The organism is Bifidobacterium myosotis (assembly GCF_002259745.1).
Classification (GTDB): domain Bacteria; phylum Actinomycetota; class Actinomycetes; order Actinomycetales; family Bifidobacteriaceae; genus Bifidobacterium; species Bifidobacterium myosotis.
Genome location: NZ_MWWW01000003.1, coordinates 1 through 57,671 on the forward strand (window position 1 = coordinate 1; position 57,671 = coordinate 57,671).

Sequence of the window (57,671 nt, forward strand, 5' to 3'; positions counted from 1 at the left end):
TCGACAAGGTCCGCACCGCCGCATGGCGCGAGGCCAGAAAGGCCGGCACGGCCCGGAAGGGCGCCAAGGACCCGATCAAGGGCGCGCGTTGGGCGCTGCTGAAGAACGAGAACGACCTGACCGCCGGCCAGAAGGCCCAATTGGAGTGCGTGGCGAACACCAACGAGACCCTCTGGGAGGCGTACAAGCTCAAGGAACGCCTCAGGATGATCCTCAAGCAGACGGCGGACGAGGCCGCGCCCCTGCTGCGCCAATGGGCCGCGGACGCGTTCCTGTCCGGCATCCCGGGCTTCGTCCCGCTCGGAGAGAAGATCGCCAGGCGCCACTTCGACATCCTCGCAACCATCCGTTCCGGACTGTCCAACGCCAGGCTCGAGGCCATCAACAACAAGATCAAGACCACCATCAAGATCGGCTACGGCTACAGGAACCTCGACAACCTCATCAGCCTCGTCATGCTCAAATGCGGAGGACTCAACCTCACACTCCCCGGACGCCAATAGCCAGCAGGCCAGACCAGCAATCTACACCCACACAAACACCCGAAGAGCCCAAAAAATAATCAACGAATTAATGACGCGGCATACCAGGACTTCGCTTCCTCACGAGACCGGGCCTCGATTCCGCCATGCGAGGCCGTACCGAGGCCACACCTCACTCCGCATCGGCCCCATCGCCGCCGCCGAGTTGTTCTTCAAGCTTGGCGACAATCTCTTCGTGCATTTTCTCGTCGATTTTGACTGTGAGCAGATATACGACGAGGCTCAACACAATGCCACCCAATGGCAGGTAGTATGCGCAGGTCTTGAAGGTGCGGATGTTGGCGGCGGTCATGTCGGCGGCGGTGGCGTCGCCTACCATGCCGGCGGCGACGGCCACGAACCCGACGATCCCGTTGGACAGGGCGCCGGCGATCTTGTCGAGCATGGGCCGCACGGACAGGGTCACGGCCTCGTTGCGCCGGCCGGTCTTCAATTGTCCGTATTCGATGGAGTCGGTCATGCCCAGGATCGCGGTCATCTGGATGGTCTGCGCGGGAAGGTAGAACAGCACGAGCGCGACGATGACCGTGGGCAGGTTCATAGGATTGATGATGAACAGCGTGTAGCCGGCGATCATGAACGCCATGCCGGCCACGTACAGCCAGCGGCGCGGGATGCGTCGGTTGAGCACCGGGTAGAGGGGCGTGGTGACCAGTCCGGTGACGATCGGGATGACGCCGGCGATGGAGAAGCTGTCGGGGGCGCCGAGCACGTATTTGAACTGGTAGAACAGCACGCCGGTGGTGGCCACGTTCGCCACCGAGTACAGGAGATAGCTCAATGCCACCCACAGGAGCTGGTCGTTCTGGGCGATGGCCTTGAACGCCTGGATGGGGTTGCCGCCCTCGCGGGCCTTGGCGCGCAACTGGTCCTGGTTCTCGCGGGTGCCGAACGCGACGCTCCACGCGGTGATCAGGCCGAGCACGGCGATGATGATCGCGAACGCGGCCCAGCCGGACCGGCCCTGCGCCCACTGGCCGGTGAACTTCCAAGTGAACCAGCTGACGATGGGCACGACGATCACGGTGACGCCGTTGTAGCCGATCGATCCGGTGAACGTGCCCAGCGCGGTGTACACGCCGCGCTCGCGCGAGTCGGTGGAAATCGCGGGGATCATGCCCCAGTAGGAGATGTCGCGCAGCGAGTAGATCACGTCCAGGAGGATGAACACGACGACGAACAGGACCATGAACACGCCCGTGTTCACGTCCACCAGGCCGAACAGGCCGGTGAACACCATGACCAGGAGGATGCCCGGCACGATGCCGCCGATGAACTGCCACGGGCGGAACCGGCCCCAACGCGTGTCCGTGTTGTCCACGAGGTTGCCCAGCAGCGGGTCGAGGAAGATCTCCGCGATGCGGATCACCACCACCAGGCCCGTGATGATCGCGATCATGCGCGCCGCCAACGCCTTGTCCACGTTCACGAACAACGCCGTCGTCACGAACGTGATGAAGAACGTGCTCATCGTGTTATAGAACGCCGCCTGACCCAGATTACCCACCGCATACGCAATACGACGTCCGATATTGCGTCTTGCTTCTTCCGGTTCCTGTCGTTGCTGCGCTTGCGCATGTTGTGTTGTGGATTCGTCCATATCGGCCTCCTTGCGACCTACGACATTGTCAGCGGGAACCTCACCGAACCCGCACCACGCGAGTATAGAACTGTCTAAAATAAGTAAAAAATATTATCGCGTGTCGCAATATTCGCAGGCAAAGTAGTGCGAAGATCACGTAGGAAATCAGCGCAAACCACACCACCCCCACGACGACACAACCAGCGAAACAACCGTCAACACCCCAGCATTGGACGACTACGCGCGCCACCCCGCCAACAATCAGCTGCCCACCACACCTCAGCCCGCGACAAGCACACAACATCAAGAAGAAACGCGACGCTTCAGCGACACCTAATGTCCTACGTCAGAAATTCGCTGATTAATTCACCACCCCTCAGACCCGCTTCGCGGGCCAGCTCTTCCTGCAATTAAGGACGCGATACGTGTTCTGCCGGCTCGCCTGCCGGCTCGCCTGCCGGCTCGCACGTTGCATACAAACAGCTCCGCTGTTTGTATGCAACGTCCCATCAGAGAGGGCCGATACCACTCAAACAATTGCGAGACGGACACTAGACCACGCCCAACGCCCGCCCACGCACACAAAACAAGCCCGCTACCCCATTAACCAACGCACCCAACCCCAACCCGCCAACCCCAACCCGCCAGACCTCAGCACAAGCCCTCACCCCAGACCCCAACACCACGCCCACAGAAACACAAGAAGTTGCATTTTTAAGTAAAAATATTTATCATCATCACGCAAGAATCCAGTGAACTGATTCCTGCATTGCGGCGACAACGACGCGACGCAATTCCCCAGCACAAGCGAGGACACCATGAACACCATCAACGAGGCACAAGGAGCCCGCCCCCTCCCCCACCGCGCCGACGACCTACCGACGACGGATTGGCTCACCGATCCGAGAACGTTCGCAGTCAACCGGCTGGACGCCCATTCCGACCATGCCTGCTGGTCGCATAACCCGCGGCATGGCGAAACCAGCGACCTCAGCCAAAGTCTGGACGGCACATGGCGCGTATGCCTCCGGACAGCACCGGCCGTTGGCTTCCCGACCCCGACCCCGACCCCACATCGGGCATCTAACGTCGACAGCACCGCACAAGTCGAAACAGGAACGGTCACCAGCACGAAATCCGATACATTCCACGACTCCGTATCGGTAACGACTCCTCCGACCGTCACCGATGACAAGGCAGACACCCTGACAACGGCCGTCCTCAAAACAGCAGCGCTCAAACCGACAGCGCTCGAAACTGTCGCCCTGACGATGGCCTTCCCCAACGCATGCCCCTGGTTCGCCAACCCGGAACTGGACGATTCCGACTTCGACAGCATCACCGTGCCGGGCCATGTGGAACTCGCGGGATTGCTCCCACCGCGGTATGTGAATGTGCAGTATCCGTGGGATGGTCATGAGAATCTTGAGGCTCCGGCAGTTCCGGCTGACAATCATGTGGCGTTGTATCGTCGCGTGTTTCGTCCGGAGGGCGAGGTGGCGCGGGCAATCGCGGATGGCCGGCGTGTGACGCTCACCTTCCATGGGGCGGCGACCGCGGTCTATGTGTGGCTGAACGGCGTGTTCGTCGGCTATGGGGAGGATTCGTTCACGCCCAGCGAGTTCGACGTCACGACCGCTCTCCGCCCGGGCCCGAACGTGCTGGCGGTGGCGTGCTACGAGTATTCGAGCGCGAGCTGGCTGGAGGACCAGGACTTCTGGCGTCTGCACGGCCTGTTCCGCTCGGTCGAGCTCACCGCCCGCCCGGTCGCGCACATCGCGGACCTCAACACCATCGCGGACTGGGATCCGGACGCAAAACAGGGCCTGCTCACCGTGGACGCCACGATCGAGGGCGCGGCCCATGCGACGGTCGCGGACGTCACGCTCACGGACATGGACGGCGGCACGGTCGTCTGGCAGACCGCCACACCCCTCGTCGCGGGCACGCCAATAGCTGACAGGTCAATCACCGACACGACAATCGCAAACACGTCAACCGTCACGTCATCCACCGTCACCGGCACGCTTCACGCCGAGGCGACGCTCGAGGGCGTGGACCCGTGGAGCGCGGAGACGCCGAACCTGTACACGCTGACCGTCACCCTGTACGACACGAACGGCAAAGTCCTGGAGGCCGCCCAGACCAGCCTCGGCTTCCGCCGCATCGGCATCGAGAACGGCGTGCTGAAGATCAACGGCAGACGGCTCGTACTGCGCGGCGTGAACCGGCACGAGTTCGACTGCCGTCACGGCCGCGCGGTCACCGAGGAGGACATGCTGTGGGACATCCGCTTCATGAAGCGGCACAACATCAACGCGGTGCGCACCAGCCACTACCCGAACCAGAGCCGCTGGTACGACCTGTGCGACGAATACGGCATCTACCTGATCGACGAGACGAACCTCGAGACCCACGGCAGCTGGAACAGCCCCGGCGACATCCCGGTCGGCACGTCCATCCCCGGCGACGACCCCGACTGGGCGCCAGCCTGCCTCGACCGGCTCGACAGCATGATCAAGCGCGACCGCAACCATCCCAGCGTGATCATCTGGTCACTGGGCAACGAATCCTACGCCGGCGAGGTCCTCAAAACCATGAGCGAACACGCGCACGCCATCGACCCGACCCGGCCGGTCCACTACGAGGGCGTCACCTGGAAACGCGAGTACGAGGCGATCAGCGACTTCGAAAGCCGCATGTACGCCAAACCCGATGAGATCCGCGACTGGCTCGAACACCAGAACCACGCAGCCAACACGAGCGGCAAGCCCCGAAAGCCGTTCATGAGCTGCGAGTACATGCACGCAATGGGCAACTCGTGCGGCGGGCTCGACGAGTTCACCGACCTGGAATCCCATGAATGCTATGCGGGCGGGTTCATCTGGGACTACATCGACCAGGCCCTCGTCCAACGCCTGCCCGACGGCACGGAACGCCTCTCGATCGGCGGCGACTGGGACGACCGGCCCACCGACTACGAGTTCGCCGGCAACGGCATCGTGTTCGCCGACCGCACCCCCAGCCCCAAGGCCCAGGAAATCAAACAACTGTACTCGCCAATCCGCCTAACCCCCGACGGGCACGGCGTGACCATCGAGAACCGCAACCAATTCACCGGCACCGACGACTACCTGTTCACCGCCAGACTCCTCCTGGACGGCCGCGAAATCTGGCATTGCGACTACCAATTCGACGTACCCGCCGGCCAGACCACACGCCACGACATCGACTACCCCGATGCCAACGCCATCACCGACGCCAACGGCTCCACCAACACCGGCACCCGTCCAAGCCCAAGCCCAAGCCCAAGTGACGGCGTGCATGAGGTCGTCTACGAGGTCGATCTGTGTCTCGCCAACGCCACCGACTGGGCCCCGGCCGGCTACCAGCTCGCGTTCGGCCAGCTCGTCGGCGTCCTCAACGCCGGGCGCACGTCCGGCACCCGCTCCGGCAACGAAAACCGCCCCCACACGCCCGAAACCGAAAGGAGTCACATCATCAACGACAGGCTCGTCGCAACCTGCGCCAGCAACGACGCCGCCCCCACAGGCAACGATTCCGCCATGGTCACGCTCGGCCGCTGGAACGCGGGCATCCGACGCGCCGACGAGGAAATCCTCCTGTCGCGCACACAGGGAGGCATGGTCTCGTGGAAACGAGACGGACGCGAGATGGTGATCCGTCGCCCCGACATCGTCACCTTCCGCCCACTGACCGACAACGACCGCGGCAACCACTCCGGCTTCGACCGCGCCGCATGGTTCCCCGCCGGCCGTTACGCCGTCACCACCGGCACGCACATCAACCGGACCGACGACGGCGAACTCGTCGCCGAATACCAGTTCGAGCTCGCCGACCCCGATCGCACACCCGCGTTCATCATCTACCGCATCGACCCGGCCATGCGCCTGCACCTGACCGTCAAATATCCGGGCACCGACCCCGACACGGCCAGTCTGCCCGCCTTCGGCATCGAATGGGAGCTGCCACGCGAATACGACCGGCTGCGCTACTACGGCCCTGGCCCCGAGGAGACCTACCGCGACCGCAAGCGTGGCGGCCGGCTCGGCATCTGGAATACCACGGCCGCGGAAAGCTTCGCACCGTACCTCATGGTCCAGGAGACTGGCAACCGGGAGGACGTGCGCTGGCTCGAGGCCACTGACATCCACGGCCACGGTCTGCGCATCCGCCAACATGGCGACCGCCACTTCGCCGCAAGCCTGCTGCCGTGGGACACGACCACCATCGAGGCCGCACGCAGGCGCAGGGACCTGCCCGAGCCACGGCATACGTACCTGCGACTGCTTGCCGGGCAGATGGGCGTCGGCGGCGACGACTCGTGGGGCGCGCCCGTACACCCCGCCTACCAGCTGCCCGCAGGCAGACCACTCACCCTCGACGTGGACATCCAACGCATCTGACCGCCGTCATCCCACACCGTATCGGTGTTTGCCTCGGCGGCAATGTCACCAAGGCAAACACCGATACCGTTGCCGTCCGATCCGCTCAGCGCCAAGACAGCAACGATTCCAATCGGCATCTCACAGCTGCGGCGTAAAACTGGCCCTCGCCACGAGCTCGGTGGTGAGCAGCACATGACGGCGGACCTTGCGCTCGTGCTTGAGCCCGTCAATCAGCGTGGTCAGAGCCGTACGCGCAAGTTCGCGCTGGTCGATGGCATAGGAGCTCAGCGAGGGCGACGTGTACCGAGCGATGGACTGGTTGTTGACGCTGACCACGGCCAGCTCATCCGGTACGCGCACTTGCAACGCGTTCAGCGCCTGCAGGACACCCACCGCAAGCACGTCCGCCGCCACGATCAGACCGTCCGGCATGTCACCGTGTCCGTCATCGACGGTGGCATCGGCGCCGTTCGCCCCGCCTATCCGGCCGCCCTCCCCGCCACCGCGATGGTCGGCGACCAGACGCGAAGCCTGCTCGTAGCCGCTTTCGACCGTGAACGTGCCGCGCGAGTACACCAGCCCATCCACGTCAAGCCCCAAATGCGCTGCCCATTGGCGGAACGACGCCTCACGGATGTCCTCGGGATAGTCATGCAGTCCCATCAGGCTGCCCACGCCGCCGATGAACGCGATCCGACGACGCCCGGCAGCGATCAGCGCGTCCAGTGCATCCAGCATGGTCTGCGACAGGTCCGGGCACACCGAGTCAAACAGATGCGGCGCGGGATTCGTGTCGATGCACACGCCATGCGGCAGCACCTTGTGCAATGCACGCAAATCGTCCGCGGGAAACACGGTCGCCCCAATCGTCACGAACCCGTCGAACTCGCCGGCCCGTTCGATCAGCTCACGGATGGAATGGACGAACACCGGCCGGTCCAGTCCCAGCGACCGCGCGCATTCCTCCACGATTCCGCGCAGTTCGGCGAAGTATGCGTCCTGCAGCTCCTCGCCCGAGGGCGGCGCGTCCAGCACCGCGATCGCCGGGCGGAACACGTCGCGATAGCCCAGCTCCTCGCACACGCGCAGCACGCGCCGCTTCGTCTCCTCCTTGATCGAGAACGACGGATCGTTCAGCAGGCGCGACACCGTGCTCTGCGATACCCCGGCCCGTTCGGCGACCTCCTTCAACGTGGCCATCAGCATCCTCCCCATGCATCAACGCCGTCCGCACTATCCGCACCGTCCGCGCATTGACACCGTCGATTTTAGTAAAAAACTTTACCAGCATACCCCATCGGACGGCGAGCGCGGCACCAAACGGACTGTAAGTATGCGGCCTGTCGAAGGTCCCGCATACTTACAGTCCGTTTCGGCCTTATTCGGGACTGTATGTACGCGGCGGTTTCGTTATCCCGCATACTTGCAGTCTGTTTCGCCTGCCCCGGCGATCGTATGCGAGCGACCGACGCCCTACCGCATCCAGCAGGCGCCCCGGCCATCGTGTGGATGATTCCGGCGACGGCTCCCCCGTGCGCGCTATCCTTGTCCCGTTTGTCTTGCGGACAAAGGCATCGAAACAACTGCGGAAGAAAGGCGGGATATGGGCAACGGTAATGGCACCGGCACCGATACCGGAACCGTAGCCGAAACCGTAGCCAAAACCGAAACTAACGCCAGCAACCGCCGGTCCGCACCGCGCCGTGATGTCCTCGCGGCTCTGAAGGCCGCATTCCCGCTTACCGTGCCGATTTGTCTGGGATTCCTGTTCCTCGGCACGTCATACGGCATCCTGATGGGCACCAAAGGGTTCTCCTTCGCATGGCCGATGTGCATGAGCGCGTTCATCTTCGCAGGGTCGATGGAATTCGTCACCGTGAATCTGCTGCTCTCGGCATTCAACCCGATCGCCGCGTTCCTGCTTGCGCTGATGGTCAATGCCCGACATCTGTTCTACGGGCTGTCAATGCTCAAGTCGTTCAAGGGTCTTGGCTGGAAGCGCCCGTACCTTATCTTCGGCATGTGCGACGAAACCTTCGCCATCAATTCCACCGCCCGCATCCCCGACGGCATCGACCGGGGATGGTTCTACTTCTGGGTCACGGCCTGCAACCAGAGTTACTGGGTCATCGGTGCCACGCTCGGCGGTCTCATCGGGTCGCATCTGCCGTTCGACACCAACGGACTCGATTTCGTGCTCACCGCACTGTTTCTGGTGATTTTCCTTGACCAATGGCTGGGCGGGCATCATCGCGAACGGCTTGCCGCCGTCATCGGCGTGCTGGCCTCCCTCGCCTGTCTGGTAATCTTCGGTGCCAACGATTTCATGATTCCGTCGATGGCCGTGATGCTTGTGGCGTTCCTGTTGCTGCGCCCGTATCTGGATACGCTCAGGATCGGCAACGCTACCGATGATACCCCCGACTCCGCCGACGCCGCCGTCAATGACGACACGATTTCGCACAAATCGCGCGGCTCACACGAACTTCACGACTCCCCCGCACCCGGCCCGAAGGAGGCTCATCAGGCATGATCATGACCGTCTGGCAGGGCGTGGCCACCATCGTGGCAGTGGTAGTCGGCACCATGCTCACGCGATTCCTGCCGTTTCTGATATTCCCGGAGTCCAAACAGCCCCCGCGCATCATCGAGTATCTCGGTGCGGTGCTGCCGTATGCGATGACCGGACTACTAGTGGCGTATTCCCTACGAAACACCCCGGTGTTCACCGGCTCCCACGGTGCGCCCGAGTTCATCGCCTGTGCGGTGATCGTGGCCCTGCATTGCTGGAAACGTAATATGCTGCTGTCAATCGCCGGCGGAACCGTGACCTACATGCTGCTGGTGCAGCTGGTGTTCTGACATCCCCGGGACCTACGCAATCGGCACCGTCATCCTCCACTTGAGAAGACGGCGGTGCCGGAACATTCGACGCGGCCTATGCGGCCGTCGATACGACGAATCGACGGCCGTGGATTGGCGGCCGTGAATCGCCGACCGTCACGACTCGGCATCGAGCTGCTTGGCCACCCAGTCGACGATGTACGGCGCGACCTCTTCGATCTGGTCGATGGCCACCTCGAACTCATGCGGACCGCCGTACCACGGATCGACCAGATCGATCTGGTCCTCGCGCCCGGGCTTCGGCTTGGGCAGGTTCGGGTCGAAGCTGCGGTACATATGCACTTCGGCGCGCTTGCCGGCCGGCAGCATGCGCAACAGCGCGCGCATGTGGGATGCGGTCATCGGCAGGAACAGATCCGTACGCGCGATTTCGTCACGGGAGATGCGATGGGCGAAATGATCGCGCGGGATCTCATCGCCGTACCCGCGTTCGCGCAGCACCCGCACGGCGCGGGGGTCGATCGGATGGCTCCATTCCTCATCGGACACGCCGCTGGATTCCACATCCACCTTGTCGCCAAGGCCGCGATCCTCGAAATAGTGGCGCAGAATGATCTCACCCATCGGCGAGCGGCAGATGTTGCCGGTGCAGACGGTCATGACGGTGTAGGGCTTGGTGGTGCTCATAGCGCTTTCCATTCGATTCGAGGACACGGGGTCCGGCCGATGATATTGCAGGTATCGCACGATGGTCGCCCCTGTCAATGTCAATCAGAGGCCGACCATCCACGGCTACTTGGTTTTGACCAGCGTGATGAATCGGTATGATTCCACGCCGGACGTGTGGTCATCGGGAGTGCGCCACTCCCCCACCTCGGCTTCGCGCCACAGGCCCGCCTCGACGAGCGCGGCCATGTCCGGCGCATAGGCGTCGGCGTCCACATGGGCGGCCAGAACGGTGATGTAGGCCTTGTCCGCGAACGGAAGCGCCTCGGCGAACAGCTGCGCGCCGCCGATGATCCAGATCTCGGAACGGTCCAGACCATCGTCCGGGATGGCCTCCTGACGGGCCAGATCGAGGGCGTCGTCAAGGCTGGTGACCACCGTGGCTCCCGGCGCGCGATACAGCGGGTCGCGCGAGACCACGATGTTGTCCCTGTTGGGAAGCGGACGGTATTTGAGATCCAGCGACTCCCAGGTCTTACGGCCCATGATCACCGGATGCGATACGGTCAGCTCCTTGAAATGCTTCATGTCCTCGGACAGATGCCAAGGCATGCCGCCATTAAGGCCGATGGCTCCCGAACGACCTTCCTTGTCGCGGGCTTCGGCCCAAATCAGATTCACCGAGAACGTCTTGGGGAAATCGTCACCCCAATCCTCCTCAGTGGCAGACAGCCCGGCAGATCCGGGCTCGGGTTCGTGATAGCCGGTACGGCTACTGTCATGCTCCATTTCGCTTACTCCTCCTGGATTGCGGAACTGCCCTTAGTGTAATGGGCATGCCAGACGGACCGGCCGACCGCGGAGTCTCGCCCTGTCCCCGGCCCGCCGACCCGGCGGACGGACGGCCCAACGCATCGTGCGCAGGGCCGTACGCAGGGTCGTCCGCAGGCCGTCCGCAGCCGAATAGTAAGGCCGCATACAGCCGAAGGCGGCAGTCGTCACACCGCCACAGGAGCCTTGATGGTCGGATGATGGCGGTAATCCACGATGGTGAAGTCGTCGTAGTCGTAGTCGAACAGCGAATCGGCCTTGCGGATCTCGATGGTGGGATACGGATACGGCTCACGGGAGAGCTGCTCGAGCACCTGGTCGATATGGTTGTCGTAGACATGGCAGTCGCCGCCGGTCCAGACGAACTCACCGGGTTCCAGGCCGGTCTGCTGGGCCATCATCAGCGTGAGCAGCGAGTAGGACGCGATGTTGAACGGCACGCCGAGGAACATGTCGCACGAACGCTGGTACAGCTGGCAGCTCAAACGCCCGTTGGCCACATAGAATTGGAACAGGGCGTGGCACGGAGGTAGCGCCATCTGCTCGACCTCTGCCGGGTTCCACGCGGACACCACCATGCGGCGGGAATCCGGATGATGCTTCAGCAAATCGAGCACATTGCCAATCTGATCGATGGTGCGGTTGGGGTCTTCGGGCGTGGGGGCCGGCCATGAGCGCCACTGCACACCGTAGATGGGCCCCAGATCACCGTTCTCGTCGGCCCACTCGTCCCAGATGTGCACGTTGTGCTCCTGCAACCAGCGGATGTTGGAGGACCCCTTCAGAAACCAGAGCAGCTCATACGCCAGTCCCTTGAAGAACACGGTTTTGGTGGTGAGCAACGGGAAGTACCGGGACAGGTCGAACCGCATCTGCTGGCCGAACAGGGAGATGGTGCCCGTGCCGGTACGATCGGACTTCAGCGAGCCTTCCATAAGGATCTTGCGCACCAGATCCTCGTACGGCATCGGAATGTCCGTGTCCGGACGAGACGGGATGCGGGTGCGGATGTCAGCGAGCTGTTCTTCAGTCAAAGCCATGCCCACCATGGTAGCGGCAGGGGCCCGACCGCGCCGCCCCACCGCAATGGCCCGACTGCCACGACGACGAACCGCACCGCCCTAGGCCAGACCAGCCCCACACCGACCGCTCTGCTCGCCCAAACCACGAACCGCACCGCGCCACAAACTGCCCGAGTCAGACGGCAACCGGCATTTTCCGCCATCGATGAGTTCCTCCACCCGTCGAACGACCTGCCGGGGCATAATGGAGAGGTCAACAATGCCATGAGATGCCGTAAGGAGGCACACTATGGGTAAGCGACTGTGGGTAGAACGCAACAAGGATGGTTCGTGGGACGCCTTCAGCGACGACGGCGCACACATCAAGTTCGGCAAGGATCGAGGCCAGTTCACGCCGGGTGACCTGATGAAGGTCGCGCTGGCCGGTTGCGCGGCGCTGTCCAGCCAGTTCGCCGTCGAACACGCGCTGGGCGAGGGCAAGGGTGCCAAGATTGTGGTGGACGGCACCTACGACCCCGAAAACGACGCCTACACCGGCTTCGACGAGCAGGTCGTGGTGGACGCCTCCGATGCCGGGCTGTCCGAGGAGGACGCCGAAAAGCTCAAGGAACGCGTGACCCGTCACATCGATAAGGCTTGCACCGTCAAGCACACCTATGTGCAGGAGACCCCGGTACGCATGAACGTGACCATCAAGCACTGATGGAATGATCTGCCGTATATACGCTATATACGGCGCATATGGCAATGGCTCCCATCGCTGAGGGGAGCTGTCGACGAAGCCGATTGAGGGGAGTCCGGAATCCGCCCGTAACTCCCCTCAGTCTCACTACGTTCGACAGCTCCCCTCAGAGAGGGGAGCCACTGTTATACCTGTCGCATTCAGCCGCCAGCTCCCTCTAGCCAAGGAGCCACTGCCAAACCTACCGACTACTCGTGCTTCGGATCGATGGTGGCCTCGATCTGATGTGCGACCTCGGGCTCGGCCTTGGGCACCGGGATTTCCTCGACTCCGGCGATATCGTCCAAGGACTTGGTGGGCACTTCCGCCGGCGAGCTCGGGACGGTATCGAGGCGGGACTCCGCGGCCTCCACGTACTTGCGCGGCACCACGTAGACCGGACCTACGGCGTGCTGCAGCAGTCCCTGGCTGGTGGAGCCCAACAGCAGGCCGGTGAAGCCACCGCGGCCACGAGATCCGACGACGACCACGTCATGATCGAAGCTGGCCTTGGTCAGGGCGCTCACGGCCGGGCCGGAGACGATCTGCTTGTTGATCGTGAGGTCCGGATGCGCCTCCTGCAACGGCTTGATGCGCACGTCGAGGTCCTCCTTGTAGGACTCCATCACGGCGTCCTCGCCGTCCACGCCCTTGAGGTTCGGCACAGCGGAGATCACGTCGAGCTCGGCGCCCCAAGAGGATGCGAAGTCCGCGGCGATGTCAAGCGCCTTGAGACCCCACTTGGATTCGTCGGAGCCCACGGCCACCTTGGTGATGGTGTTGTTGAGGTGCATGAGGTTGCCGTCATCGTCGGTGTAGGGCACCACGACAATCGGGCAATAGGCGTATGCGGGCAATGACGACGAGGTGGTGCCCAGCAGACGCTCGGCCAGTCCGCCCTTGCCGCGGTTGCCGATGACGATGAGATTGTAGTTGCGCGACAACTCCACGAACACGGACGCGGGATCACCGGTGACAATCAGAGTGGCGGCTTCGACGCCCTGCTCATCCGCGATGGCCTTGGCCTTGGACAGAATCTCCTGGGCATCGGAATGCGCGGCGTTGTCATCCCCCATCGCCGTGTAGGTGGCATCGAACGAAACGGCGGCATAGCTGGGCAGGGAATACGCACAGACGATCTGCAGCGTGAGTCCGGCATGTTTCGCATAATTCGCGGCCCACCATGTTGCCTTGTAGCTGGCATGCGACCCGTCAACGCCGACGAGAATGGCCTTGTCGTTAATCATGACGACCTCCTTGAAGTTATCGCGGAACCTGTTCTGCGTATCTCCCACAATACCCCGCGACACTCGGATTGCGTGGTATGCGCCGCCCAAAGAACGAGAAAAGCGCGCCCCGAAGGACGCGCCCGAATGGTCATTTCCGTCACGTTATGCAGATTGCCGTCCCTATTTCGGCAGCCAGCTGATTTGGATGCATTCACCGCCGCTCAAGGCGGGTTCCAGGGGAGACTACAGGATGCGGCGGATGGAGTAGGGGTTGCCGCCGAATACGGAAACGTCGGCGATCTGCGTACCCTGCACCGGATTCATGGCATTGATCACCATGCCGTTGCCGATGTAGATGGCGGCATGGATGCCATTCGCCAGAATGTCGCCGGGCTGGGCTTCGGCGAGGTTGGCCACCGGCGTGCCCATAGCGGCCTGTGCACCGGAGGAATGCGGCAGGGAGATGCCGAACTGGGCATACACATACTGCACGAAGCCGGAGCAATCCCAGCCGGACGGGGTGTTGCCGGCGGCCACATACGGATAGCCCTGGAACTGCATGGCGAACTTGGCGAGATCGGCGCCGCCGCCGTTCATGGAGCCAAGATCGACCTGAGGAATCTCGGCGCGCTGCTCGGAACGGCTGGCCGCGTATGCCTCGGTCTGCGCCTGGGATGCCTCGTCGGCGGCCTTCTGCGCGGCCTCGGCATCCTTCTCGGACTGGGATTGGGTCTGCGGCACGTTCAACGTTTCAATGCCGCCCCAATTAGCATTGTCATCCACTGAAGTGGACGTGGATTCGGCCAGAAGATTCGCCTTGGCGGCGGAGGCCTTGGGGAAGGAGCGAGAGGAGACCACAGTACTGTCATCCGCCGTACCCGCGGCGCTGGCGCTCGGTGCCACACCTGCGAACATGGTAGCGGCGACCACTACCGCAGCCGACGCGGAAAGAATCTGCTTAACGTTCATCATCAACGCACCACCTTACCATAAAGGCCTCCGGACGGAACGTCCGAAGGCCTTGTAACGAACATCACCCCTGTTCGCTTTTCGATATCGGTTACGCCGACACACACGGCATACAGCTATCCGGCATGGCCGGTTCCGTCCATGCCGTCCCACCCGGCGGGAAGCGTCACGGGATGCGCACCACGATGGTCACCTGGTTGAGCATCGCGCCGGCCAGCGCCACGGTGTAGCCGTTCCAACCGCCGTGCACCGCCTGACCGTTGCCCACATACAGTGCCACATGGTCGTAATGGGCGCCGCCGTTCCAGCCACCGGTGCTGGCGTAGATGAGGATGTCGCCCGGCTGCAGGGAGCCGTCGGTGACGATCTGGCCGCCCGGCACATTGGCGTACTCCTCGGGCCAGCCATGGAAGTTGATGCCGCGTGCGGCGAGGGCGTAGCTGACCAGTGCGGTGCAGTCCATGCTCTGGCCGATCAGCGAGTACGCCTTGTCGATGGATGCGGCGGCACCGGCGGAGACGGACCCGTCAAGCTCCGTATAGGACATGGTGCTGCGGGCCTGGCCACGGCTGGCGGCCTCCATCTGGCTCTGCACCTGAGCCGCGGCGGCCTCATCCTGAATCTTTTGCGCCGCTTCGGCGGCAGCCGCATCCTTCTCGGCCTGAGAAGCGGCCTGCGGCACGTTCAACGTCTCGATGCCACCCCAGCTGGAGTCGCCCTCGACTTCGGTGGAGGTGGATTCGGCGGTCAGGTTCTCTCGAGTGGTGCTGACCGTCGGGAACGACTTGGTGGCGGTCACGATGCCCTCATCGGCCATGGCGGTCGTAGGGGCGAATGCGAACAGGCTTGCGGCGGCCGTGCACGCCGCAATCACGGAAGCGATTCGGGGAAAAGTCCTCATAGCCCCTGAACGGTAGCCACCAAATATGAACGAATACTGGGAATCGGCTGGCAATGCCGCATAATAACTGGGATTTCATCGGCGTGTCGCCTATTGACGCCAGCAATACCCAGCAAGCTCTCAGATGATTGCAAGTCCGGTCACAGCGGACCGTGCGCGTGTCCCCGAGCTGGATTCAAACTGAATTTGTAGTCGAAAGGCAGGTCCATGAATGCCCGCCGAGTCTCATTCTTTCAAATCGTCTTCAACCCGCCGACCATGTCCGACTGTCATTCAGCCCGCATTCGGACGAATCTTCGATGTCGATGTCCGAGCCTCGGAGCAAGGAATCAATAATCAGTAATGGATCAGTAATGCACGAACTGGAGCTTGGCCGCATCGGCTGCGCTGAACGTGCGATGGGAAATCACGCCCAGACCCTTGACGTTGGATTCGGAGACCTCGATGGAGCCGTCAGCGTTGATTTTCTCTAGCACGGCCACATGGCCGTAGACCGGATCGGAACCGGCCTGCCCCTGAGCGAACACCACGGCATCGCCCACATGGCGAGGAGTGTTGTCCACCCAGTACCCAAGGGCGGCGGCGGAATCGGCCCACTGGCCGCCATTGCCGAAGTTGCCGCTGGTGGGCAGCCCCAGCTCGGTGCGACGGTTGTAGGCATACCATGTGCACTGGCCCCACGGATAGTTGTTGCCGCTGGTGCCGGCGTCGTGGTTCGGGTTATAGCCGGCCGGCAGTGCGGCGCTGTCCTCATCCATGAGCACCGAGACCACCGGGTTGTTCGCGGTGTTGCGGTTCATGAGCTGGGTGTTGAGCGCGCTTTCGGAGTTGCTCAGGCCCCATCCGCCTTCGTTGGTGGACTGGGTGGCGACCGGTGAGGTGAGCTCGGTGCGGGCCTCGGAACGAGAGGCGCTGGACACATCGCTGACACGCTTGAGCTGAGTGGTCGTGGTGGCCGGATCGGCAAGCACCGGAGCTTCACCGTTCTGCGAAGCGAAGGCCATCGAAGTGGCCGCAGTGCCCACCAAGGCGGCGAGGGAGGCCGAAGCCAGAATATGGCTGCGGCGTTCAGCCGCGCGGGCGGCCTGACGAATGGAACGACGGGTCTGCGGTGCGATCTCGTTGATCTTCTCGGCGACCGCGGGGTCAAGCCCCAGAACCATGGCATCGCCGCCTGCGGCCTGCACCGCACGCACCGCACGCACGGAATGCGAACCTTTGCCGGAGGCGAAGAGCGCCTTCGCTAAGCTGAACTTCTGGTGTGAGACCTTGGTCGCTTTATGCGAGGCGTGCTTCATAACTCATAACTCCTTGGATGGGCTCGAACGCCCCTTCGTGGGGGCGTCACCGTACCGTCACAATTGCCCACTGTACAACGCCCACGGGTCAACCGGCAAACCATTACGGGACCATCCGGGGTCAGCTACGGCGTGTCCTCGGTCATCCATGATTTATACGCCACCCATCGAACGGCAAGTGTTTCACAAGACGTTTCACGAGTTTTCCCCAGTATTCTCCCGGTTTCAGGCCCGCCTGTCGCTCCTCGCGAACCCGCGCACGGACGGCCCGGCACCCGCATGATGCGCCTTGAACGCCGTGCTATACGCATTCCTTATGGAACGCTATCCGCGCGAGTCCTTCACATTTACCGCGTCCATCCGTCGGTGCCGGCTCCCCGCCTCATTCCGTTCACCGTGGACGCGTTCCCGCAGCGCCGCTCCGTCGGCACCGACTCCTGACCATGCCTGCTCAATCTAATAGCCGATAATCGGGAAATCTGCGCATTCGCGCCCGGCACTGGCTACCCTTGAAGCCATGACAGTGACTGTGAACATCCCCGAATCATTGAAGCCCGAAGACGGACGCTTCGGCTCCGGCCCCAGCAAAATCCGTCCCGAACAGATTGCCGCAATCGACGCCGGCGCCACCACGCTGATGGGCACCTCCCACCGCCAAAGCCCGGTCAAGCAGGTGGTCGGCTCCATCCGCGAGGGACTGGCCGAATTCTTCCATCTGCCCGATGGCTACGAGGTGGCTCTGGGCAACGGCGGCGCCAGCGCGTTCTGGGAGATCGCCTGCGCCTCGCTCATCACCCGTCAGGCCGCCTTCGGCTCGTACGGCTCGTTCAGCGCCAAATTCGCCGCCTCCGCCGCGAACGCGCCGTTCCTCGAGCGCCCCATTATCTTTGAAGGCGAGCCCGGCACCTACCGTCTGCCCGAGCTCACCGAAGGCGTGGATACCTACTGCTGGGCCCACAATGAGACCTCCACCGGCGTCGCCGCGCCGATTCGCCGCGTGCCCGGTAGCCGTGAGGCCGGCGCGCTGACCGTCATCGATGGCACCAGCGCGGCAGGCGCCCTGCCCCTCGACATCACCCAGACCGACGTGTATTACTTCTCCCCGCAGAAGGCGTTCGGCTCCGACGGCGGATTGTGGGTCGCGGTGCTCTCTCCCGAGGCCATCGAACGCGCCGCCGGCGTGGAGTCCAGCGCCCATCTTGAGGGGGCGCGCCGCTGGGTACCGCCGTTCCTTTCGCTGACGACCGCACTGAACAACTCGCGTAAGGACCAGACGCTGAACACCCCGGCAGTCGCCACCCTCATCATGATGGCGAACCAGATCGAATGGCTCAACAACAACGGCGGTCTGGACTGGGCGGCCGCACGCTGCGCCAAGTCCGCTTCCATCCTGTACTCGTGGGCGGAACGCTCGCAGTACGCGCAGCCGTTCGTCACGGACCCGGACGCCCGGTCGCATTCGGTGGTCACCATCGATCTGGACGAGCGCGTGCAGGCAAGCCAGGTTCTGGCCGTCCTGCGCGAAAACGGCATCGTGGACGCCGCAGGCTACCGCAAGCTGGGCCGCAACCAGCTGCGCGTCGGCGTGTTCCCGTCGGTGGAGCCGTCCGATGTGATCGCGTTCACCAAGTGCGTGGATTACGTGGTCGAGCATCTGCAGTAATCGGCTGTTGACCGACCTTTTTACTACAGTACTGACTATGAAATTCGCGCCCATCATCGACCCAGCGGTCCGCAAGCCTGCCCCCAAACCGGTACGCGTGGACTTGCGCAAGGTATTCGGCATTGGAACCGGCCTGTGGACCGTGGCGCTCATCGTCTCGCTGGTGTTGCTCGTACTGCATTACGACACGGTGTCATTCGTGATTCTGTGCGCTGCCGGCGTGATCATCGGGGTGCTCATGCTGATCTGGGAGTACTTCGACCGCTGGGACTACCGACGGCTGGGACAGTAAGCCGCAACTATGGATAAGACGCCCGCATCGGGCCGCCCGCGTTGGTCACTGTGCCAACGGCAGCGTCAGGCTGAACGTACTGCCCTGACCGGGCGCGCTCCACACGGTGATGTCGCCGTGATGCGTGAGCGCGACGTGCTTGGCGATGGCAAGTCCGAGTCCCACGCCGTCCGCGGTGCGCGCATTCTGATCGGCGCCGCGGTAGAAGCGCTCGAAGATGCGCGATTGGGCCTTCTTGTCGATGCCGGCACCGTGATCGATCACCCGAATCACCGCACTGTCCCCGCCCTTGGACCTGGTCACGGACACACCCACCGCGCCGCCTTCGGGCGAATAGCCGATGGCGTTCTCGACGAGCTTGGTCACGGCACTGTCAATCTGGCCGCCTTCGTCATTGACCACCAGATCGGCGTCGCCGGATACGGTCAGTCCGACGCCGAAGCGATCGGCCTGCGGCTGCAAACGCTCCACCGTCTCACGGACCTGATCCAGCAACGGCAGCCGGTTGGCCGAGGACGGCGTGATCGGCTCCTGTGCACGGATGAGCAGCAGCAGATCGGAAACCATGTGGTTGAGCTTGTCGCAGCTCGACCGCACCTGCCGAGCGTCCCGCGCGATCTGCTGCCCATCAAGCTCGCCCTTCTCAAGCTCATCGGCGAGCTTCCCCAGCGCCTCGGTGGGGCCGAGCAACTGTTCGGACACATTGATGATGAACGCATCACGCACCTGCGCGAAGCGAATCGCGTCGCTGACGTCATTGACCAGCACGATGACGAAGCGGTCATCGATGCGGCCGACCGTCACCTTCAGCCAGTTCGGTCGGCTGGAAGTCCGGGATTCGACGTGCTCGGCGCGGTTGGCTTCCGCCACATACCGTTGCGGCGTTGTGGTCGTCAGGTCGAAAAGGCGTTTGCCTCCGGAGCGGCGGGCCTCATGCACCGCGTCAAGCACCGTCCGATCCACGATGGCGTCGTCGGCCACCACGCCCAAGCGATAGGCGTCCGGGCTCGAGCGGACCACTTCGTCGTTGGCATCCACCACGATCGACACACCGGGCATCATCGACAGCAGCGTGGCCGCCTCGTCGGGCAGATCATCCCCGTCATCGGCGGAGGAATGGCCGCGGAAGCCGGCAATCCGGACGCGGCCGGTGGCCATCCCCAACACCAACGCCACCACGATGGCCACGAACAGGACGGCGGCGGCAACCAGCGCCACAGCAACGGGAATCGACATCAGGGTCATGGGTCCATTCTCCCACACCGCGCGGCACGCCGAGAACATGAATTGCAAGTGAACAACCCAATGAACAATGAAACAACTTGAGGTTGCTATTGCCTACGTTGAAGTAGGGCGAGAAAGCTGGAATAATACACTGAGAGAGGTTGCAATACCAAAGCATGAAAGGCTAGAGAAATGCGCGTTATTTTCAACGAGGAGCTGAAGCAGGTTGCTGACGACCTCGACCGCATGGCGCAGGATGTGCGTAAGGCGATCAATGGCGCCGGCGAGGCTTTGCTCAAGCAGGACGTCGAGGCCGCACAGACCGTCATCGACGGCGACATCGAGATCGATGCCCTTGAGTCCTCCATCATCGACCAGTGCGTCCGTCTGCTCGCCAAGCAGAACCCGGTGGCCACTGACCTTCGCGTTGTGGTGTCCACGCTGCGTCTGGCTTCCACCTTCGAGCGTATGGGCGATCTCGCTCGTCACGTTGCCGAAGGCGCCCGCCGCACCTACCCGGCCTCCCCGCTGCCTGAAGAAGCGCAGCCGGTGTTCGCCGAGATGCTCGAATTCCTGAGCGACACCGCCGACCAGCTCATCGCTATGCTGTCCGACCGCGACGCCAAGACCGCCGAGCACATCATCCTCAACGATGACAAGCTCGACGAACTGCACCACAAGACCTTCGAGCTGGCTCTGTCCGACGGCATCACCCGTCAGCAGACCGTGGACATCGTGCTTCTGGGCCGCTTCCTCGAGCGTCTCGGCGATCACGCCGTCTCCGCCGCCCGTCGCGTGGTGTACATCGTCTCCGGCTTCGATCCGTCCAAGAAGCCTGCCCGCGATGAGGAAGGCGCCATCGAGTAAGACTCGAGCGAGTTCGGCGCGTCAACGCTGATCTGCGAAACACCGGGGATACGGGTATCGCAGTGATGGTGGCGATTGGCACGTCGGCATGATGCTTATCCCCTCGGGGATGCCTGAAACGGCGATCCGGCTACGGCTGGGCGCCGTTTTCTTATGCCTTGTGCACGGTGGCACGCTGCTACGCAACAATGGTGACACGGCAGCGCGGGAAATACCCCCACGGTGTAGGGAACTTCCCATCGTGTAGGGATGCCCACATGGGCCATGTCGTGTTTTCCGCGGAATACAGCCATTTTCGTTCCCTACACGGTGGGGCAATCCCTACATCATGGGAAGTTCCCTACATGGTGGGAAGTTCTCTACATGGTGGACGTACGAAAAACACTTGTGGCCCCACTTATGCGACAAGGGGAGCCGCACGGATGGGTGCGACTCCCCTTGTGAGTATTGCTGTTATCGCGCTTATGCACGTATGACGTGACGGACTACGCCGCCAACATCACTTCTGGCCCTGAGCGGCGACGGCGGCGGCACCGGCGGCGGCGGCCTCCGGGTCCAGGTACTCGCCACGCGGCTTGATCGGCTTGAAGTCCTCGTCCAGCTCGTACAGCAGCGGGATGGCGGTCGGGATGTTGACCTTGGCAATCTCCTCCTCGGTCAGGTTGTCAAGCATCTTGACAATGGCACGCAGGGAGTTGCCGTGAGCGGCGATCAGCACGGTCTTGCCGGCGCGCAGCTGCGGCTCGATGTCGGACTTGAAGTACGGCTCGACACGCTTGACTACATCGGCCAGGCACTCGGCTTCCGGAACCGGGTCGCCGGTGTAGCGCGGGTCGTGGTTCTGGGCGTACTGATCGTCCGGGTCGATCTCGGGCGGCGGGGTGGCGTAAGAACGACGCCACAGCATGAACTTCTCGTCACCGTACTCCTGACGGATCTCGGTCTTGTTCTTGCCCTGCAGAGCGCCGTAGTGACGCTCGTTGAGACGCCAGCTGCGCTCGACCGGAATCCACAGACGATCGGCGGCGTCCAGCGCGAGGTTGGCGGTGTTGATGGCACGACGCAGCAGCGAGGTGAAGACGATGTCCGGCAGGACGTTCTTCTCCTTGAGCAGCTCGCCGCCGTGCTTGGCCTCAGCCTCACCCTGCTCGGTCAGCGGGACGTCGACCCAGCCGGTGAACTGATTGGTTTTGTTCCATGCGCTCTGTCCATGACGGAGCAGTACTAGTTTGTAAGTCATACGGCCAGTCTACCGCCCGATGCGCCCAAACACGAGCATCCATCTTATGTTTTGCGCATCGTTTGGATAACGGTTACCGGACACCGGTTATCGAACTTCGGTTACCAGACATCGGCACCGAACATGGAATGAGGATTCGCTCACCGAACACCCGGCAGTATATGACGATGCCAGCCGCATCATTATTACATCACCAGTGCGGATACGACCACGACCACGGCGAAAAACGACGTTTGGAAGCCCGCATCGTTGAACGCGGTACAGAACCGGCGCTTCGGCACGCTCAGAATCATGCGAACCGGCACGCCCACGCCGGAGATCAGCAACACCGCGCCCCACGGCATCCATAGGGCCATGCAGACGAAGGCACCGATCATCCAGGCGATGACACAGCAGACCGTCAGCAGGATGCCGGCGTTATGCTCGCCCAACCGCACCGCAAGTGTGCGTTTGCCGTGTTCCCGGTCCTCTTCTACGTCGCGCAGGTTATTGATCATCAGCAGCATCACGGCGTTGAGCCCGCAGCACACGGCAGCCGCCACGCCCATGCCTTCCACCGTACCGGACAAGGCGTATTCGGTGCCCAATACTGCGGCAAGACCGAAGAACAGGAAGACGCCGAGTTCACCGAACCCCGCATATCCATAGGGATGCCTGCCGCCCGTATAGAACCAGCCGGCCACTAGACTCAGCGCCCCCACCGCCAGCAGCCACCACCCCTGGGAGATCAGCACCGCCGCCAAACCGCAGACGCAGGCAAGAGCGGCCGCGCTGCCGGCCGCCATCAGCACTTGTTTCGGCGGCACGCCGGAGGCGACCAGCCGCTGCGGCTTGGCGCCACGGCCCCGGACTTGGCCTGCGTCCCACTGCGCGAGTTCCTCCTTATCCCGCCCGGCATCGACGCCGCGGATGCCGTCGGAGTAGTCATTGGCATAGTTCACGGCGATTTGGAAAAGCAACGCCACCAGCACGCAGAGGGCGAACACTGGCCAAAAGCGGCCCAGCAGCACTGACTGCTGCGCTCGGTTCGCCGTGCATTCAGCCGGTTCCGGGTTGATCTCGATGCAGGTGCCCAACTGTGTGAGGCGCACGTAAGCCATCGCCGCGCCGACCAGCACCGGCGCAATTGACGCCGGCCAGGTCTTCGGCCGTGCACCGGCAAACCACAATCGAATGTTCATGCTGTCCAGCATACTTCGCAGCGAATCCGCCATACGCGCAGAAACGTGTGCGCACGCGCGACGCATGTCACGCATGTCTCCGGCATCGATGCGGGAGACCGGCATGCGCATGATGTACATCCACAGGGAAGCCATCGCATGCCCTAGAAGGCAACGGGCCTTCCATGACCGGCCCACCATGACCGTTCCATACGACGTCGCGCATGCGATGCGTGGCACGGACGGCAAGTACGCGAGCCGACGAGGACACGCGCACTTACCAAGTGTTCCGTTGCTTTCCCTGTGTATGTGCGCGGCATGTTCGCCGGACCGCTCACATACACAGGGAACCGCGATCAGTCAATCAATCAATCAGATAATCAATCCGATAGCCAATCAGGCAGCCGACGAATCAACCCGATCAGCCTGTTCGGCAACACCGATCAAAAACCGATGAATCAGGCGACCAGCGGCTTGACCAGCGGGAAGGTGATAGTTTCGCGAATCGTCGCACCGGTCAGGGCGATGAGCAGTCGGTCGATGCCCATGCCCATGCCACCTGCCGGCGGCATGCCCACGCCGAGAGCCTCGAGGAAGTCCTCGTCGATGTCGCAGGCCTCCTCGTCGCCGGCGAGCGCGTCCTTGGCCTGGGCCACGAAACGCTCGCGCTGCACCACCGGGTCGTTGAGCTCGGAGTAGCCGGTGGCCAGCTCGAAGCCGCGCACATAGAGATCCCACTTCTCCACCACGCCGGGCTTGGTGCGGTGACCCTTGACGAGTGGCGAGGTCTCGACCGGGAAGTCGCGCACGAAGGTGGGCTCGTAGAGCTTGTCCTCGTAGAAGTGCTCCCACAGGTGCTCGACGAGCTTGCCGTGGTTCTCCACGTCGTCACGCTCAACGCCGAGCTTGTCGGCGATCTCGCCGAGATGCTCCACGGAGGTGCCGGGGTGCTCCGGGCCGCCGTTGGGCACGATCTCCTCGCCCAGCGCCTCGGACAGGGAGTCGTACATGCTGATGGTCTTCCATTCGCCGCCGAAGTCGTATTCGGTGCCGTCCAGCAGCGTGACCTTGTGCGAGCCGTAGACGTCCATGGCGGTCTTCTGCACCAGCTCCTTGACCAGCTGGCCGATGGAGTCGTAGGTGCCGTAGGCCTGATAGGCCTCGACCATCGTGAACTCGGGGGCGTGGGTGGCGTCCACGCCCTCGTTGCGGAAGTCGCGGTTGATCTCGAACACGCGGTCGATGCCGCCCACGAGGCAACGCTTAAGGAACAGTTCCGGTGCGATGCGCAGGTAGAGGTCCAGGTCGAAAGCGTTCATGTGCGTGGTGAACGGACGGGCCGCCGCACCGCCGTGGATGGTCTGCAGCATAGGGGTCTCGACCTCGAGGAAGTCGTGGCTCGCGAAGGTGTGGCGCAGGGAGGCCACGGCCTTGGAGCGGTTGCGCACCATGTTACGGACCTTCTCGTCGGCGATCATCGCGACGTACGGCTTGCGGGTGCGGGTGTCGTCGTTGAGCTCCTTGTGCAGCGCCGGCAGCGGCTGCAGGGCCTTGGACGCGATGGCCCATTCGGTGGCGAACACCGACAGCTCGCCGGTCTTGGAGGAGATCACACGGCCCTTGAGATACAGGTGATCGCCGAGATCCACCAGCTGCTTGAACTGCTTGAGGGAATCGGCGCCGATCTCCTTCTTGGAGATCATGCCCTGAATCTTGGTGCCGTCGCCTGCGGAGAGCTGCACGAAGTTGAGGCCGCCGGCGTTACGGATGAACAGCACGCGACCGGCGATGCCGACCATGTCCTCGGTCTCCTCACCGGGCTCGAGCTTGCCGTCGTACTTGGCGCGCACGCCCTCGATGGTGTCGGTGACGTCCAGATGCACCGGGTAGGGGGCGATGCCCGCCTCGAGCATCATGGCACGCTTGGCCACGCGCATCTGCACCTGCTCGGGGTGCGCGAGCGGGCCGAACTCCTTGTTGGAGGGGTCCACGGTCTCCTCCAGCGTTGCGCCGGACTTGATCTTCTCGTAAATGGCGGCATCCTGCTGGAGCAGCATCTCCGCACGCTCGACGGTGCTCATTTGCGGCACAGCCGGGGTCTCGTTCTCGGTATTCTCGGTGTTTTCAGTGTTTTCGACAACTTCAGCCATGGTTCTTCAGTGTACGCAAGGCCGGCGAATTATCCTCCGCGCTCTATGGCTGGGGCGCGGGCGGCGCACGGGCTGGCTTCATACCACCCCATACCGCGTCTCCACACATCCCTGATTCAGTGGCCCGCCGTTCTCTGGGACCGGTGACCCGTTCCCCCGAGCTGACGAATCCATATCTACGCCATCACCATCATTTTCCTGTATCGCACCGTTCCCCCAGGCTGATTCACACCGGGCAGGTTCAGGCCGGCAACCCATATCAACGGCACAATCGGACCGCTCGACAAACACCATCGACAACACCATCGGACCGCGGGTTCAAATCCCGCCAGCCCGACAACCCACCCAATAACCCACTCTCCTCTGGTTTCCCCACAGACCACTAACGCCAAAACGGCGGAATTCCGGGCGACACTCCGTAGTTGCGCAGGAAAGCGGGTTCGTTGTACTATATCGGACGTTGCCAAACGGGCTGTAGCGCAGCTTGGTAGCGCGCTTCGTTCGGGACGAAGAGGCCGCGGGTTCAAATCCCGCCAGCCCGACAACTCAAACCGGATTGCTGGTTCCCAGCAGTCCGGTTTTTCGTTTTACCAGCCAGCACAGTCAAGGATCACAATGCAGGGAATGCACGGCAGAATACATGACTGTCGGTTCTCGACGGTTCGGTGTCGGTTTACGACGGTTCGGTGTCGGATTTCGACAGTTGACTGTCGGATTTCGTACGAAATATGTACGAGAACCGACAGTCTTACGACGAAAACCGACAGTGTTGGAACGAGAACCGACACCGAGGCGTCGAAATCCGACAGTCAAGCGAATCTTGGGACCCTAGAACCCCCGGAACCTTGGAACCCCGGAACCCCCGGAACCTTGGAACCCCCGGAACCTTGGAACCCCGGAACCTTGGAACCATCCCGCAGCCCCAGACCCTGACACCCCGCCCGCCAACTCGTCCCAGCAACCCATCCCGGCAGCACGGCCCGGTACTCCTCCTCCGAAATCGGGGTGAATAACGGGGGTTTGGCGCAGCAGACGCCATTTTGTTGGCGGACAGCCGTATCATGTGCTCGAATCAATCGCCATATCATTCGTTGGCGTCATACACCATGAGTCCATGACACCCCTGAGGAAACTATGAAGAAAAGCTTGCTTGCGTTGGCTGCGGGTGCGTTCATCCTGGGCGCGGCCGAATTCGTGATGATGGGTATCCTGCCCCAGGCCGCCACCGCCACCGGCGTGGATATCCCCACCGCCGGCCATTACATCTCCTCATATGCGATAGGCGTGTGCTTCGGCACGCTGATCCTCGTCTTCGGCCGCAAGGTGCCACCGAAGAACCTCATCATCCTGTTCATGGCGATCGCGATGATCGGCAATGCGATGAGCGCGCTGTCCGTGAACGCCGCGATGCTGCTGGCCGCTCGGTTCATCTCCGGCCTGCCCCATGGCGCGTTCTTCGGAACCGCGACCCTCATCGCCAAGACCCTCGCCGAGAAGGGCAAGGAAGCACAGGCCGTTTCGGTGATGGTGACCGGCCAGACCGTCGCCAACATGCTCGGCGTGCCCGCCGGCACCCTGATGGCCGAATTTCTGTCCTGGCGACTCGCCTTCGGCATTCTCGCCGCATGGGCCGCGATGACCATTGTGCTCACCCTGGTATGGATTCCATTCGTGCCGCCGATCAAGGACGCCGGCATCGCCGGGCAGTTCCGCTTCCTCACCCGTCGCGGCCCGTGGGTGATTCTCGCGGCCGTGTTCACCGGTAACGCCGGCGTGTTCTGCTGGTGGAGCTACGTCTCCCCGTGGCTGCAGAAGTCCGGCGGCTGGTCCGCTTCGCTGGTACCGCTGCTGATGATGCTCGCCGGATTCGGCATGGTCGTCGGCGGCCTGGTCGGCGGGCGCATCACCGATCGCTGGCGTCACGCCGGCACCGCCGCACTCGGTCAGGCCGTCTCATGCATCGGTCTGATCATGGTGTTCCTGGTCCCCGGCAATATGGTCACCACCGCCATCCTCACCTTCTGGATTGCGTTCGGGCTGTTCTTCATCTCCGCACCCCAGCAGCTGCTGATGACCGAAGCCGGTCAGGGCGGCGGTGAACTCATCGCAGGCGCCGCAGTGCAGGTGGCCTTCAATTTCGGCAACGCCGTGGGCTCCATGGTGGGCGGCGCGATGCTCAATGGCTTCGATATGCAGTACCGGTTCACCGGTCTGGGCGGCGTCCCGCTCGCACTCACGGCCGTAGCGTTGCTCGCCTTCTATTCGTGGCGATGCGAAACCGATACCGAGGCCATCCACCGTATGCGCGAGATCAAGGTGGACTAGGGGCCTCGCGTTCCGCCGGACGGCCTGTGTCCGTTCATCCCAATCGCCTGTGAGAGGTAGCTCACAGGCGATTTTTCGTAGACGGCCAACGTCGCGGTCCGGCAATGGACCATGCAGCCCATAGACTGATAGCAGCATGGTTCAAGGAGGTACATATGGCTGACGAAGAGGCGTTGCTCAGGCAATTCGCCGCACAATTCGAGCATGGTTCGGGCGCGGGTGACATCACGGACGTTGACGGGATCGGAGGCGTGACGGGCGATGACCCGGACCTGGCCGAGGACCTGGACGCCGGCGACGACTACGACAGCGCCGACTCAACCGACAACGAACCACCCGCCACTTTCGACGTCAATGAGTTCCTAAAAGGACTGGACGCCATCTTCGAGCGTCATGCGGCCGCCACGAAGGCCGGCCCGTATCTTGAACAGGCACTGGTGGACGCGGAGAACGCGGGCGACGCGGCGGGCCTGCTCACCGTGCTCAACGAGACGATGGGCTTCTACCGCTCACAGGGACGCCATCAGGAGAACCAGTGGATAGTCCAGCGAGCGCTGGAGCTTGCCGCACGCATGGGCCTGACCACCGGCACATCCGAAGCCTGGGCTACCACACTTATCAACTGCGCCACCGCGATGCGTGCGGCCAAGCAGTACGATCAGGCCGAGGACCTGTACCACCAGGCGCAGGATGTGTGCCGCCGCGCCTACTCCCCCACCGACCGCAGGCTTGCGGCCCTGCACAACAACCTGTCCATGCTCTATAGCGAGACCGGGCGGCAGGACAAGGCCGAAACCGAGCTGCGCGAGGCGTTGCGCATCGTCGAGGCGTCAAGCGTCAACCCGGACGCGGATATCGATGTGGCCAGCTCGCACACCAACCTGGCTTTGACGCTGCTCGCCGAACACAAGCTGGAAGACGCCCACTGGCATGCGGCCAAGTCCCTGGAGATCTATGCGACCGGTCATCTGGAGCATTCCGCACACTACGCCTCCGCGCTGGCCGGTTTCGCGCAGGTGTGCTTCGCGGAAGGACGCTACGCGGACGCCGTGAACGGCTATCGGCGCGCCCTCGCCGTGATTGAGGAATGCTACGGACAGGACACGGATTACTGGCGCATCACCGAGTCGAACCTGCGCGAAGCCGAAGCGAAAGCGGCAGCGGAGTCGGCAGCGACAGCGTCGGCATCGGCGTCAGCGGACGGGGCTGCGGTGGATGACCTCGCCGCAGGCGGCACCACAACCCCCTCGACCGCCGCACTCGGCGACGCATCCGTCTGCCCGGTGTCCGGGCTGAAACTGGCCCGCGCGTTCTGGAACCAGGTAGGCAAGCCGATGATCTTGGCGAAATACCCGGCGTACGCGGGCCGTATCGCCGCCGGCTTGGTCGGCCACGGGTCCGAATGCTACGGATTCGACGACGCGTACTCGCAGGACCACGACTTCGGCCCGCGCTTCTGCCTGTGGCTGACGGATGAGGACCACGCGGCCATCGGAGACCGCCTGCAGGCCGACTATGAGGCGCTGCCACGCGAGTTCCGCGTGGACGGACAGGGTGGCATCGTCTTCAGCGCAGCAACGACGGCGGACGACGACATGCCGGCTCCTTCAGACGGTCGCACTGCGCCTGCCGCACCGGGGACCAATGCGGACACGCGCGATGCATCATCATCGCGTGCGGCATCACCGGACGAGGCGTCACTGGACGCAGCATCACCGGATGCCTCGAATGGCGACGATTCAAGCCCGACGTCCGGCGCAACCGCGCCGTTCTCCCCCCTCACCCCGCGTGCGCAGGGCGAGGGCCGCCGCGACGGCGTGTTCCGCATCGGCGACTTCTTCACATCAATCACCGGCTATGCGGCCGCCCCGGCATCGGATGCGCCGCACGAATGGCTCATGCTGGACGAGGCGACATTAGCCGCCGCGACCAACGGCGAGGTGTTCGCCGACCCGCTCGGCCTGTTTTCCAAGACCCGTCAGGGATTCAAGGACATGCCCGACGACGTGCGTCTGGCACTCGTCTCCAAGCGGCTTGGCATGATCGCGCAGGCCGGTCAATACAACCTGCCTCGATCCCTCAAGCGCGGCGATGGCGCGGCGGCGTGGCTGTCCATCCATGAATTCGTGAATGCCACTGCGTCATTGGTGTTCCTCATCAACGTGCCGATGGTGGCGGGATACATGCCGTACTACAAGTGGCAGTTCGCGGCGTTGCGCAAGTTGTCCGGGTCGATGTTTGCGCTGTTGCCCGATATCTGCGGCAAGCTGGAGACCGTGATGCGACTCAGCTCCGCGGCCTGCTACGGAGGCGCCGGCTTCGGCGAAGGTGGCAAAGGCTCCGCGCCGGCGATCGAACGCATCAACGGTTTGGTGGAGGAGATTGCGGCCGCCATCGTCAAGGAGCTGCGCCGCGAGCGCCTGACCACGTCCGACGAGACCTTCCTGGAATGGCAACGCCCGTATATCGAGGAGCACATTACCTCCGACGACCCAGTGCTCAGGAGCCTGTGAAACGGGCTGCCGATATTCCATGCGCCGGGCATTCAACTTGGTAATACCCTGCGTCAGCAGTTTGCTTATGTCAGAGGAGCCGCCCCGGCGTGTCCGGCAGCTCGCCGCTCATGACTCAGCTCCCCTTGTCAGGACGTTGCCTGCAAACAGACCCGCGGTTGACATCACGGCAACATCCCGACAATGGGAAACCCAAAGCAACAACATATTCACGCCTCTCAGGCATGATGAACGCATAATCGATGGAAGCAAAGGAGCAAGGATGACCGTCGAGCAGAAGACCGGTGCAGGTCCGGACGAACACAACGAGCTGCGTGAGACCATCGTGCGCCACGAATGGGACCAGTTCCAGCGCACCAACAACGAGGGCGGCCGCGCGGCCTGCCAAGGCAACTGGCCGGTATTCCACCAGATGAGGTTGGCCCAGTTCCTGACCTGGGAGCGGCCGTTGCTGGAATCCTATGCGTCCGATTTGGACGAATCCGACCGGGTGGGCCGCAATCTCATCACCGAGAAGTACGGCCGTATGATGGCTTCCACCGCGCCTGAGGAGTTTGCGCGGAACATCGAGCCATACATCCCGCGTCTGCGCGCCGACCGGGTGGACCGTCAGGAGCGGGTCATCACGCAGCAGGTGGCATGGGCCGCTGATTTCCGCGCGCGTTATCCCCGTCTCGGCGAGGCGATGCGCGTGCTCACCACCGCGGAGGACACGACCAATGCCACCTCATTCGAGACCTATCTGCGCGGTGAGCTCGGAACCTACTCCGATGCCACTTTCGACCTGTACGAGGCAATGATTCTCGAGCGCGCGGCTGAAGATCCGCAACGCAACATCACCGAGGAAACGCTGCTCAATACGGTACGATTGGGCGGTTTCGAGAGTCTTGCGGAGGCCGAGGCGGCACAGTCGGCCCGGTAGCGGCGACGATATGACGATCGGCATACATGTACATATACGAAGACCCCGGCGAATATGCCGGGGCCTTCGTATACGCGCTATCGGCGAATCACTCAGCCAAGGATGGCGAGCACGTCGCGGGCACCGATGATGAGGTAGTCCTCACCCTCGTAGTGCACTTCAGTGCCGCCGTACTTGGAGTACAGCACCTTGTCGCCGACCTTGACGTCCATCGGGATACGCTCGCCCTTGTCGTCGCGACGGCCCGGGCCAACGGCCAGCACTTCACCCTGCTGCGGCTTCTCCTTGGCGTTGTCCGGAATGTACAGACCGGACGCGGTCTGGGTCTCGGCTTCGGCCTGCTTGACGATGATCTTGTCTTCCAACGGTGTGAGCTTAATCGACACTGTGGGTCACCTCGTATCTGCTTGTAGTTCAGTTCGATAATGCCGCGCCAGAACGTCTCAAGAGGCTGACGATCACTTGCGTTGTCCCTTTGCGCTAGGACACATGGTAGCGCGATTGTTAGCACTCTGCCAACTTGAGTGCTAACGCTGTGAGAGAAAAATCGGGAAACGCGTGCATGCGACGCGCACACACACAACGCACACAATGCACGCACACACATGCAGACGCGCGCACGCAACGCCCGAACGCAGACGCACACGCAACGCACATAGCAACGAGGCTCCCCTCCACTCGAGGGAAGCCTCTCACAGCACCGCCGACCGATGCGGCACAATCATGCGCTCTAATTGCCGCGACGAGCCATGATGGAATCAAGGCCGACGCTCAACGACTCGGACGTGGCGTCCGGCGCCTCCACTTCGGCATGCTGCTCGGATTCGTGGAACGCGGCCTGCTTGGCAGCCTCCTGCGCCTCCTTGGCACGGGTGTCCTCGGCTTCCTGCGCGGCCTGAGCCTCGCTCGCCGCCTTGGCGTCATCGGCGGCCTTGACCACCTTGGCCTCGTTGAGCAGCCGTTCCGCGGTCTCCGGTCCCACCGGCTCGGCCTTGGACACCTGCTTGGCGGATTGAATCTCACGGCTTTCCGGTTCGGGAGTGTTGCTCTCGTTACGCGCCGCCCCCAACGAGAAGGAAATAAGATCCTGAGAGGCGGTGGCCATATCGAACACGTCCAACGCACGGGCCGGGCGCACGGAGGCAAGCTCGGACGTGGCGTCATCCGGAACCTCGCCACGGTGCCCATCGCGCTCGTCACGTTCGTCGCGCATGGTCAGCGACGACTCAGCCGCCGTCGTCTGCTCCGCACCGTCACTCACATGCCCGGCGGAACCGGCGACCCCGGCACCGACCTGCGCGGCATCCGAGACATCGCCCCGGACCTCGGCAGCGGTGGCCGACTCCTGATTCGACCGAACTGTCTCCTGCCCCTCGGCGCGCGTCTCGCGCAACGCCTTAGCCCTGGCCTGTTCGATCTCCGCTTGGCGCAATGCACGGCGGATCTGACGCTGCTCCATCACCTCGGTGGCGGCCTCCCGGCGTGCTGCGGCATCCGTTCCGGCGGCACCATCACGCTCATCACGCTCATCACGACCACCTGCGACGGCCTTGGCCTGAGCCCGCGCCGTGGCAATCGCCCGCTCATGCGCGATCTTGGCGGCCTTGGACTTGCGCGCACGCTCACGCTCGACACGCGAAACCTTGGCCTCCCAGCGGCGTGCCTGGCTGGCGGCACGCGCCCCCATCGCCAGCACCGCCGCGAGCAACGCCAGCGGAATCAGCGTGAACAACGTGCTGAAGTGGAAGACCAGCGCAAGGACGAACACCACTACAGCCACGGCGGCCAGCCCGCCGGCAAGCAACTGACGGCGGCGAATGGCCGCGCGGCGCAACTCACGGACGTGGGCAATATGCTCAGGTGTCAGCCTTGCTGACGGTGATGATGCCGGCACTGGTGCCCCTTTCGCCTGATGCGGCTTGACGTCGCCGAATCGTGTGCCGCTCTCCGCCTCTACGATGTGGAGGGAGGGCGAGTACCGATCCTGCCGATGTTCGGTCGCTCGTTTCATGCCGTTGGCCGTGCGTACCGGTAGCCAGACGACGATGATGATCGCCACTATCACCAGCACGACGACCGTGCTTAGTGACTCGTAACCCATAGAGTCAAGAATAGGAGACCCACCGACGAACTTGGCGCTGCGCGTCCGGGCGTGTCGGGGTGAAAACGGCGTGCCCGAGCCAATCCGCCCGGTTATTTGAGAACGTTTGCGGCGAGTCGGGACGCGAACCCCTCGCCGGCGTCTTCGGCGAGCAGCGCAAAGGTGACATGGTCGCGCCACTGCCCGTTGACATACATGTACCGTTCGCGTAACCCCTCATGATGGGCGCCCACCTTGCGCACCACCGCCAGCGAGCGCGCATTGTCCGGCAGAATGGCGATTTCCAGTCGGTGCAGCGCGGGGCCGAACGGATCGCCCAGCGCCCAGTCGGCGAGCATGGCCAGCGCCATCGGGGCGAAGCCACGCCCCGCATACCTCTGGTCGATCCAATAGCCCACCACTCCGGTGCGCATGGCCCCATAGGTGATGGCGCCAAGCGAGATCTGGCCCACGATGCGCATCTGATATTCGACGACGAACAGCGCACCGGTCCCCTGCTGCTCGTTGCGACGCTGCCGTTGAATCCACTGATTGAAGGTGATGCCGCCGCCGTGCATCGGATCGCCGGACTCCCATGGAGCCAGCCAGTCGTTGTTGCGCCACCGCACTTCCTCCCATGTGTCCTCGTCGTCCATGGTCATCGGACGCAGAGCGATTGGGAACCCGGGATGGGTCAGGCGCGGCGGGCGAATCCGATGGTCCGGTCGCAGCGCCTCTTTGATGGACTGGAAAACTGACACGGCCCTTATTGTAGCCGCGCCTTGCCGTGATAGGTTGTGCGGTATGACGTTGCATGGGGAATCATTCGAGAATGACGGGCCGTCGTCCGCAACGACCGCCGCTCCGGTTCGGGAATCGAAGGAGACGCTGCGTCACAGTGCGCTCTCCCGTCGTAAACGAACCACGGCTGCCGAGCGGATGGCGGCCGGCGAAGCCCTGGCCCTGCACTTCCCCCTTCCCCTGCTCGGCGCAGACCCGGCGACGATGAGCGTGGCGGCATATGTATCCATGGGCACCGAGGTGGAGACGCGGCCGCTGCTGACCCTGCTGCTGGACCGGGGGTGCACGGTGATGGTGCCGCGTTTGGGTTCCGGCCGCGACATCGGCTGGAGCGTGCTCACGGATGTGACGATGCTGCGTGCCGTCGACCAGCCGGGTCATCTGCGTCCCGACGAGCCGATTGGCCGCATTCTGCCTCCCGATGCGCTGAGCCAATGCGGGCTGGTGATCGCCCCGGCACTGGGGGTGGACCCGCGAGGCTATCGGCTGGGCCGTGGCGCCGGCTGGTATGACCGCGCGCTGGCGCTGCGGCGGCCCGACTGCCCGTTGATTGCGGTGTGCTGGCCGTGGGAGGTCATGGGCGAGCCGCTGCCCACGGAGAATCACGACGTGCCTGCCGACGCCGTGCTCACGCCGGAAGGATACCGACGGCTGCGGCGGTGATGGCGGCGGTGACAGTGACTGTAATACCGGCGGTGATACCGGCGGTGATACCGTTATTACTATCGTGTCAGGGCAACGACTAGGATGTGAACGGTTGCCCAAGCGTGGTTTTCACCGCGCGCGAATCATTGATACTTTGTGGAGGAATCCATTGCCAACCTATCATTACCGCTGCAAGAACTGCGGCTACGATTTCACCGAGCAGCAGTCGTTCACCGATGACCCGATCACCGTATGCCCCAAGTGCTCCCAGGAGCAGGTGCACAAGGTGTATTCGGCCGTGCCGATCGAATTCAAGGGCCACGGCTTCTACCGCACGGACAAGTCCTCGAAGTGAGTCCTGCGGGCGTCCTATAGCCCGGCGCAATTGTGGATAACCCGGGAAGCTGTATCCACATGACCCGTTCCGGCTTGTACACCGCGTGAGATTCAGGTCACCATGTTCGCATGGTGACCTTTTCTTTACCCTTTTCACCCAATCGCGGCTCGTTGAAACGCCGTCGCCTCTACGCCGTGATACGCCGTCTGACCGCCGCGCTGTTCGCGGGGCTGGCAGTGCTGTTCGCCGTGCAGGCCGTACTGTCCACCGTCGAGACGACGCCGGTGGTCGTCGCCGCCCGTGCCATCGAGCGGGGATCGCATATCGACGACGCCGATGTTCGGGTCGTCGATATGCCGAAAACCGCGCTCGGACCGTCGATGACCGACGATATGTCGGCGGTCATCGGGCTGATTGCGCAGATCGACATCGCGGCCGGCGATTCGATACTCACCACGATGGCGCGCGACGTGCCGCTGGCACCGACCGGGACGACCGTAATCGCGGTACGTCTGGCCAGCAGCCCGGATGGATTGCTTCCCGGGGATGAGGTGAGTCTGGTATCGACCGTCGGGTGCGACGGAGAGGATTGCACGTTGGCCGAACAGGCTCTGGTGATGGCCGTGGGCGGGCAAGCGGATACGGGCTCAGGCTCGTCGCTCGGCACGCTCTACGGGGACAACGCCCAGACCGTATCCTGTGCGATGCGGCCGAAGGAGGCATCCAAGGTGATTGCGCTTCAGGAAGCCGGGGCCGTGGTCGCCGTGATGCGATAATGCGGTGATGAGGCGTTTCGCGCGGTTTGACCGGCTCCGGTCTTGCGGTCGTCCAGCCTCTCTCCCCACCCGGAAGCATCGGGCTTCCATGCCTGCAAGTCACACCATCCGATTATTGGCCCCCACCCGGCTACGTAGGGGGCTTCCCTCAGCAGCAGAGGGATTACAAAAGAAATCATCACGGTCATGCTACAGGCGGCCGCGAAGACCGCCGCATCGAGCCATGTTCAACAGCGTTCGCTGAACACCGCCCAATTGCGCTGAGCCGTCACACGAAAAGCCCAGTGGACTTTTCGTAGGCGAAGTGAGTGGCCGCACTATAAGCGGCCGCGAAGGCCGCCGCATTGGGCGGTGTCAGCGTTTTTCGCTGAACACCGCCCAATGCGGCGGCAGCTCGCCCAGGATGCGACGGTCGTCGTCGGCCTCACGCTGCTGGTCGGTCTGCATGTCCGAGGGTTCGAGTTTGACGCCGTCGGCGTCGAATCGTTCGGTGCCCTTCATCACCACACGCTTGTGTGCGCGCGGCGTGCGGCGCGACGCGGAATACTCGGCCATGTCACTTGACCTCGTGATAGATATCGCTGATTCGCGCCATGATGCGGTCGACCTCCTTGTCCGGATTGACGAACGCGGCGACACTCCACACGGTCATGACGTTCCATCCCAGCGACATCAGATCCTGCGCGGACAGACGATGGCGCCGGCGCGTGGACTGCACGGACATGAAGTTCGCGTCATCGGTCTGTACGGCCAAGGCGAACGGCTTGCCCTTGACCCCGACGACCATCGGGATCTTGACGCCCTTATCGAATCCGTATTCCAGAGCGACGTCCAATCCACGGGCGCGCAGACGGTCGGCGAGGTCCACAAACAGCATGTTCTCGCTGGCGGCGTCCTTGACGGGCAACACGGGACGACCATCCAACTGGCTGGCCCAGATGAGCATGGTCTTGAGGAAGCGGGGACCGGGCTGGTGCAGACGCTCGTCCTCCATCTCCTCGGGTCCGAACGCCGAGACGATATCCAGATCGCGGTCGGCCAACGCGAGCGCATCCAGCAGCATGCCCCGGCCGCCTTCGGACTCCAGCACGCCGAACTGCTGCAGCAGACGACCGTGCACGGTCTTGGCATAGCACATCGAGATGATCACGTCGGTGGCCTGGCTGCCGGCCACGTCGCGCAGGTTGACAAGCCGCACATGACGCAGGAAGCGGTTCATGGATTGGGTCTTGGACGCCAGCGATTTGAGCTCGGCGCCGAGCCGGGTGCGGAAGGCATCGGTCATGACCACCACGGCCAGACGATAGCTGGCGGGCACCACGGTGAACCGGGAGGCGCGTTCGGTGATGATGCGCACCACCTCATCGATCTCCTGCTGGCTGGACTCCACCAGACCGGTGGCCATGACCGGCACACCGTTGGCCTCCACACGGTGGAACCGCACCTCGCCGGCGGCGGATTCGGCGGTCACATCGTAATGGACCGTCCCGTAGCCTTCGGACTCGAGGAAGGCGGCCAGACGCGGCGGGCGACGGGAAGGCGCGGTCTCCACCTCGACGCGCGGCAGCATGTCAATCAGCAGCCGGACGGCATCGGACGTAACGGTCGGGCAATGGGCGATGACCACCACCTGACGCACGCGGGCCAGCACCGACAGCAGCTCGATGGACGGCATGTGCGCGCAGGCGTCGAGAATGGCCACATCCGCGATGTTCCCCGGCTCGGTGAGCGCGGCCAGCGTACCCGGCGAGGCCAGCAGAATCGGCTTGGCCGCCGCCAGTATCTCGGGGTGATCACGACGGATGCGGCTCAGCGGCACATTGGACGGCCCCGCGAGCACGGTGTGCAGCTGGTTGGCCTCCTGCGTGCGGGAGAAGAGCATATCGCACAGACGGCGCATGGATTCCTGAGCCACCATCGGGCCCACGGAACGCACATGCTCCACATCCACCTGGGCGAACCGGTCGGATGCGGTCTGCAGCACGGAACCATCCTGATTGGAGATGATCGCCGAGGAACGCACGATGTCCTCGAACACCGTGGTCCACCAGGCCAGTTGCACCTCACCGCGCACCTGTTCCACCGTGGCGTGGCGGGCGGTCAGATCCTCCACCAGCTCATTGAGGCCGGCCGAGGCGAACTCCTGCTCCAGACTGCACCGCTCGGGCAGTGTGTCAAGGGCCTTGCGATCGTCGAGCAGAGCCTTGAGACGGGCCTCCACCTTGGTGAAGTCGTCGGTCTCCAGATTGCCGCCGGAGGGCGTGGTGGCCAGCACGGCGTCCAAGGCCGTCATGTTGGTCATCAGCGATTCCTGCGTGGCGATGATCTCGTCGAGCTTGGTCGGCAGCACCGGCCATCCGCCGTGGGGCACGAACTGATGCCACTGCTCGCCCTGCTTGGCCACCACCTTGAGCGCCTCATGCAGGTCCTCCACCTGGGCGCCCGCGCGCAGCAGGCCCTTGGCCTCCTTGACGTGACGGCGACGGTCCCAGAAGCCCATGGACGTACCCTCGGCCTTGCGCACGGCCTTCGGCTTGGTGGCCTCAATCATGGCGTCGATATCCCGCTCGAAGATTTCGGGCTGGAACACGTCGAGCACGCGGCGCAGGTTCTTGAGCACCGTGACCTGCAACGCCCATTCATGGCTGCTTGCCGGCACCGGGAACCCACAGGTCTTGACGGTCCGCGCCACCTGATCGCGGGTTGCGGGCAGGTAGCGACGCAGCAGATCGTCCACACGCTGATAGGCGGTCACGGCCTCCTGCTCGGTGGTCAGCGACGCCCGATACCACGCGGTGTCCTCCGGACCGATGACGAATTCGCCCAACTCGCCGGCGCGTTCGAGCTTGCCAATCCACGCCTCCATGTTCGCGCCCACCGTGAGCGCGCTGTGCTCCTTGAGCCGCACATGGGTGGCCGGATGGGTGGGCAGCACGGAGATACGGGCCAGATTCTGGATGGTCTCGTATGCGGAGACCATCCACTTCTCATTGACGCCGTGCAAATCGCCCAGATACCGGGTCAACCGGGAACGCACCCCCACCAGCTCGTCCGCGAGCTGGTCGAAACGCTGGGTGGCCACGCCCGGCTGGAATCCGACGGCCGCGATGAGCTGCTGGTCCAGAACGGCGTTGGCACGTTCATCGGCCACATCGAGCACCTGGGCCTTCATCTCGTTGGCGGAGGCGACGTGCATGAAACGCCGACGCTGTTCGGCCACTCCCGGCACATACAGCACGGAACGGCCGTTCATGAGGCAACGTGAGGCGATGGCCACCGCAGTCTCGGCGGTGCCTTTGGAGAATTCGCCGTCCACGACGATGCTGTGGCCCGCCGCCGCGAGGGACGCCGCGTACCGCACGGTGTTATCCACGTCGCCCACTTCGTACTCGGTGTGCGGATCGGTGTCGAACGGGCTGTACTGCGGCGGATTCGCGCCTTTGAGCGACGCCTGCGCGCTTTCGCTGCCTGCCAGCGCGTCCAGCAGCGTGTTGCCGGTGGGGCCCGCCTTGAGCTGGTCGATGGTACGCCGTGCCTCGTTGACCATCAGCGAGGAGGGGTCCATCAGGCAGCCGAGCAGAATCTGGCGTTCGATGTTGAAGTCGGAGATGCGTTCGTTCGCCTCGGTGGCGATGCGCGCGAACATCGCGGAGGTCTCGGGGGTGCCGCTGTCGTAGTTGGACCCGTCGAACAGGTCGTCCTCATCCACGAACACGCCCTGCTCACGCAGCGCGTTAACGAATGCGGCGTTGAGCGTCACCCGTCCGGAGAAGCGGATGGATGGTACGCCGTCCTTCGGCACATTGACGTTCACCGGGTAGAGCAACACCGGCAGCGCGTTGCCCTTCCATGTAGCCACGCCGACCACCAGCGACAGTTCCGCCACACCGGAGACCCGGCGCTTGGCAGCCTGATCATCCAACACACGGGCCACATGACGTTCGGCGGCCTTGAGTACACCGGAGTCGCGGAACAGCGAGTCGAGCATCACATGCCCTGAGGCGAAGAGCTGCGCCACACCCGAGGGATGGGCATGGGTCATGTCCAGCTTCGCGGTCAGCTGGCTCACATCCTCCAGCGGCGAGGGCGCCAGCATGCCACGGTATTGGTCGCGCCAACGGCGAATGCGATTCAGCCCCGATTCGATGGCCCGACGCTGCATCTGGGTGGCCTCGGACGCTTCAACCTGCCCCTGAATCTCGGTGGACGGCGGCTGCGGGGTCTCCTCGGAGGAGGTCCGATTGCTCTGGTTCTGGTTCTGAGTCATCTCTTGGCTCACTTTCCAACCGCTTTGCGGTATTCCTGATAGCCCTCGTTGTGTGCCAGGGCCTCATCGATGTCGGCCTCGCCTCGTGCGGCGAGCCAAGCGTACATGTCATCGTACAGATACGGATTCATGGCCAAGAACGCCAGCAGCTGGGGATGGCGCGCGATTTCGAACTGCAGTGCGAAATCCTGCGTGCGCTTGGCGTCGTCCGAGGTCAGGCCATCGACTTCGATGACCGGCTCCTGGGCCTTGAGCTCCCCCTTGGCCACACGGTCGAATACCGAACCGGGCTCGAAAGCCGGGGTATAGACGCCGGTGGCATCCGGATCGTCCTGTCCGCCCGCCGCGGTGACGCCGCCGGTCTGGGCTCCGGCCGGCTGGCTAGGCGACAAGTCGTCCTGCGGCGATGGGGAAGCCGCGGCAACGATCGGCGAGGATGCCGAAACTGCCGATGCGGCGGACGACGCCGTTGATTCGGCGCTCTTCCGCTCTTCCGTGGGCGCCCCACCGGCCTGACGGTTGTCCGATGCGGCGCCGTTCGACGAGCCATCGGCGACATCATCGGACCGCGTCACAGCAGCAGCCGCCAACGCAGTAGCAGCCGACGACGCAGCAGCCGACGTACGGACCACGGCATGGGCAATGGCGTCCACCGGGACCAATCCCGATGTCGCCGGACGCCCCGAGCCATGCGAGGTCTGCGGCACCACACGGGTCCGCTCGTCATGAGCCTGATTGGCGCCGGAACCATCCGGCGTGATGCCGGACCGGCCCGCGGCACCGGAAGCACCGGAGACGCCGGAATCATCGGACAAGGCGGATTGCGCGGGCTGTTCGTCAGATTGCGGATCGGACTGCTGGGACAGGGCGTCGGCGAACAGATCACGCGGCTTGGCAGGCTCCTGCTTGGTGGCGAGCTGCGGAATGGCCAGACTGTCGAGTGCCAAGGCATCGGCGCGCACCTTGCGCTTGACCATGTCGGCGCTGAACATGGCGGTGGGTTCCCCGGCCCTTAAATCAAGAATGTCGTCCACGGACATGTCGGCGGCGTCGGGTTCCTGCGGCGCCGCGCCGACGGCGTAGCCGAACAAGTTCTGCACCTGCGGGTGCTCGTCGGTGTCATCCGGCTCCTCGATGCGGATGAAATCCGCGGGAACGTCGCCGAACTGCATGCGCATCGGGGACGTGGGCAGGAGGAAATCGACGTCTTGAGGAAGACGCAGCAGGTCGCCGTTGTCCCGCACCACATAGGAGCCGTTGGTGGAACCGAGATCGCGCACATAGCCGGAACCGTTGTCCTTGACGCCGAACACGGCGTGACGCTTGGACATGGACTTGGTCTGGTCGACGATATCGACACGGGTATTGCCGTCATCGGCAAGGGGGCGTAACGGCTTGCGGCCTATCTCCACGCATTCGCCCGGTTTGACGCTGGCCTGATCGACGCCATTGATCCGCACCGTCCATTCACTCACCGTGACTGCCTCCCTCAATACACTATTGGCCATACTACGTGCCATTGTGTCATCACTTCACGATTTTCGTCGGATTGAAGCGGCTTCAGCACGCAACTTCCGCCATTGCGCGCGATGACCCGCATGCTGCCTGTCCACAAGGGCGGGACGGCCGGTGCGACGGCCTCACAATACGGGAAACCCCGCAACCTGAGCGCAGGTGCGGGGTCTCCAGAAAGCTTGGATGTGTGCGGCTGATGCCGCGCAAATCACTTGAGCTCGACGGTGGCGCCAGCCTCTTCCAGCTGAGCCTTGGCCTTCTCGGCGTCTTCCTTCTTGGCCTTCTCCAGGACGGCCTTCGGAGCGCCGTCGACGACGGCCTTGGCCTCGGCCAGGCCGAGGTTGGTGATGGCGCGGACGGCCTTGATGACCTGGATCTTCTTGTCGCCAACGGCGGAGAGGATGACGTCGAACTCGTCCTTCTCCTCCTCAGCGGCGGCAGCGGCCGGAGCGGCAGCGGCAACAGCGGCGACCGGGGCGGCAGCCTCGACGTCGAACTTCTCCTCGAAGGCCTTCACGAACTCGGAGAGCTCGACCAGGGTCATCTCGCCGAAGGCTTCCAGCAGCTCATCGTTGGTGTACTTAGCCATTATGGCTTCCTTTCAAATCTTGGCGGCGGACGAAGTGGTAAATCCGCTGCCCAATAAACCTTTGTTTTGAATTATCGAAGCACCGATTCATGCCGCGAGGCACGCAATCAGGCAGCCTTCTCCTGCTTTTCGCGCAGGGCATCGATCGTACGCACGGCCTTGGTAGGCAGAGCGTTGAACAGGTACGCGGCCTTGGCCATCGTAGCCTTGATGTCGCCGGCGAACTCGGCGAGCAGCTGCGGGCGGGACTTGAGGTCCGCCAGCTTCTTGGCACCCTCGGCATCGTAAACGGTACCGTCAGCGGCGGCACCCTTGATGATAAGGGCCTTGTTGTCCTTGGCGAAGTCACGGATGATCTTCGCAGCCTCAATGAAGTCGCCCTTCACGAAGGTGATGGCGGTCGGGCCAGCGAGAATCTCATCGAGACCCTCGATACCCGCTTCCTTGGCGGCGATGCGAGCCAGCGTGTTCTTAGCCACAGTGTAGGAAGTATCGCGGCCTAGCTTTTCGCGCAGATCGGAAATCTGCGGAACGGTAAGCCCGCGGTACTCGGTCAGGTAGACAGCGTCAGCGTTACGGAACTGCTCCGTAAGCTGCGCGACCACCGCTTCCTTTTCGGGCCTCTTCATGGCGTTCCTTCCTTAGTCGGCCGTTGACTTTCCAGTCGGGAACGCTTGGCAGGGCAATAAAAAAGCCCTGCGCACAGGCAGAGCAACATAATCTCGCAAGTAGCTGACTTGCTAGCCCTTGACGGGCTTACATCTCTCAACCTGCGCTGGCTTGGCGAACCAAACTTCGGAAGCACGCTCACACATGCCTCAACCAACGGTCTGTGGTTTACGAAGGGATAGATTACGACCGACCGCCGACAAGCACAATCCGGGCGTGTCGCACCCGTCATGTGGTCGCCAAGGCACCGTCGCTCAGGCTGTAGTGACCGCAACCAATATCCTGCGTCAGAAATTCGTTGGCGAAATGGATACCCCCTCAGCCACACTTCGCGGGCCAGCTCTTCCCTCACAAGGGAAGCCCATCAACGAACCACTGACGCAGCACACCAGAAACCGGGATGGAGGCTGCAACCACTACCCCAGGTACAAACGCCAAATCGGATACAACCGTTCAACCGTCGCAACCGTTACCACCAACCACTACAAAGTCGCGGCGTATTGGGCCACGGAGGCGGTGACCTCCTTGAGATAGTCCAGTGAGCGGCGCCAATGGCCGGGAACCTCGATGGAGTGATTGGCGTCCGGGTATTCATGGACGTGCGGGGTCAGGGCGTTGGCGCGGATGCGGTCATAGAACGGATCGGCGGTGCCGGCGCACACCAAGGGGGCCGGACCGGGGTACCGGGAACCGACGGTGTGTTCGGTGTGTTCGGAGCGGATGACCTGGGCGGCCACCTCCACCGACGGCGCCTCCATCTCGCTCATGATGTCGTCCCCCACTGCAGGCACCGGAATCACCCGTGCGGAAGGGTCGAAATCGGCATGGTGCAGCACCGGAGTCAGCAGCACGAACGGCAGACCGTAATGCGCGGCGACATGCGGATAGGTCATCGTGGTGAGGGACTTGCCGATAAGCAACATGCGCGGGGCATCAGTGGAAGTCCCGGGAACGACGGTCGCAGCGGCGGAACCGTCATCTTGTTGTGCCTCAGTATGATCGCCGCCCTTCTTGCCGCCACTCACGGATGACACCCAACCGTCGATGGCCTCATTGAGCACCGGAATCACCGTGGACAGGTCGTCGGAAGCGTTGCGCACATTCATGCGGTCGATGCGCCAGCCGGCTTCGACCAACGCCTGCGCCGACCAGTAGAGCAGCGGGCGATCGCAGTTGTAGCCGGTGCCCGGCATAAGCAGCACACGGCCACGTTCCTGACCGGGCTTGACGGTGTTCTTCCTCCAGGAGGTTATGCTCACTTCCACTGCTGGTTTCGTACCCTGCGCCATACTTCCCGCTCCTTTACGCTTCCTTATATATGCGGTATATGCGTCACGCGCCACACGAACCACGGACCACACCGGCGGCTGATGCGTCGGCTGATGTTCGCCGCGTCTTCCAGTGCAAAGTCTAGTGCGCCCATCCCCTATTCCGGCTAGGCATCCGCATGGCATCCCGAATATGCCGCCACCCTGACCGGCGGTCATGAATTCTGGCCAGGCGCCCACATGACATCCGGCCGGCGTCCTCCCCTCACTGGGTCGCAGCCACCGGTCAGCCCGTCAGACACCAACATGGCCGACGATTCCGCGTTATAAACACAGGTTATAATCATCGACGGTTCTGATCGGGTGTGCGGTACCGGACGTGTGCCGTCCAGGCCGATCAGGGCGAGTCGCAATTCTCGCCGGGGCCCGTCGCGCGACGACCATGCTGCGCGGCCAACAACAAGCCCCGCACAACCCAAGGAAGTAGAGAAGTAATGGAGAAATTCTTCCATTTGAAGGAGAACGGCACGACCGCCTCGACTGAGATCCTGGCCGGTCTGACCACCTTCTTCGCGATGGCGTACATCATCGTCGTCAACCCGCAGATTCTGTCCCAGACCGGTATGCCGTGGGGCGGCGTCTTCCTGGCCACCATCATCGCGGCCATCATCGGCACCCTGGTCATGGGCCTGTTCGCCAATGTTCCGTACGCGCAGGCCGCCGGCATGGGCCTCAACGCGTTCTTCACCTACACGGTGTGCTTCGGTCTGGGCTTCACCTGGCAGCAGACCCTGTGCATGGTCTTCCTGTGCGGCCTGATCAACATCGTCATCACGGTCACCAAGATCCGCAAGATGATCATCATGGCCATCCCGGTGGTGCTGCAGCAGGCCATCGGCGGCGGCATCGGCCTGTTCGTGGCGTACGTGGGCATGCTCAACGTCGGTCTCATCAAGTTCACCCCGGGTGACCCGAAGGCCGCGGCCGAGGGCGGTGCCGTGGCCGCTACCCCTGGTCTCGCCACGTTCGACGACAAGGTGCTGTGGGTCTTCCTGATTGGCCTGCTGCTCGCCGTGATCTTCACGGTGCTCAAGGTCAAGGGCGGACTGCTGCTGGCCATCGCCATCACCACCGTAGCGGGCATCCCGTTCGGCGTGACCAACTTCGGCTCCTCGGTCTCCATCTCCGAAACCTTCTCCCAGCTGCCGCAGACCTTCGGCGCGATCTTCTCCGCCGAGGGCTTCCCCGCACTGTTCTCCGACCCGGCCAAGCTGCCGCTCGTGATCGTGACGATCTTCGCGTTCTCCATGTCCGATACCTTCGACACGCTGGGCACGTTCATCGGCACCGGCCGCCGCACCGGCATCTTCTCCCTTGAGGATGAGAAGGCCCTCGAGAACGGTTCCGGCTTCTCCTCCAAGATGGACAAGGCCCTGTTCGCCGACTCCATCGCCACCTCGATCGGCGCCATCTGCGGCACCTCGAACACCACGACCTACGTGGAATCCTCCGCCGGCATCGCGGCGGGCGGCCGCACCGGTCTGACCTCCGTGGTGGTGGCGATCTGCTTCGCGCTGTCCGCGTTCCTCGCCCCGGTGGTTTCCGCCGTGCCGTCCGCGGCCACCGCAGGCGTTCTGGTGATCGTCGGCTGCATGATGGCCGCATCCCTGAAGGAAGTCGACTGGGCCGACATCACCGAAGCCATCCCGGCGTTCTTCGCCGCCGTGTTCATGGCGTTCTCCTACTCCATCTCCTACGGCATCGCCGGCGGTTTCATCATGTACTGCATCGTGATGACCTGCAAGGGCAAGGCCAAGCAGGTGCACCCGATCCTGTGGATCGTCTCCGTGCTGTTCATTCTGGACTTCGTGTGCATGGCGATTCTGTAACGGATCTCGCGCTGATGGCGTAAGCCGTCTTCGCGATTCATGATTGGGCCCCGCATCGGTTCTTCGGTGCGGGGCCCTGCCGTATCCCGGGGTGGGTTGGAGCTTGAACCGGCGAGCGAGGTCGTCAGCGGAGTTCCGTATCCGCAGGGTGGGTTGACTCCCCGCTGCTCCCTGCTGCTCATGGCGATAGCTGCTCATGGCGTCCCCATCTCCCCCTCAGCGTCCGTTTCCTACCAGAACAGTGTCACTTCTGGTAGAAAACGGACGCAATAAGCCCTCTCAGCGGGCGTTTCCTACCAGAGCCAGCCCTCTTCTGGTAGAAAACAGCCGCTGAGCCGACTATCAGCGGGCGTTTTCTACCAAGAGCAAAAGCCTTCTGGTAGAAAACGGCCGCCAACCGCCACCCCGCCACGCCACACCGCCACCCTCAGCGTCCGGTTTTGGGGGAACAACGCGGAAAGCCCCGCACAGCGGTGCGAATGCACTGCCATACGGGGCTTTCCGACTTGATAGGGGGACGGCTCGTCGCGTCGCGCGATCAGCCGAAACGGCCGGAGATGTAGCGCTCGGCCTCAGCGTTCTGCGGGTTGTTGAACATCGTGGTGGTGTCCGAGAAGTACTCGAGGTGGCCCGGCTGGCCCACGGCCTTCAGGTTGAAGAAGGCGGTGTAGTCGGCGATACGGGCGGCCTGCTGCATGTTGTGGGTCACGATCACGATGGTGTAGTCGCTCTTGAGCTCGTTGATCAGATCCTCAACGGCGAGCGTGGAAATCGGGTCGAGGGCGGAGCAAGGCTCATCCATGAGCACCACCTGCGGGTGGACGGCCACGGCGCGGGCGATGCACAGACGCTGCTGCTGACCACCGGACAGACCGATGCCGGGGTTGTCCAGACGATCCTTGACCTCGTTCCAGAGGTTGGCGCCACGCAGGGCCCACTCAACCAAGTCATCGGCGTCAGACTTGCTGAGGTGCTTGTTGTTCAGACGCACACCGGCCAGCACGTTCTCACGAATGGACATGGTCGGGAACGGGTTCGGGCGCTGGAAGACCATGCCGACGTCACGACGGACGGAGACGGGGTCCACGTCCTTGTCGTACAGGTTCTTGCCCTCGAGCAGCACCTCGCCCTCGACATGAGCGCCGGGGATGAGCTCGTGCATACGGTCGAGCGTGCGCAGCACGGTGGACTTGCCGCAGCCGGAGGGGCCGATGAAGGCGGTGACCTTGTTGGCCTCGATGTTGATGTTCACATCCTCCACGGCCAGGAAGTCGCCGTAGTAGATGTTCTCGTGGTTGACGTCAATACGTTGTCCCATGATGTTTCCTTTTGTTCCTTGAAATTCGAACGATTAGCGCTCGGTCTTGACGGCGAAGATCTTCGCCACCAGACGGCCGATGAGGTTCAGGACCAGCACGATGATGATCAGCACGAGGGCTGCGGCCCAAGCGCGCTCCATCGGGATGGTGGGCACGCAGGAGGCATCGGCGTTGGCCGGGCAGTTGGCGTTGAGCTTGGCGTACTCCTGATAGACGTACACAGGCAGGGTGGTCATCTGTCCGGAGAACAGGTTCACGTTGGTGCTGGAGATGTAGCCGGCGGTCATGAGCAGAGGCGCGGTCTCACCGATCACACGGGCGATGGCGAGGATGCAGCCGGAGACGATGCCCGGCAGAGCGGTGTGCAGCACGATCTTGGTGATCGTGCGCTGCTTGGTGACGCCGAGGGCCAGAGAGGCCTCACGCAGGTCGTTCGGGACGATCTTGAGCATCTCTTCGCAGGACTTCACCACGGTAGGCAGCATCAGCAGGGACAATGCCACGGAACCTTCGATACCGTTGATGGTACCGGGGCCGAACACGATGGTGAACATCGAGAATGCGAACAAACCGGCGACGATGGAAGGAATACCGCTCATCACATCGACCAGCAGGGAGATGGTCATGGCCAGCTTGCCGCCGTGCGCGTACTCGACGAGGTACACGGCGCACATGATGCCGATCGGGATGGAGATGAGCATTGCACCGCCGGTGATCTCCAGCGTACCGATGATGGCGTGGAGCACACCACCGTAGCCGCCGGACACGGTCGGGTTACCACCGACCACACCGGTCATGTTGTAGCTCAGGAAGTTGAGGTTCAGACGCTTGAGACCGTTGAACAGCGTGGTCCACAGCACGGAGACCAGCGGGATGCAGGCGATGACGAAGGCCAGGGCGATCAGGCCGGTCATGAACTGGTCCCACACCTTACGGCGCTTCTCGGTGCTGGGCTTGACGCGGAACTTGTCGAAGTCGATGACGGGCGCGCCGTCGAGATTGCTCTTCTTTGCTGCTTCAGCCATCATGCACTCGCTTTCTCGGTGATCTTACGCGCAGCGTAGTTGACCACGAAGGTGATGAGGAACAGGATAAGACCGGTTCCGATCAGGGCCGACACACCAAGATCGTTGGCTTCAGGGTACTGAGCGGCGATGTTGGCGGCGATGGTCTGGTTCTGCGAGGCCTGGAGAAGGAACACGGAGTAGAGGTAACCCGGGGACAGAATCATCAAGACGGCCATCGTCTCACCAAGTGCACGACCGAGGGCCAGCATGGAGGCGGACACGATGCCGGACTTGCCGAACGGCAGCACGGCCAGCTTGATCATTTCCCACTTGGTGGCGCCGAGACCGTAGGCGGCCTCCTGCTGGAGGCTCGGGGTCTGCTGGAAGATATCACGCGACATGGAGGTGATGATCGGCAGCACCATAACGGCCAGCACGACGGCCACGGTACCGACCGTACGCTGCGGGTTGGCGGCCGGGCCACGGAAGAGCGGAATCCAACCGAGGTAGGTGGCCACCCAGTTCCAGAACGGGTAGATGGCGGGCACCAGAATCAGACCACCCCAAAGACCGTAGATTACGGAGGGGATGGCGGCGAGCAAGTCGATGACGTAGCTCAGACCGGTGGCCACCTTCTTGGGGGCGTAATGCGAAATGAACAGTGCGATGCCGATGGAGATGAAGAAGGCGATCAGCAGGGCGAGGATGGAGACCAGCACGGTACCGAACAGCATCGGCAGCACGTAGAACCAGAAGTTGTCGGTCCTGCCACCGGAAAGTCCAGAGATGGTTTCCTTGTTCGCGGCCTGATCACCGCCGATAAGCGGCCATGCACGGAAGAACAGGAAGAGGAACACAGCAGCCAGGACGACCAGAATCAGGATGCCGCAGGCATATGCGATGCCCTTGAACACCTTGTCGGCCGTTTTGCCGCCAGCCGGTGCCATGACCGGTTTGTCTTGCGAGCTCACGAATGCTCCTTAATGGATGATGGATAAATTGCCGTATTCGAGGTCCAGACCCGCCACAAGCCGCAACCGTTTCACACGACTGCGGCTTGTGGAGTTTCACATGATTCGGTTATGAATCAGGCGAGGTGGTCTGGGAACCGCGTCATCACTTGGTCTGGATGGCGTCGATGGACTTGGTGATCTGGGAGGTCAGGCTGGACGGCAGCGGAGCGGAGCCGGCGGCGTCCTGAGCGACCTTCTGGCCCTCCTCAGAGGTGATGTAGGTCAGCCAAGCCTTGGCGAACTCAGCGTTCTTGGTGTCCTTGTAGGCCGGGCAAGCAATGGCGTAGGACACGAGGACGATCGGGTAGGCGCCCTCGGCGGAGGTCTCGTGGTTGATCTTCACGACCACACGGTTCTCGCCCTTGGCGGACTCGTCGAGCTTGGAGTCCTCGATCACCTTGGAGCCAGCCTCAGCGGAGATCTCGTTGTAGGAGTCGCCGACCTTGACGGCCACGGTGCCGAGCTTGCCGACCTGGGAGAAGTCGGCGTAGCCGATGGTGCCGTCGGCCTGCTGCACGGTGGAGATCACGCCGGAAGTACCCTTGGCGCCCTGGCCAACGGAGTTCGGCCAGTTCTCGGACAGGTCGTAGGGCCAAGCGTCCGGAGCAGCATCCTTGAAGTAGGAGACGAAGTTCTGGGTGGTGCCGGACTTATCGGAGCGGTGCACGACGGTGATGGCGGTCGCCGGCAGCTTGAGGTCCTTGTTCTGGTCCTGGATGGCCGGGTCGTTCCAAGTGGTGATCTTGCCGTCGAAGATCTTGGCGATGGTGGCGGCGTCAAGGTTGACGTGCTTGCCGGCGTCGGAGATGCCCTTCAGGTTGAAGACCACGGCGATCGGGGAGATGTAGACCGGCACGTCGAAGGCGGCGCCGGAAGCGCACACGGCCTCGGACTTGCTGACCTCGTCATCGGACAGGGCCTTGTCGGAGCCGGCCCAAGCGGTGGCACCGGTCAGGAAGGTGGACACACCAGCGCCGGAACCGGACGGGTTGTAGGCGATCTTGGCGTCCGGGTTGGTGCCCTGGAAGCCGGCGATCCAAGCCTCAACGGCGGCCTGCTGGGAGGAGGCGCCGGCACCCTGGAAGTCACCGGAGATCGGAGCGGTCTTGGAAGCGGTGTCAGAGGAGCCGCTGTTGTTGTTGCCGGTGGAGGCGGTGTTGTCGCCGCAAGCCGCAACGGAAGCAAGCATCACAATGCCGGAGAGAGCGGCAATGGAACGCACAAGAATGTTCTTCTGCATGATTTCTTTTTCCCTCTATCAACTAAACACGGGTGGGGAATTCCGCCCGGTCAATTCATGACATCTACTAGCGTATGGGGAAAGCAGGGAACGGGGGAACGAAATCAGTAAACAAAAGATGAACACTTGCCAATAAATACGGCTACGTCGCCACTACGTAGTTCAAGAGGCCGATATCGGCATGAGGGCGGGGCAGCCGGAAAATCTACGCACGCGAAGACTACCTGCGCCCCGCCAACCGCCGTCGTCGTTGACGGGCGGTCAGACCTCTACTCGGCCGGGGTGTCGATCTTGTAGCCGAGCCCGCGCACGGTGGTCAGGTACTTCGGATGCGCCGGGTCCTCCTCGATCTTGGAACGCACGCGCTTGACATGCACGTCGAGCGTCTTGGTATCGCCGACGTAATCGGAACCCCAGATGCGGTCGATGAGCTGGTGACGGGTCATCACGCGCCCCTTGTTCTGCATGAGATACTCGAGCAGCTCGAATTCCTTGAGCGGGAAGAACACCACTTCCCCGCGCACCGTGACCTGGTGCTGGCCCACCTGCATCGAGATGTCGCCGCACACCAGCGGGATGTCGTCATCCACGGAGCCCGAGGCCTGCGCGGTGGCCTGATTACGACGCAGCACGGCGCGAATGCGCGCCAGCAGCTCGCGGAACGAATACGGCTTGGTCACATAGTCGTCGGCACCGATCTCAAGCCCAACGACCTTGTCGATTTCGGCGCTCTTGGCGGTCAACATGATGATCGGCACGCGGCTCTGTTCGCGGATGCGCCTGCACAGCGCGGTCCCGTCGATGCCGGGCAGCATCAGGTCAAGCAGCACCAGATCGATGCCGCCTTTGGTAAACAGCTCCAGACCCTCTTCTCCAGTGGCGGCGGCGGACACGTCATACCCCTCGCGAGTGAGCTGGTACACCAGCGGTTCGCGATAGGATTCCTCGTCTTCGACGATAAGAATGCGCGTCATAGTAGCCTTTCTAGGGTATGTTCCCGTGCGCATAGGCACAAAATTTTCCGACACCATCGTAACCATTCGCTCTCCGTTTCCCTGCTGTTTCATTGAAGTACGTAATTATGTGCTAACGCTACATGCTATACGCTGCCGGCTCCCGCGACTGTCCGCATACACCCGTCCATATGCATGTTCACCATGCGGGCCGCCGTCGCGCGACGACCTCCCCATCGCCAATCATCGCGCGACCTATCGCCAGTCGCCACCGGCTCTCGCCAGCGGCTCTCACCACCGGCGCGACGACAATCACCAGCCGCCTTTGCCACCGGCGGCCCTACGCACCTGGCCTATCCGCCTGATTCCGCCTATCTGGCCGCACCATGTGCGCGCCCGCTTGCGTCATCGTCATCGGGAGCGGCCGGCATTTCGATGGTGAAGGTCGATCCCTCGCCCTCGCGGGACCAGACGGAGATCTTACCCCCGTTCTCCTGCACGCAGTGCTTGGTGATGGCCAGTCCCAGACCGGACCCGCCGGTGGCACGGGAACGCGCCGGATCGACCCTGTAGAACCGCTCGAACACTCGGTCGAGCGACTTCTCCGGTATGCCGATGCCCTGATCGACCACCCGAATGGTCACGGTGCCGTGGTCCTGCCCGAGTCCGACCGCCACGGTCGTATGTTCGGGGGAATAATGGATGGCGTTCTCCACCAGATTCTTGATGGCGGTCCGCATGGCCTCGCGATCGGCCATGATCACCGGCCCCTGAGGCTCGTCGGGCGCATGGGACTCCGACGCAGTGACGGCGCCACCCTCCCCCGTCGCGGGCACCGCGTTCCCTGCCTCGGCTTCCGAACCATTCGACGAGCCTGCCGACGCATCCGGTGTGACGCCATCATCAGACGACGCATCCGGCTCCGGGGCCACGGTCGGCACCGGCTTGCCGTTGACGCTCAGGCGAATATCCACATGGCGGGCGTCGGCCTGGACCTGGTTCTCGGCGATGGCCGCGCGTGCCACATCCAGTGTGGAGACGCGCTGCACATCCATCACGCCCTGCGAGCTCTGCGCCTTCTGCAGATCGATGAGGTGATGGACCAGCTCGGTCAGGCGCGTGGATTCCTTGGTGATGCGCCCCGAGAAGTACCGTACGGCATCCGGATCGTCGGCGGCGTCGGTGATGGTCTCGGCCAGCAAGGCGATGGCGCCGGCGGGCGTCTTGAGCTCATGGGAGACGTTCGTCACGAAATCGCGGCGAACGGCCTCGAATCGACGCTGTTCGGAGACGTCGTCGATGAAGATCACGTACAGGTCATCGCCGATGTCACCGATGCGCACACGCAGATACAACGTACTGGACGGCAGCAGCTTACCGGCCTCGAGTCCTTTGCCGTTGAGCTGCGGGAACGGATTACGGTCGATGGGCAGTTGCACCTCACGCTCGCGTACGCCACCATCCGTGGCGGCCTGCGTCAGGATATCCTCGACCTCGCGCGAGTTGAGCCGCCCGGCGGAGACCAACCCGAACGGCACCGAACCAGGACTGGCATACTGGACCCGGCCATTGCGATCGGTGACGATCACAGCCTGTGGCATCACCTCGATCAGCCGGCGTTCCGTGGGGCGCACGGGAATATCGTCGCCGAACAGGGACCGCGCATCCGCATCCTTGGCGGCGGCCTCCTCGGCGACGCGGCGGCCGGTGGCGCGGCCCTTGTTGTACGAGATGACGACAACCCAGATCAGGCACAGCACCACGAGCACAGCGATTACGATGATCTTCCAGATTTGCATGATTCCAGACTAAAACGCCGCATTTGTAGTACACCGGGTGAGCTACGTAAGTTCGCCTACTGTTCATCTGATCTGCGTGCGATCCGCGCCCGATGCGCGTCTGTCGTATGTTCGCCATGCATCCGCGCGCAATGGCTGACTCTACACCTGGCACGCGCCGGAGCCGGCGAACGAAGCCCACCCATTACCCCTGAACATACGACAGCGCCATTCCCCGTCACCGCGATGGGGAATGGCGCTGTAATAGCCTTACAATCAGATCCGGCTCATATCGTTCCCGCCATAGCGGGTGAGCCGGGATGACTCACAGCTCGTAGTCCTTGTCCTTGCTTTCCTTGATGAGGAAGAGGGCGAGCAACGCGAGGGCGGCCATGATGGCCATGTACCAGCCCACGCCGGCCACGCCGAACTTGGAGGAGACCAAGGCCTGGGCGATCGTCGGGGCGAACGCGCCACCGAAGATGGCCGCGAGATTGTAGCTCAGACCGGCGCCGGAGTAGCGCACATGCACCGGGAACAGCTCAGGCAGGTACGCGCCGCACGGTCCGAACAGGCCGCCCATGAGCACGAAGCCCACGCACAGGAAGATCATGATGTGGGACGCGGAATGCACGAGCAGCAACGGCGTAAAGAAGCTGAAGACCAGAGTGCCGGCGGTCACCACGAAGAGGACCTTCTTACGACCCACCTTATCGGCGTAGACGCAAGACACCACGATGAAGATGGCGAAGAAGACCACCGAGCACATCTGCATGAGCAGGTATTCACTCTGCGTGAAGCCAAGGCCCTTGACGCCATAGGACAGGGACCAGGTGCCGAGCACGTAGAACAGCGTGTAGGTGATGCCCATGGCCACGGTGCCCAGCAGCACCTCCTTCGTGTAGGGCAGCAGGTCGGTAAGCGGGTGCTTGGACGTGCGCTTCTCCTCGGAGGCCTTGCGGAAGACCGGGGTCTCGGACATGCGGGCACGCACGTACAGGCCGATGATGACCAGCACGGCGGAGCACAGGAACGGGATACGCCAGCCGAAGGAGATCATCTGCTCCTGGCTCAGGTTGGAGTCGAGCAGCAGGTTCAGGCCGTAGGCGCAGAAGAAGCCGATCGGGGCGCCGAGGTTCGGGAAGGAGCCGTACAGGGCGCGCTTGTCGGCCGGGGCGTTCTCGGTGGCGACCAAGGCCGCACCGGACCATTCACCGGCGAGGCCGACGCCCTGGCAGGCGCGGCAGATGCACAGGATGACCACGGCCCACGGGCCGATCTGGTCATAGCCGGGCAGGCAACCGACCAGGAAGGTGGCGATGCCCATCGTCATCAGCGCGAGGACGAGGGTCTTCTTGCGGCCCATCTTGTCGCCGAAGTGGCCGAACAGCATCGAACCAAACGGGCGGGCCAGGAAGGAGACGGCGAACGTGACGAACGCCATCAGGGTGGCGAGCGCCGGGTTGGACTTGGCGACGCTCGTGAAGAAAATCGTGCCGAAGTAGCTGGCGGCGGCGATGGAATAGCAGTAATTATCGTAGAATTCGATGGCCGTGCCGACCATGGAAGCGGCGATGATCTCCGGGACCGAATCCTTCTTCACCGGCTTTTCTACAGCTACGGATGCGCTGGCAGACATGTGCTTCTCTCCTCATGCCGCAGGGTTTCAGACGCCTCCGTATCGGATATCGGATATCGAATATCACTATCGGGTATTCCCTGTAAGGGATACGTTCAGGCGAACCCTGCTCATAAAAACTCATGAGCACAGCGACGGACATGTGGAGGAGGACTGGAACGGCTTGTGGCCACAGCGACGAACCCCCACACATCGCTGTGCTGATTGATGAGTATGGCGCAGCGATGAGCAGGGGTGACCAAAACGCTCATATAGTGGACAACCGGTCTTACGAGCGCTACAGGCGCTTGACGATATCCACGGCGAGACGTGCGGCGGTGTCGGCGTATTCGGAGATGTCGAACTCCTTGAACACCTCGTAGTCGGTGTCCGCATTGTCCGACAGGGCGCGAATCACCAAGGCCGGCACATCGTTGCGCGCCGCGACCTGCGCCACGGCGGCGCCTTCCATCTCCACGGCGTCCGCACCGGTCAGCCGGATGACCTCCTCCACCTTGGTGGGGGTGTCCACAAAATAGTTGCCCGAGGCGATGATGCCGGTGATATGCGTGATGCCGGCATCGGCGAGCGCCTTATCGGCCACTTCGAGCAGATGGTCGTCGGAGTGGAATTCGGTGACCGGAACCTCGGTGGTGCCGGGCTTCCACTGGCCCACCAGACGCATATCAGTGTCCAGATACCGCAACGTACCGCCGAGCACCACATCGTTGATGTGCAGATGGGTGTTGAGATTGCCCGCGATACCGGAGAAGATCACGGCGTCCGGGGCGAACTCGCTGATGAGCAGCTGCGTGGTGGCCGCCGCGTTCACCAGGCCCATGCCGCCCACGGTGGCGACCACCTTGATGACGTCTGAGCCGAAGGAATACACGGTGCCGGACACGATGTCCAGACTGCCTTTGGCGGTGTGGGTCACATGCGTCAGGGATTTGGCGATAAGCGCCACCTCCTCATCCAGCGCGCCGATGATGGCCACGGTCTTCATACCCATGTTGTTCCTTTCCTGTCGGTCGTTATCAAGTCGATGTGTTTCGGGAAGCGTCCGTTCCCAGCCGCGGGACGCGGTCGTCGCGGCGGCACGTCCGGCCTTCAGCGCCAGCGTCGGGTGGCCACGGCCTCGGCCAGCTCGCGGAGCAGCGCCTCGGTGTCCGGCCAGGAAATGCACCGGTCGGTGATCGATTTGCCGTACACGAGCTGATCGAGCGGCGCCGCCGGCTGGTTGCCGCCTTCGATGAAACTCTCCATCATCACGCCGGTGATGCCCCGCTCCCCCTGCGCGATGCGGTGGGCGATCTCCCGCACCACCTCGGCCTGACGATGCTCGTCCTTGCCCGAGTTACCGTGGGAGCAATCCACGATAAGGCCATGCGCCGCCGCCGAATCGGCCGGCATGAGCGAACGGATGGTCTCCAATGCATCGGCGATGGAATCGGCATCATAATTTGGCCCATGGTTCGAGCCACGCAGCACCACATGGCAATCGGGGTTGCCGAGCGTCTTGACCACAGCGGCACGACCCATATGGTCGATGCCGAAGAACGTGTGCTGCTGGGCTGCGGCGAAGCAGGAATCAGTCGGCGCCTTGATGGACCCGTCGGTCGCGTTCTTGAATCCGATGGGCATGGACAGGCCGGAGGCGAGCTGGCGATGCACCTGGGATTCCGTATTGCGCGCGCCGATCGCACCCCAGCTCACGGCGTCCGCGATGAACTGCGGACTGGTCGGCTCAAGAAATTCGGTGGCCGCGGCGAGGCCGGTGCCCAGCACGTCGAGCAGGGTCTTGCGGGCCAGCAGCAGACCTTTCTTGATGTTGCACGAACCATCGATGTCCGGGTCGTTGATGAGTCCCTTCCAGCCCACCGTGGTGCGCGGCTTCTCGAAATACACGCGCATGATGATGAGAAGCTGTTCGTCCAGCTCATCCTTCAGTTTGGCCAAACGGCGGGCGTAGTCGAGCGCGGCCTTCGGGTCATGCACCGAGCAGGGCCCCACGATGACGAGCAACCGGTCGTCCTGGCCGTAGAGGCAGGCGCGAATCTCGTCGCGCGAATAGGCGACGATCTCCTGGGCTTGCGGGCTCAACGGCTGATTAGCCAGCACCTGCGCCGGGGTGGGCAGCACCTCGAATTCGAGGACGCGACGGTTGACGATACGGCTGATGCCGACCTGATCCTCCCAACGCGGCACATCGGTGACCACCAGCGGGTTCTTGCCCTCGTCCATCGCCTGACGGATGGCTCTCAGATCCTCGGGGCGGTTCAGCTGATGCGCATGATCGTCCTGTTGTTGCATAACGGTGTTCTCTCCTTGAAACTTACTGCTCCCAAGGATAGGTGCAATGGGTGACGCTGCGGCAGAGACGATGCAGCAGCGATGGCCGCAGCGCTATTCTCCCCATAATCGCCGCCACCGGTGTCGCAGTCGCACCGCGGCAGCGCCACATCCGTCCCCACGGCAAAGCCACACCTGCCCCGCAGCCGAACAGCCACAGCTACAGTCGTGCACAGCAACACTAC

At 63.0% G+C, this 57,671-nt stretch carries 45 protein-coding genes, 1 tRNA gene and 2 pseudogenes; 17 read left to right on the forward strand and 31 right to left on the reverse strand.

Going from position 1 to position 57,671, the window contains the following annotated elements; genetic code table 11:
* Positions 1-503, forward strand: a 503-nt coding sequence (locus BMYO_RS11975) for a transposase (protein WP_143249087.1), incomplete at its 5' end; no start/stop codon positions are given.
* Positions 504-654: 151 nt separating this feature from the next.
* Here BMYO_RS11975 and BMYO_RS01360 read toward each other — a convergent pair.
* Positions 655-2,142 carry a glycoside-pentoside-hexuronide (GPH):cation symporter gene (locus tag BMYO_RS01360; RefSeq protein ID WP_094666810.1) on the reverse strand — a complete coding sequence of 496 codons (1,488 nt, stop codon included), beginning with the start codon at positions 2,140-2,142 and terminating at the stop codon, positions 655-657.
* An 800-nt stretch (positions 2,143-2,942) separates the two neighbouring features.
* On the opposite strand from BMYO_RS01360, the gene lacZ reads away from it, so the two are divergent.
* On the forward strand, positions 2,943-6,551 hold the full coding sequence (gene lacZ / locus BMYO_RS01365; RefSeq protein WP_420807275.1) for a beta-galactosidase, LacZ type: 3,609 nt from the start codon (positions 2,943-2,945) through the stop codon (positions 6,549-6,551).
* 120 nt (positions 6,552-6,671) lie between these two features.
* Here the strand turns inward: lacZ and BMYO_RS01370 are convergent, their stop codons facing one another.
* A complete protein-coding gene (locus tag BMYO_RS01370) occupies positions 6,672-7,733 on the reverse strand; it encodes a LacI family DNA-binding transcriptional regulator (RefSeq protein ID WP_094666854.1) in 1,062 nt (353 codons plus the stop codon).
* Positions 7,734-8,136: 403 nt separating this feature from the next.
* On the opposite strand from BMYO_RS01370, the gene BMYO_RS01375 reads away from it, so the two are divergent.
* Both BMYO_RS01375 and BMYO_RS01380 read left to right on the forward strand, forming a co-directional pair.
* Positions 8,137-9,066 (forward strand): AzlC family ABC transporter permease, encoded by a 930-nt coding sequence (locus BMYO_RS01375; RefSeq protein ID WP_094666812.1) that lies wholly within the window; start codon positions 8,137-8,139, stop codon positions 9,064-9,066.
* Complete coding sequence (locus BMYO_RS01380) at positions 9,063-9,395, forward strand: branched-chain amino acid transporter permease (RefSeq protein ID WP_094666813.1); 333 nt, start codon at positions 9,063-9,065, stop codon at positions 9,393-9,395. Before BMYO_RS01375 ends, BMYO_RS01380 begins: the two co-directional genes overlap by 4 nt.
* A 138-nt stretch (positions 9,396-9,533) precedes the next feature.
* Here the strand turns inward: BMYO_RS01380 and BMYO_RS01385 are convergent, their stop codons facing one another.
* From BMYO_RS01385 to BMYO_RS01395, 3 genes are all read right to left on the reverse strand, one after another.
* Entirely contained in the window at positions 9,534-10,064 is a 531-nt protein-coding gene (locus tag BMYO_RS01385) for a low molecular weight protein-tyrosine-phosphatase (RefSeq protein WP_094666814.1), read from the reverse strand.
* A gap of 105 nt (positions 10,065-10,169) precedes the next feature.
* Positions 10,170-10,832: a dihydrofolate reductase gene (locus tag BMYO_RS01390; protein WP_094666815.1), complete on the reverse strand. Its 663-nt coding sequence runs from the start codon at positions 10,830-10,832 to the stop codon at positions 10,170-10,172.
* A gap of 209 nt (positions 10,833-11,041) precedes the next feature.
* Positions 11,042-11,842, reverse strand: coding sequence for a thymidylate synthase (locus tag BMYO_RS01395; RefSeq protein ID WP_181163373.1), 801 nt, complete (start codon positions 11,840-11,842; stop codon positions 11,042-11,044).
* 343 nt (positions 11,843-12,185) lie between these two features.
* Here BMYO_RS01395 and BMYO_RS01400 point away from each other — a divergent pair, with 343 nt between their 5' ends.
* On the forward strand, positions 12,186-12,599 hold the full coding sequence (locus BMYO_RS01400) for an OsmC family protein (RefSeq protein ID WP_094666816.1): 414 nt from the start codon (positions 12,186-12,188) through the stop codon (positions 12,597-12,599).
* 227 nt (positions 12,600-12,826) lie between these two features.
* Here the strand turns inward: BMYO_RS01400 and BMYO_RS01405 are convergent, their stop codons facing one another.
* The 4 genes from BMYO_RS01405 to BMYO_RS01420 form a co-directional block, all read right to left on the reverse strand.
* On the reverse strand, positions 12,827-13,864 hold the full coding sequence (locus BMYO_RS01405; protein WP_094666817.1) for a universal stress protein: 1,038 nt from the start codon (positions 13,862-13,864) through the stop codon (positions 12,827-12,829).
* Between the two features lie 225 nt (positions 13,865-14,089).
* Entirely contained in the window at positions 14,090-14,818 is a 729-nt protein-coding gene (locus BMYO_RS01410; protein WP_094666818.1) for a C40 family peptidase, read from the reverse strand.
* Between the two features lie 163 nt (positions 14,819-14,981).
* Positions 14,982-15,716 carry an NlpC/P60 family protein gene (locus BMYO_RS01415; protein ID WP_094666819.1) on the reverse strand — a complete coding sequence of 245 codons (735 nt, stop codon included), beginning with the start codon at positions 15,714-15,716 and terminating at the stop codon, positions 14,982-14,984.
* A gap of 347 nt (positions 15,717-16,063) precedes the next feature.
* Complete coding sequence (locus BMYO_RS01420) at positions 16,064-17,014, reverse strand: CHAP domain-containing protein (protein ID WP_094666820.1); 951 nt, start codon at positions 17,012-17,014, stop codon at positions 16,064-16,066.
* 517 nt (positions 17,015-17,531) lie between these two features.
* Here BMYO_RS01420 and serC point away from each other — a divergent pair.
* Both serC and BMYO_RS01430 read left to right on the forward strand, forming a co-directional pair.
* A complete protein-coding gene (gene serC, locus BMYO_RS01425) occupies positions 17,532-18,677 on the forward strand; it encodes a phosphoserine transaminase (RefSeq protein ID WP_094666821.1) in 1,146 nt (381 codons plus the stop codon).
* A 37-nt stretch (positions 18,678-18,714) separates the two neighbouring features.
* The gene (locus BMYO_RS01430; RefSeq protein ID WP_140493570.1) at positions 18,715-18,969 is read left to right on the forward strand and encodes a DUF2530 domain-containing protein; all 255 of its coding nucleotides are present in this window, start codon (positions 18,715-18,717) and stop codon (positions 18,967-18,969) included.
* A gap of 45 nt (positions 18,970-19,014) precedes the next feature.
* Here the strand turns inward: BMYO_RS01430 and BMYO_RS01435 are convergent, their stop codons facing one another.
* Positions 19,015-20,214, reverse strand: coding sequence for a sensor histidine kinase (locus tag BMYO_RS01435; protein WP_094666822.1), 1,200 nt, complete (start codon positions 20,212-20,214; stop codon positions 19,015-19,017).
* A 171-nt stretch (positions 20,215-20,385) separates the two neighbouring features.
* On the opposite strand from BMYO_RS01435, the gene phoU reads away from it, so the two are divergent.
* On the forward strand, positions 20,386-21,060 hold the full coding sequence (gene phoU / locus BMYO_RS01440; RefSeq protein ID WP_094666823.1) for a phosphate signaling complex protein PhoU: 675 nt from the start codon (positions 20,386-20,388) through the stop codon (positions 21,058-21,060).
* Between the two features lie 499 nt (positions 21,061-21,559).
* Here phoU and BMYO_RS01445 read toward each other — a convergent pair whose 3' ends face one another.
* The 3 genes from BMYO_RS01445 to lysS all read right to left on the reverse strand — a co-directional run bounded on the left by BMYO_RS01445 (position 21,560) and on the right by lysS (position 25,610).
* Positions 21,560-22,300, reverse strand: a complete 741-nt coding sequence (locus tag BMYO_RS01445; RefSeq protein WP_094666824.1) for a phosphoglyceromutase — start codon at positions 22,298-22,300, stop codon at positions 21,560-21,562.
* 185 nt (positions 22,301-22,485) lie between these two features.
* Positions 22,486-23,481: a 1,4-dihydroxy-2-naphthoate octaprenyltransferase gene (gene menA, locus BMYO_RS01450; protein WP_094666857.1), complete on the reverse strand. Its 996-nt coding sequence runs from the start codon at positions 23,479-23,481 to the stop codon at positions 22,486-22,488.
* Between the two features lie 437 nt (positions 23,482-23,918).
* Positions 23,919-25,610 (reverse strand): lysine--tRNA ligase, encoded by a 1,692-nt coding sequence (lysS, locus tag BMYO_RS01455; RefSeq protein ID WP_094666825.1) that lies wholly within the window; start codon positions 25,608-25,610, stop codon positions 23,919-23,921.
* 468 nt (positions 25,611-26,078) lie between these two features.
* On the opposite strand from lysS, the gene BMYO_RS01460 reads away from it, so the two are divergent.
* From BMYO_RS01460 to BMYO_RS01475, 5 genes and pseudogenes are all read left to right on the forward strand, one after another.
* A tRNA-Pro gene (locus tag BMYO_RS01460) sits at positions 26,079-26,152 on the forward strand.
* A 592-nt stretch (positions 26,153-26,744) separates the two neighbouring features.
* The gene (locus BMYO_RS01465; protein ID WP_094666826.1) at positions 26,745-27,935 is read left to right on the forward strand and encodes an MFS transporter; all 1,191 of its coding nucleotides are present in this window, start codon (positions 26,745-26,747) and stop codon (positions 27,933-27,935) included.
* Positions 27,936-28,090: 155 nt separating this feature from the next.
* Positions 28,091-29,471, forward strand: a pseudogene (locus BMYO_RS12520) (tetratricopeptide repeat protein); the annotation flags it as partial.
* A 227-nt stretch (positions 29,472-29,698) separates the two neighbouring features.
* A pseudogene (locus tag BMYO_RS12525) lies at positions 29,699-30,448 on the forward strand (DUF4037 domain-containing protein); the annotation flags it as partial.
* 262 nt (positions 30,449-30,710) lie between these two features.
* Complete coding sequence (locus BMYO_RS01475) at positions 30,711-31,370, forward strand: DUF4125 family protein (RefSeq protein ID WP_094666828.1); 660 nt, start codon at positions 30,711-30,713, stop codon at positions 31,368-31,370.
* Between the two features lie 92 nt (positions 31,371-31,462).
* Here the strand turns inward: BMYO_RS01475 and groES are convergent, their stop codons facing one another.
* The 3 genes from groES to BMYO_RS01490 all read right to left on the reverse strand — a co-directional run bounded on the left by groES (position 31,463) and on the right by BMYO_RS01490 (position 34,211).
* Complete coding sequence (gene groES, locus BMYO_RS01480) at positions 31,463-31,756, reverse strand: co-chaperone GroES (RefSeq protein WP_094666829.1); 294 nt, start codon at positions 31,754-31,756, stop codon at positions 31,463-31,465.
* A gap of 344 nt (positions 31,757-32,100) precedes the next feature.
* Positions 32,101-33,471, reverse strand: a complete 1,371-nt coding sequence (locus tag BMYO_RS01485; RefSeq protein ID WP_094666830.1) for a hypothetical protein — start codon at positions 33,469-33,471, stop codon at positions 32,101-32,103.
* Between the two features lie 92 nt (positions 33,472-33,563).
* Positions 33,564-34,211, reverse strand: a complete 648-nt coding sequence (locus tag BMYO_RS01490) for a GNAT family N-acetyltransferase (RefSeq protein WP_169834008.1) — start codon at positions 34,209-34,211, stop codon at positions 33,564-33,566.
* Positions 34,212-34,245: 34 nt separating this feature from the next.
* Here BMYO_RS01490 and BMYO_RS01495 point away from each other — a divergent pair, with 34 nt between their 5' ends.
* The 3 genes from BMYO_RS01495 (at position 34,246) to BMYO_RS01505 (ending at position 36,009) form a co-directional block, all read left to right on the forward strand.
* Positions 34,246-34,914 carry a 5-formyltetrahydrofolate cyclo-ligase gene (locus tag BMYO_RS01495; protein ID WP_420807276.1) on the forward strand — a complete coding sequence of 223 codons (669 nt, stop codon included), beginning with the start codon at positions 34,246-34,248 and terminating at the stop codon, positions 34,912-34,914.
* 151 nt (positions 34,915-35,065) lie between these two features.
* The gene (locus BMYO_RS01500) at positions 35,066-35,251 is read left to right on the forward strand and encodes an FmdB family zinc ribbon protein (RefSeq protein WP_094666833.1); all 186 of its coding nucleotides are present in this window, start codon (positions 35,066-35,068) and stop codon (positions 35,249-35,251) included.
* Between the two features lie 110 nt (positions 35,252-35,361).
* Positions 35,362-36,009 (forward strand): SAF domain-containing protein, encoded by a 648-nt coding sequence (locus tag BMYO_RS01505; protein ID WP_094666834.1) that lies wholly within the window; start codon positions 35,362-35,364, stop codon positions 36,007-36,009.
* A 354-nt stretch (positions 36,010-36,363) separates the two neighbouring features.
* On the opposite strand, the gene BMYO_RS01510 is transcribed toward BMYO_RS01505, so the two are convergent.
* The 6 genes from BMYO_RS01510 to BMYO_RS01540 form a co-directional block, all read right to left on the reverse strand.
* Positions 36,364-36,564 carry a hypothetical protein gene (locus BMYO_RS01510; RefSeq protein ID WP_094666835.1) on the reverse strand — a complete coding sequence of 67 codons (201 nt, stop codon included), beginning with the start codon at positions 36,562-36,564 and terminating at the stop codon, positions 36,364-36,366.
* A gap of 1 nt (position 36,565) precedes the next feature.
* Positions 36,566-40,171, reverse strand: coding sequence for a helicase (locus tag BMYO_RS01515; RefSeq protein WP_094666858.1), 3,606 nt, complete (start codon positions 40,169-40,171; stop codon positions 36,566-36,568).
* A 113-nt stretch (positions 40,172-40,284) separates the two neighbouring features.
* Positions 40,285-41,751 carry an FHA domain-containing protein gene (locus BMYO_RS01520; protein ID WP_169834009.1) on the reverse strand — a complete coding sequence of 489 codons (1,467 nt, stop codon included), beginning with the start codon at positions 41,749-41,751 and terminating at the stop codon, positions 40,285-40,287.
* 248 nt (positions 41,752-41,999) lie between these two features.
* Positions 42,000-42,380 carry a 50S ribosomal protein L7/L12 gene (gene rplL / locus BMYO_RS01525; protein ID WP_094666837.1) on the reverse strand — a complete coding sequence of 127 codons (381 nt, stop codon included), beginning with the start codon at positions 42,378-42,380 and terminating at the stop codon, positions 42,000-42,002.
* 107 nt (positions 42,381-42,487) lie between these two features.
* On the reverse strand, positions 42,488-43,009 hold the full coding sequence (gene rplJ, locus BMYO_RS01530) for a 50S ribosomal protein L10 (RefSeq protein WP_094666838.1): 522 nt from the start codon (positions 43,007-43,009) through the stop codon (positions 42,488-42,490).
* A gap of 522 nt (positions 43,010-43,531) precedes the next feature.
* Positions 43,532-44,338 (reverse strand): hypothetical protein, encoded by an 807-nt coding sequence (locus BMYO_RS01540; protein WP_094666839.1) that lies wholly within the window; start codon positions 44,336-44,338, stop codon positions 43,532-43,534.
* A 473-nt stretch (positions 44,339-44,811) separates the two neighbouring features.
* Between BMYO_RS01540 and BMYO_RS01545 the strand changes: the two genes are divergently transcribed.
* Positions 44,812-46,206: an NCS2 family permease gene (locus BMYO_RS01545; protein WP_094666840.1), complete on the forward strand. Its 1,395-nt coding sequence runs from the start codon at positions 44,812-44,814 to the stop codon at positions 46,204-46,206.
* Positions 46,207-46,744: 538 nt separating this feature from the next.
* Here BMYO_RS01545 and pstB read toward each other — a convergent pair.
* From pstB to BMYO_RS01590, 9 genes are all read right to left on the reverse strand, one after another.
* The gene (gene pstB, locus BMYO_RS01550; RefSeq protein ID WP_094666841.1) at positions 46,745-47,524 is read right to left on the reverse strand and encodes a phosphate ABC transporter ATP-binding protein PstB; all 780 of its coding nucleotides are present in this window, start codon (positions 47,522-47,524) and stop codon (positions 46,745-46,747) included.
* Positions 47,525-47,557: 33 nt separating this feature from the next.
* On the reverse strand, positions 47,558-48,550 hold the full coding sequence (gene pstA / locus BMYO_RS01555; RefSeq protein ID WP_420807277.1) for a phosphate ABC transporter permease PstA: 993 nt from the start codon (positions 48,548-48,550) through the stop codon (positions 47,558-47,560).
* Entirely contained in the window at positions 48,550-49,503 is a 954-nt protein-coding gene (gene pstC, locus BMYO_RS01560; protein WP_094666843.1) for a phosphate ABC transporter permease subunit PstC, read from the reverse strand. The genes pstA and pstC overlap by 1 nt, the downstream gene beginning before the upstream one ends.
* 145 nt (positions 49,504-49,648) lie before the next feature.
* Positions 49,649-50,785, reverse strand: coding sequence for a phosphate ABC transporter substrate-binding protein PstS (gene pstS, locus BMYO_RS01565; protein WP_094666844.1), 1,137 nt, complete (start codon positions 50,783-50,785; stop codon positions 49,649-49,651).
* 269 nt (positions 50,786-51,054) lie between these two features.
* Positions 51,055-51,759, reverse strand: coding sequence for a response regulator transcription factor (locus tag BMYO_RS01570; RefSeq protein ID WP_169834010.1), 705 nt, complete (start codon positions 51,757-51,759; stop codon positions 51,055-51,057).
* Positions 51,760-52,109: 350 nt separating this feature from the next.
* The gene (locus BMYO_RS01575; RefSeq protein ID WP_094666846.1) at positions 52,110-53,537 is read right to left on the reverse strand and encodes a sensor histidine kinase; all 1,428 of its coding nucleotides are present in this window, start codon (positions 53,535-53,537) and stop codon (positions 52,110-52,112) included.
* 304 nt (positions 53,538-53,841) lie between these two features.
* Positions 53,842-55,155 carry an MFS transporter gene (locus tag BMYO_RS01580; protein WP_094666847.1) on the reverse strand — a complete coding sequence of 438 codons (1,314 nt, stop codon included), beginning with the start codon at positions 55,153-55,155 and terminating at the stop codon, positions 53,842-53,844.
* Positions 55,156-55,432: 277 nt separating this feature from the next.
* On the reverse strand, positions 55,433-56,146 hold the full coding sequence (mtnN, locus tag BMYO_RS01585) for a 5'-methylthioadenosine/S-adenosylhomocysteine nucleosidase (RefSeq protein ID WP_094666848.1): 714 nt from the start codon (positions 56,144-56,146) through the stop codon (positions 55,433-55,435).
* A 98-nt stretch (positions 56,147-56,244) separates the two neighbouring features.
* Complete coding sequence (locus BMYO_RS01590) at positions 56,245-57,447, reverse strand: 3-deoxy-7-phosphoheptulonate synthase (protein WP_094666849.1); 1,203 nt, start codon at positions 57,445-57,447, stop codon at positions 56,245-56,247.
* Positions 57,448-57,671 lie beyond the last annotated feature (224 nt).

What these genes read in the sequence shown, in the direction of transcription:
- BMYO_RS01360 (WP_094666810.1), bottom strand. Translation starts at nt 2,142, where the DNA reads ATGGACGAATCCACAACACAACATGCGCAAGCGCAGCAACGACAGGAA.
- lacZ (WP_420807275.1), top strand. Translation starts at nt 2,943, where the DNA reads ATGAACACCATCAACGAGGCACAAGGAGCCCGCCCCCTCCCCCACCGC.
- BMYO_RS01370 (WP_094666854.1), bottom strand. Translation starts at nt 7,733, where the DNA reads ATGGCCACGTTGAAGGAGGTCGCCGAACGGGCCGGGGTATCGCAGAGC.
- BMYO_RS01375 (WP_094666812.1), top strand. Translation starts at nt 8,137, where the DNA reads ATGGGCAACGGTAATGGCACCGGCACCGATACCGGAACCGTAGCCGAA.
- BMYO_RS01380 (WP_094666813.1), top strand. Translation starts at nt 9,063, where the DNA reads ATGATCATGACCGTCTGGCAGGGCGTGGCCACCATCGTGGCAGTGGTA.
- BMYO_RS01385 (WP_094666814.1), bottom strand. Translation starts at nt 10,064, where the DNA reads ATGAGCACCACCAAGCCCTACACCGTCATGACCGTCTGCACCGGCAAC.
- BMYO_RS01390 (WP_094666815.1), bottom strand. Translation starts at nt 10,832, where the DNA reads ATGGAGCATGACAGTAGCCGTACCGGCTATCACGAACCCGAGCCCGGA.
- BMYO_RS01395 (WP_181163373.1), bottom strand. Translation starts at nt 11,842, where the DNA reads ATGCCGTACGAGGATCTGGTGCGCAAGATCCTTATGGAAGGCTCGCTG.
- BMYO_RS01400 (WP_094666816.1), top strand. Translation starts at nt 12,186, where the DNA reads ATGGGTAAGCGACTGTGGGTAGAACGCAACAAGGATGGTTCGTGGGAC.
- BMYO_RS01405 (WP_094666817.1), bottom strand. Translation starts at nt 13,864, where the DNA reads ATGATTAACGACAAGGCCATTCTCGTCGGCGTTGACGGGTCGCATGCC.
- BMYO_RS01410 (WP_094666818.1), bottom strand. Translation starts at nt 14,818, where the DNA reads ATGATGAACGTTAAGCAGATTCTTTCCGCGTCGGCTGCGGTAGTGGTC.
- BMYO_RS01415 (WP_094666819.1), bottom strand. Translation starts at nt 15,716, where the DNA reads ATGAGGACTTTTCCCCGAATCGCTTCCGTGATTGCGGCGTGCACGGCC.
- BMYO_RS01420 (WP_094666820.1), bottom strand. Translation starts at nt 17,014, where the DNA reads ATGAAGCACGCCTCGCATAAAGCGACCAAGGTCTCACACCAGAAGTTC.
- serC (WP_094666821.1), top strand. Translation starts at nt 17,532, where the DNA reads ATGACAGTGACTGTGAACATCCCCGAATCATTGAAGCCCGAAGACGGA.
- BMYO_RS01430 (WP_140493570.1), top strand. Translation starts at nt 18,715, where the DNA reads ATGAAATTCGCGCCCATCATCGACCCAGCGGTCCGCAAGCCTGCCCCC.
- BMYO_RS01435 (WP_094666822.1), bottom strand. Translation starts at nt 20,214, where the DNA reads ATGACCCTGATGTCGATTCCCGTTGCTGTGGCGCTGGTTGCCGCCGCC.
- phoU (WP_094666823.1), top strand. Translation starts at nt 20,386, where the DNA reads ATGCGCGTTATTTTCAACGAGGAGCTGAAGCAGGTTGCTGACGACCTC.
- BMYO_RS01445 (WP_094666824.1), bottom strand. Translation starts at nt 22,300, where the DNA reads ATGACTTACAAACTAGTACTGCTCCGTCATGGACAGAGCGCATGGAAC.
- menA (WP_094666857.1), bottom strand. Translation starts at nt 23,481, where the DNA reads ATGAACATTCGATTGTGGTTTGCCGGTGCACGGCCGAAGACCTGGCCG.
- lysS (WP_094666825.1), bottom strand. Translation starts at nt 25,610, where the DNA reads ATGGCTGAAGTTGTCGAAAACACTGAAAACACCGAGAATACCGAGAAC.
- BMYO_RS01465 (WP_094666826.1), top strand. Translation starts at nt 26,745, where the DNA reads ATGAAGAAAAGCTTGCTTGCGTTGGCTGCGGGTGCGTTCATCCTGGGC.
- BMYO_RS01475 (WP_094666828.1), top strand. Translation starts at nt 30,711, where the DNA reads ATGACCGTCGAGCAGAAGACCGGTGCAGGTCCGGACGAACACAACGAG.
- BMYO_RS01485 (WP_094666830.1), bottom strand. Translation starts at nt 33,471, where the DNA reads ATGGGTTACGAGTCACTAAGCACGGTCGTCGTGCTGGTGATAGTGGCG.
- BMYO_RS01505 (WP_094666834.1), top strand. Translation starts at nt 35,362, where the DNA reads ATGGTGACCTTTTCTTTACCCTTTTCACCCAATCGCGGCTCGTTGAAA.
- BMYO_RS01510 (WP_094666835.1), bottom strand. Translation starts at nt 36,564, where the DNA reads ATGGCCGAGTATTCCGCGTCGCGCCGCACGCCGCGCGCACACAAGCGT.
- BMYO_RS01515 (WP_094666858.1), bottom strand. Translation starts at nt 40,171, where the DNA reads ATGCAGCGTCGGGCCATCGAATCGGGGCTGAATCGCATTCGCCGTTGG.
- rplL (WP_094666837.1), bottom strand. Translation starts at nt 42,380, where the DNA reads ATGGCTAAGTACACCAACGATGAGCTGCTGGAAGCCTTCGGCGAGATG.
- rplJ (WP_094666838.1), bottom strand. Translation starts at nt 43,009, where the DNA reads ATGAAGAGGCCCGAAAAGGAAGCGGTGGTCGCGCAGCTTACGGAGCAG.
- BMYO_RS01540 (WP_094666839.1), bottom strand. Translation starts at nt 44,338, where the DNA reads ATGGCGCAGGGTACGAAACCAGCAGTGGAAGTGAGCATAACCTCCTGG.
- BMYO_RS01545 (WP_094666840.1), top strand. Translation starts at nt 44,812, where the DNA reads ATGGAGAAATTCTTCCATTTGAAGGAGAACGGCACGACCGCCTCGACT.
- pstB (WP_094666841.1), bottom strand. Translation starts at nt 47,524, where the DNA reads ATGGGACAACGTATTGACGTCAACCACGAGAACATCTACTACGGCGAC.
- pstA (WP_420807277.1), bottom strand. Translation starts at nt 48,550, where the DNA reads ATGGCTGAAGCAGCAAAGAAGAGCAATCTCGACGGCGCGCCCGTCATC.
- pstS (WP_094666844.1), bottom strand. Translation starts at nt 50,785, where the DNA reads ATGCAGAAGAACATTCTTGTGCGTTCCATTGCCGCTCTCTCCGGCATT.
- BMYO_RS01570 (WP_169834010.1), bottom strand. Translation starts at nt 51,759, where the DNA reads ATGACGCGCATTCTTATCGTCGAAGACGAGGAATCCTATCGCGAACCG.
- BMYO_RS01575 (WP_094666846.1), bottom strand. Translation starts at nt 53,537, where the DNA reads ATGCAAATCTGGAAGATCATCGTAATCGCTGTGCTCGTGGTGCTGTGC.
- BMYO_RS01580 (WP_094666847.1), bottom strand. Translation starts at nt 55,155, where the DNA reads ATGTCTGCCAGCGCATCCGTAGCTGTAGAAAAGCCGGTGAAGAAGGAT.
- mtnN (WP_094666848.1), bottom strand. Translation starts at nt 56,146, where the DNA reads ATGGGTATGAAGACCGTGGCCATCATCGGCGCGCTGGATGAGGAGGTG.
- BMYO_RS01590 (WP_094666849.1), bottom strand. Translation starts at nt 57,447, where the DNA reads ATGCAACAACAGGACGATCATGCGCATCAGCTGAACCGCCCCGAGGAT.